The 57171-nt window shown below is 72.3% G+C and carries 49 protein-coding genes and 1 riboswitch; of the genes, 20 read left to right on the top strand and 29 right to left on the bottom strand.

The genetic code is table 11. The features are described from left to right. Positions 1-56: 56 nt before the first annotated feature. Positions 57-1028, top strand: a complete 972-nt coding sequence (locus ABTX81_RS25815) for a helix-turn-helix domain-containing protein (protein ID WP_350549798.1) — start codon at positions 57-59, stop codon at positions 1026-1028. 22 nt (positions 1029-1050) lie between these two features. Here ABTX81_RS25815 and ABTX81_RS25810 read toward each other — a convergent pair whose 3' ends face one another. The 4 genes from ABTX81_RS25810 to ABTX81_RS25795 form a co-directional block, all read right to left on the bottom strand. Next, on the bottom strand, positions 1051-1866 hold the full coding sequence (locus ABTX81_RS25810; protein WP_350549795.1) for a histidine phosphatase family protein: 816 nt from the start codon (positions 1864-1866) through the stop codon (positions 1051-1053). 167 nt (positions 1867-2033) lie between these two features. Then, positions 2034-3584, bottom strand: coding sequence for a monocarboxylate uptake permease MctP (gene mctP / locus ABTX81_RS25805; protein WP_502892862.1), 1551 nt, complete (start codon positions 3582-3584; stop codon positions 2034-2036). Positions 3585-3643: 59 nt separating this feature from the next. Then, complete coding sequence (locus ABTX81_RS25800; protein ID WP_350549790.1) at positions 3644-3925, bottom strand: DUF3311 domain-containing protein; 282 nt, start codon at positions 3923-3925, stop codon at positions 3644-3646. Positions 3926-4217: 292 nt separating this feature from the next. Continuing rightward, positions 4218-5009 (bottom strand): GntR family transcriptional regulator, encoded by a 792-nt coding sequence (locus ABTX81_RS25795; protein WP_350549787.1) that lies wholly within the window; start codon positions 5007-5009, stop codon positions 4218-4220. Between the two features lie 336 nt (positions 5010-5345). On the opposite strand from ABTX81_RS25795, the gene ABTX81_RS25790 reads away from it, so the two are divergent. The 7 genes from ABTX81_RS25790 (at position 5346) to ABTX81_RS25760 (ending at position 15119) form a co-directional block, all read left to right on the top strand. Continuing rightward, positions 5346-6635, top strand: coding sequence for an extracellular solute-binding protein (locus tag ABTX81_RS25790; RefSeq protein WP_350549784.1), 1290 nt, complete (start codon positions 5346-5348; stop codon positions 6633-6635). A gap of 90 nt (positions 6636-6725) precedes the next feature. Then, positions 6726-7754, top strand: a complete 1029-nt coding sequence (locus ABTX81_RS25785) for a carbohydrate ABC transporter permease (RefSeq protein WP_502892855.1) — start codon at positions 6726-6728, stop codon at positions 7752-7754. After that, on the top strand, positions 7751-8578 hold the full coding sequence (locus ABTX81_RS25780; RefSeq protein WP_350549781.1) for a carbohydrate ABC transporter permease: 828 nt from the start codon (positions 7751-7753) through the stop codon (positions 8576-8578). The genes ABTX81_RS25785 and ABTX81_RS25780 overlap by 4 nt, the downstream gene beginning before the upstream one ends. A 6-nt stretch (positions 8579-8584) precedes the next feature. Continuing rightward, positions 8585-10138: a glycoside hydrolase family 3 protein gene (locus ABTX81_RS25775; protein ID WP_350549778.1), complete on the top strand. Its 1554-nt coding sequence runs from the start codon at positions 8585-8587 to the stop codon at positions 10136-10138. Between the two features lie 444 nt (positions 10139-10582). Next, entirely contained in the window at positions 10583-11878 is a 1296-nt protein-coding gene (locus tag ABTX81_RS25770) for an extracellular solute-binding protein (RefSeq protein WP_502892861.1), read from the top strand. 237 nt (positions 11879-12115) lie between these two features. Further along, on the top strand, positions 12116-13168 hold the full coding sequence (locus ABTX81_RS25765) for an SIS domain-containing protein (protein WP_350549773.1): 1053 nt from the start codon (positions 12116-12118) through the stop codon (positions 13166-13168). A 430-nt stretch (positions 13169-13598) separates the two neighbouring features. After that, positions 13599-15119 carry a sensor histidine kinase gene (locus ABTX81_RS25760; RefSeq protein WP_350549770.1) on the top strand — a complete coding sequence of 507 codons (1521 nt, stop codon included), beginning with the start codon at positions 13599-13601 and terminating at the stop codon, positions 15117-15119. Positions 15120-15524: 405 nt separating this feature from the next. Here ABTX81_RS25760 and ABTX81_RS25755 read toward each other — a convergent pair whose 3' ends face one another. Continuing rightward, positions 15525-15776, bottom strand: coding sequence for a WhiB family transcriptional regulator (locus tag ABTX81_RS25755; RefSeq protein WP_014138019.1), 252 nt, complete (start codon positions 15774-15776; stop codon positions 15525-15527). Positions 15777-16146: 370 nt separating this feature from the next. Next, on the bottom strand, positions 16147-17118 hold the full coding sequence (locus ABTX81_RS25750; RefSeq protein ID WP_350549767.1) for a diacylglycerol/lipid kinase family protein: 972 nt from the start codon (positions 17116-17118) through the stop codon (positions 16147-16149). 50 nt (positions 17119-17168) lie between these two features. Between ABTX81_RS25750 and ABTX81_RS25745 the strand changes: the two genes are divergently transcribed. Further along, positions 17169-17597 carry a hypothetical protein gene (locus ABTX81_RS25745; RefSeq protein WP_350549765.1) on the top strand — a complete coding sequence of 143 codons (429 nt, stop codon included), beginning with the start codon at positions 17169-17171 and terminating at the stop codon, positions 17595-17597. Between the two features lie 97 nt (positions 17598-17694). Here the strand turns inward: ABTX81_RS25745 and ABTX81_RS25740 are convergent, their stop codons facing one another. From ABTX81_RS25740 to sodN, 8 genes are all read right to left on the bottom strand, one after another. Next, complete coding sequence (locus tag ABTX81_RS25740) at positions 17695-18789, bottom strand: RNA polymerase sigma factor SigF (RefSeq protein ID WP_350549762.1); 1095 nt, start codon at positions 18787-18789, stop codon at positions 17695-17697. Positions 18790-18961: 172 nt separating this feature from the next. Beyond that, positions 18962-19372, bottom strand: coding sequence for an ATP-binding protein (locus ABTX81_RS25735; protein WP_350549759.1), 411 nt, complete (start codon positions 19370-19372; stop codon positions 18962-18964). 279 nt (positions 19373-19651) lie between these two features. Then, the gene (locus ABTX81_RS25730; protein WP_350549756.1) at positions 19652-20128 is read right to left on the bottom strand and encodes a GNAT family N-acetyltransferase; all 477 of its coding nucleotides are present in this window, start codon (positions 20126-20128) and stop codon (positions 19652-19654) included. A 10-nt stretch (positions 20129-20138) separates the two neighbouring features. After that, the gene (locus ABTX81_RS25725) at positions 20139-20522 is read right to left on the bottom strand and encodes a nuclear transport factor 2 family protein (RefSeq protein ID WP_350549754.1); all 384 of its coding nucleotides are present in this window, start codon (positions 20520-20522) and stop codon (positions 20139-20141) included. A 110-nt stretch (positions 20523-20632) separates the two neighbouring features. Next, a complete protein-coding gene (locus ABTX81_RS25720; protein ID WP_350549751.1) occupies positions 20633-21631 on the bottom strand; it encodes an ABC transporter substrate-binding protein in 999 nt (332 codons plus the stop codon). Positions 21632-21674: 43 nt separating this feature from the next. Then, positions 21675-22445 carry an ABC transporter ATP-binding protein gene (locus ABTX81_RS25715; RefSeq protein ID WP_350549906.1) on the bottom strand — a complete coding sequence of 257 codons (771 nt, stop codon included), beginning with the start codon at positions 22443-22445 and terminating at the stop codon, positions 21675-21677. Positions 22446-22483: 38 nt separating this feature from the next. Next, positions 22484-23572, bottom strand: a complete 1089-nt coding sequence (locus tag ABTX81_RS25710; protein WP_502892854.1) for a FecCD family ABC transporter permease — start codon at positions 23570-23572, stop codon at positions 22484-22486. 96 nt (positions 23573-23668) lie between these two features. Continuing rightward, a riboswitch (cobalamin riboswitch) is annotated at positions 23669-23806 on the bottom strand. 91 nt (positions 23807-23897) lie between these two features. Beyond that, positions 23898-24293, bottom strand: a complete 396-nt coding sequence (sodN, locus tag ABTX81_RS25705) for a superoxide dismutase, Ni (RefSeq protein WP_350549748.1) — start codon at positions 24291-24293, stop codon at positions 23898-23900. A 197-nt stretch (positions 24294-24490) separates the two neighbouring features. On the opposite strand from sodN, the gene sodX reads away from it, so the two are divergent. Then, positions 24491-24949, top strand: a complete 459-nt coding sequence (gene sodX / locus ABTX81_RS25700; protein WP_350549745.1) for a nickel-type superoxide dismutase maturation protease — start codon at positions 24491-24493, stop codon at positions 24947-24949. Between the two features lie 4 nt (positions 24950-24953). On the opposite strand, the gene ABTX81_RS25695 is transcribed toward sodX, so the two are convergent. The 5 genes from ABTX81_RS25695 to ABTX81_RS25675 form a co-directional block, all read right to left on the bottom strand. After that, entirely contained in the window at positions 24954-25547 is a 594-nt protein-coding gene (locus tag ABTX81_RS25695; protein ID WP_350549742.1) for a CGNR zinc finger domain-containing protein, read from the bottom strand. Positions 25548-25669: 122 nt separating this feature from the next. Continuing rightward, on the bottom strand, positions 25670-26470 hold the full coding sequence (locus ABTX81_RS25690) for an amino acid ABC transporter ATP-binding protein (protein ID WP_350549740.1): 801 nt from the start codon (positions 26468-26470) through the stop codon (positions 25670-25672). Beyond that, positions 26467-27420, bottom strand: coding sequence for an amino acid ABC transporter permease (locus ABTX81_RS25685; protein ID WP_350549737.1), 954 nt, complete (start codon positions 27418-27420; stop codon positions 26467-26469). The genes ABTX81_RS25690 and ABTX81_RS25685 overlap by 4 nt, the downstream gene beginning before the upstream one ends. Before the next feature lie 58 nt (positions 27421-27478). Further along, positions 27479-28414, bottom strand: coding sequence for an ABC transporter substrate-binding protein (locus ABTX81_RS25680; protein ID WP_350549734.1), 936 nt, complete (start codon positions 28412-28414; stop codon positions 27479-27481). Between the two features lie 389 nt (positions 28415-28803). Then, positions 28804-29727: an ABC transporter substrate-binding protein gene (locus ABTX81_RS25675; RefSeq protein WP_350549731.1), complete on the bottom strand. Its 924-nt coding sequence runs from the start codon at positions 29725-29727 to the stop codon at positions 28804-28806. Between the two features lie 622 nt (positions 29728-30349). Between ABTX81_RS25675 and ABTX81_RS25670 the strand changes: the two genes are divergently transcribed. Together ABTX81_RS25670 and ABTX81_RS25665 are read left to right on the top strand one after the other, a co-directional pair. Beyond that, the gene (locus tag ABTX81_RS25670) at positions 30350-31546 is read left to right on the top strand and encodes an NAD(P)-dependent malic enzyme (protein WP_350549728.1); all 1197 of its coding nucleotides are present in this window, start codon (positions 30350-30352) and stop codon (positions 31544-31546) included. A 102-nt stretch (positions 31547-31648) separates the two neighbouring features. Further along, positions 31649-32611, top strand: coding sequence for a zinc-binding dehydrogenase (locus ABTX81_RS25665; protein WP_350549725.1), 963 nt, complete (start codon positions 31649-31651; stop codon positions 32609-32611). Positions 32612-32709: 98 nt separating this feature from the next. On the opposite strand, the gene ABTX81_RS25660 is transcribed toward ABTX81_RS25665, so the two are convergent. The 7 genes from ABTX81_RS25660 to ABTX81_RS25630 all read right to left on the bottom strand — a co-directional run bounded on the left by ABTX81_RS25660 (position 32710) and on the right by ABTX81_RS25630 (position 43440). Beyond that, positions 32710-33807 carry a PadR family transcriptional regulator gene (locus ABTX81_RS25660; RefSeq protein ID WP_350549723.1) on the bottom strand — a complete coding sequence of 366 codons (1098 nt, stop codon included), beginning with the start codon at positions 33805-33807 and terminating at the stop codon, positions 32710-32712. A 1-nt stretch (position 33808) separates the two neighbouring features. After that, positions 33809-34726, bottom strand: a complete 918-nt coding sequence (locus ABTX81_RS25655; RefSeq protein WP_350549721.1) for a DUF4097 family beta strand repeat-containing protein — start codon at positions 34724-34726, stop codon at positions 33809-33811. Positions 34727-34944: 218 nt separating this feature from the next. Further along, on the bottom strand, positions 34945-35124 hold the full coding sequence (locus ABTX81_RS25650) for a DUF6104 family protein (protein ID WP_030309148.1): 180 nt from the start codon (positions 35122-35124) through the stop codon (positions 34945-34947). A gap of 48 nt (positions 35125-35172) precedes the next feature. Beyond that, positions 35173-37185, bottom strand: a complete 2013-nt coding sequence (locus ABTX81_RS25645) for a serine/threonine-protein kinase (protein WP_350549718.1) — start codon at positions 37183-37185, stop codon at positions 35173-35175. 258 nt (positions 37186-37443) lie between these two features. Continuing rightward, positions 37444-41193 (bottom strand): multifunctional oxoglutarate decarboxylase/oxoglutarate dehydrogenase thiamine pyrophosphate-binding subunit/dihydrolipoyllysine-residue succinyltransferase subunit, encoded by a 3750-nt coding sequence (locus tag ABTX81_RS25640; RefSeq protein WP_350549716.1) that lies wholly within the window; start codon positions 41191-41193, stop codon positions 37444-37446. 303 nt (positions 41194-41496) lie between these two features. Further along, positions 41497-42627: a sensor histidine kinase gene (locus ABTX81_RS25635; protein ID WP_350549714.1), complete on the bottom strand. Its 1131-nt coding sequence runs from the start codon at positions 42625-42627 to the stop codon at positions 41497-41499. 84 nt (positions 42628-42711) lie between these two features. Then, positions 42712-43440, bottom strand: coding sequence for a response regulator transcription factor (locus tag ABTX81_RS25630; RefSeq protein ID WP_350549711.1), 729 nt, complete (start codon positions 43438-43440; stop codon positions 42712-42714). Positions 43441-44001: 561 nt separating this feature from the next. Here ABTX81_RS25630 and ABTX81_RS25625 point away from each other — a divergent pair. From ABTX81_RS25625 to ABTX81_RS25610, 4 genes are all read left to right on the top strand, one after another. Next, positions 44002-44793 carry a rhomboid-like protein gene (locus ABTX81_RS25625; RefSeq protein ID WP_350549708.1) on the top strand — a complete coding sequence of 264 codons (792 nt, stop codon included), beginning with the start codon at positions 44002-44004 and terminating at the stop codon, positions 44791-44793. A 137-nt stretch (positions 44794-44930) separates the two neighbouring features. Beyond that, entirely contained in the window at positions 44931-47321 is a 2391-nt protein-coding gene (lon, locus tag ABTX81_RS25620) for an endopeptidase La (protein ID WP_350549705.1), read from the top strand. An 89-nt stretch (positions 47322-47410) separates the two neighbouring features. Beyond that, positions 47411-47935, top strand: coding sequence for a GtrA family protein (locus ABTX81_RS25615; protein WP_350549702.1), 525 nt, complete (start codon positions 47411-47413; stop codon positions 47933-47935). A gap of 79 nt (positions 47936-48014) precedes the next feature. After that, on the top strand, positions 48015-49241 hold the full coding sequence (locus ABTX81_RS25610) for an ROK family protein (protein ID WP_350549699.1): 1227 nt from the start codon (positions 48015-48017) through the stop codon (positions 49239-49241). Positions 49242-49268: 27 nt separating this feature from the next. Here ABTX81_RS25610 and ABTX81_RS25605 read toward each other — a convergent pair whose 3' ends face one another. Next, complete coding sequence (locus ABTX81_RS25605; protein ID WP_350549697.1) at positions 49269-50360, bottom strand: ABC transporter permease; 1092 nt, start codon at positions 50358-50360, stop codon at positions 49269-49271. 112 nt (positions 50361-50472) lie between these two features. Between ABTX81_RS25605 and ABTX81_RS25600 the strand changes: the two genes are divergently transcribed. After that, positions 50473-50961: a MarR family winged helix-turn-helix transcriptional regulator gene (locus tag ABTX81_RS25600; protein ID WP_350549694.1), complete on the top strand. Its 489-nt coding sequence runs from the start codon at positions 50473-50475 to the stop codon at positions 50959-50961. A 177-nt stretch (positions 50962-51138) separates the two neighbouring features. Further along, positions 51139-52632 carry an MDR family MFS transporter gene (locus ABTX81_RS25595; protein ID WP_502892860.1) on the top strand — a complete coding sequence of 498 codons (1494 nt, stop codon included), beginning with the start codon at positions 51139-51141 and terminating at the stop codon, positions 52630-52632. Between the two features lie 245 nt (positions 52633-52877). On the opposite strand, the gene ABTX81_RS25590 is transcribed toward ABTX81_RS25595, so the two are convergent. Together ABTX81_RS25590 and ABTX81_RS25585 are read right to left on the bottom strand one after the other, a co-directional pair. Further along, a complete protein-coding gene (locus tag ABTX81_RS25590; protein ID WP_350549688.1) occupies positions 52878-53132 on the bottom strand; it encodes a hypothetical protein in 255 nt (84 codons plus the stop codon). Positions 53133-53160: 28 nt separating this feature from the next. After that, the gene (locus tag ABTX81_RS25585) at positions 53161-54342 is read right to left on the bottom strand and encodes an inorganic phosphate transporter (RefSeq protein ID WP_350549686.1); all 1182 of its coding nucleotides are present in this window, start codon (positions 54340-54342) and stop codon (positions 53161-53163) included. 348 nt (positions 54343-54690) lie between these two features. On the opposite strand from ABTX81_RS25585, the gene ABTX81_RS25580 reads away from it, so the two are divergent. Next, positions 54691-56370 (top strand): C40 family peptidase, encoded by a 1680-nt coding sequence (locus ABTX81_RS25580; protein ID WP_350549683.1) that lies wholly within the window; start codon positions 54691-54693, stop codon positions 56368-56370. Positions 56371-56380: 10 nt separating this feature from the next. Next, positions 56381-56956 carry a hypothetical protein gene (locus ABTX81_RS25575; RefSeq protein ID WP_350549680.1) on the top strand — a complete coding sequence of 192 codons (576 nt, stop codon included), beginning with the start codon at positions 56381-56383 and terminating at the stop codon, positions 56954-56956. Positions 56957-57171: the final 215 nt, after the last annotated feature.

The following is a 57171-nucleotide window of genomic DNA, read 5'->3' as shown; positions in this document are numbered from 1 at the left end:
GGCAGGAATGCCCGATCACCTCGAAAAACTGCCAGCGGGCGGGCTACCCTGGCGGCATGCTGAAGAACGTCGTGGCCGTCGTCATGGAGGACATCCACCCCTTCGAACTCGGCGTCGCCTGCGAGGTGTTCGGGCTGGACCGGAGCGAGGACGGGCTGCCCGCGTACGACTTCGCGATCGCCGGCGCCCGTCCGGGCCCGCACCGCACCCACGCCGGCTTCGCCATCGACGTCCCGCACGGTCCCGAACGGCTCGCCGCCGCCGACCTGGTGGTGGTCACCGCCTCCTCGCTGCGCGGCGACTACCCGGAGCCGCTGCTGGAGGCGCTGCGGGCGGCCGTCGAGGGCGGCGCCCGGGCGCTGTCCATCTGCAGCGGGGCCTTCGTGCTCGGTGCCGCCGGGCTGCTGGACGGCCGCCGGGCCACCACGCACTGGCGGTACACCACCGAACTGGCCGCCCGCCATCCGAGGACCACCGTCGAGCCGGACGTCCTCTACGTGGACGACGACCCGGTGATCACCTCCGCCGGCACGGCGGCCGGCATCGACGCCTGCCTGCACCTGGTGCGCAAGGCGCAGGGCGCCGAGGTGGCCCGGGGGATCGCCCGGCGGATGGTGGTGGCGCCGCACCGGGAGGGCGGGCAGGCCCAGTTCGTGCACCGGCCGCTGCCGGAGGGCGACGGTGAGTCGCTGGCCCCGCTGCTCGACTGGATGCGCCACCACCTGGACGAGGAGTCGACCGTCGAGCAGCTGGCCGCCCGGGTCCACATGTCGCCGCGCACCTTCGCCCGGCGCTTCCACCAGGAGACCGGCACCACCCCGCACCGCTGGCTGATCGGGCAGCGGCTGCTGCTCGCCCAGCGGCTGCTGGAGTCGACCACCGAGCCGGTGGACGCCATCGCCGCCCGCTGCGGCTTCGGCAACGCGGCCACCCTGCGCCACCACTTCGGCCGCCGGCTGGGCACCACGCCGCTGGCCTACCGCCGCTGCTTCGCCGAGCCCGCCGCGGCGGTCGCCACCCGGGTCTGAGCCCCGGCGCCCCGGGGGACGCTCAGTCGGTGTCCTCCAGGTGCCCGGTCTGGTTCCACCGGTCCGGCCGCAGCCGGCCGCCCTCGGCCCGCCAGACGCTCGCGGAGCAGTTGCGCACCGGCTCCAGCGCGGTCAGCTGTTCCTCGGTGAGCCGGTCCAGCACGTAGCGGAGCATCAGCACCGTGCAGTCGTGGGCGACCAGCAGCACCGGCCGCCCGGCCTCCTCCGCGCAGATGTCGCGCAGCACGCTGCGCACCCGCAGCGCCACATCGGCCCAGGACTCGCCGCCGGGCGGGCGGTAGTACAGCTCGCCCATCTTCCGCCGCCGGGCGGCCTCCCCGGGGTGCCCGGTCTCGATGGCGGCCTTGGGCAGCATCTCCAGGATGCCGAGCTCGCGGTCGCGCAGCCGCTCGTCGTAGCGGACGGCCAGCGAGACCGGGACGGCGCCGAGGCCGGCGGCCTGGGCGAGCGCGATCCGGGCGGTCTCGGCGGTGCGCACGTAGGGCGAGCACCAGACGCTGCGCGGCCGGTCGGCGCTGGGCAGGCCGGCCCACCAGCGGCCGAGCGCGTGGGCCTGCTGCTGGCCGTGCAGGGAGAGCGGGATGTCCGCGTCCCGGCTGCTGATCGGCACGCTGAGCGCGCCGGCCGCCTCGGCGAGCTGGAACTCGACGTTGGCGGTGGACTCGCCGTGGCGGGTGGCGATCAGGACGGAGGGGACGGGGGGCGCCCCGACGGCCGCGCCGGGCGCGAGGGCGCCGGCGGTCCGGTGCGGGGCGGTCGGCCGGTGCCGTCCGTCGGTGTGGTGCTGGCCGTTGCGGGTGGTGCCGAGTTCTGCCATTGCCGCCGCTCCCCGTGGGTCGATCAGTTGCCGGCCGGTTGCCGGTCCGGTCTGGTTGGTGCCCTGAGTGTGGTGCCCCATGCACACGGCTGTTCATACATATGATCGCGCCGCCCCCTCCAGTGTTGACGGAGGAGACGGCGCGACCACAGGGCGCGTGGGGCGTATCAGTGCGCCGCCACGGGCTCCGGCGCGTCCTCGGGCTCCTCGTCGCCGCCCTCGGCGCTGTAGTCACCCGGCCGGGTCTCGTCCGGACCGTCCGGCGCCTTGACAGCGCGCAGGACCAGCGTGAGCGCCACCGAGACCAGCAGGTTGAGGACGAAGGCGGTGAGCCCGATGTAGCCGATCTCGCCGATGCCGGGGATCTCGGCGGCGTTCCCGCCGAAGTGCTTGGTCTTGGGGCTGGCGATCCCGTAGGCCTCCCAGGTGCCGTAGACCATGCCGGCCGCCCAGCCGGCGAGCAGCGCCCAGTGGTGGAACCAGCGGGTGAACAGGCCGCCGACGATCGAGACGAAGGTCTGCAGGATCCACAGGCCGCCGAGCAGCTGGAGGTTGATCGCCGCCTGCTTGTCCATGCCGAGCACGAAGACCAGCGCGCCGACCTTGACCAGCAGCGAGACCAGCTTGGCGATCCGGGTCTCGTCGGCCGGGGTGGCGGAGGGCCTCAGGTACTCCTTGTAGACGTTGCGGGTGAACAGGTTCGCCGCCGCGATGGACATGATCGCCGCCGGCACCAGCGCGCCGATGCCGATCGCCGCGAAGGCGACGCCGGTGAACCAGTCGGGGAACATGTTCTCGAACAGCTGCGGCACCGAGAGCTGGGTGTTGAAGTTCTTGTCGCCCTTGCCGATCCCGGCCGCGATCGCCATGAAGCCGAGCAGTGCCAGCAGCCCCAGCATCAGCGAGTACGCGGGCATGATCGCCATGTTCCGGCGCACCGTGTTGCGGGACTTGCTGGCCAGCACGCCGGTCACCGAGTGCGGGTAGAGGAACAGGGCCATCGCCGAGCCGAGCGCCAGCGTGGCGTACGTCCACTGCTTGTTCTCCGGCAGGGTGAGCGAGCCGGCCGACTTGGGGGCGCTGAACCGCTCGCCGACCGCGTCGAAGATGTGGCCGTAGCCGCCGAGCCGGATCGGGATGTAGATCACCGCGACGATGATCACCAGATAGACCAGGGTGTCCTTGACGAAGGCGATCAGCGCCGGCGCGCGCAGCCCCGAGGAGTAGGTGTACGCGGCGAGCACGCCGAAGGCGATGAACAGCGGCAGGTCCTTGACGAACCAGTTGGCGCTCTCGCCGCCGCCGACGCCCAGCACGTCCAGCACCGCCTGGATGCCGACCAGCTGGAGCGCGATGTACGGCATGGTGGCGAGGATGCCGGTGAGCGCGACCACCAGCGACAGCGGCCGGGAGCCGTAGCGCCCGCGTACGAAGTCGGCCGGGGTGACGTAGCCGTGCACCCGCGAGACCGACCAGAGCCGGGGGAGGAAGAGGAAGACCAGCGGGTAGGCGATGATCGTGTAGGGGACGGCGAAGAAGCCCGCGGCGCCGGTCGCGTAGACCGCGGCGGGGACGGCGACGAAGGTGTACGCGGTGTAGAGGTCGCCACCGAGCAGGAACCAGGTGATCCACGTCCCGAAGCTGCGCCCGCCGAGCCCCCACTCGTCGAGGTGGAGCGCGTCGTCGGCGCGCCGCCACCGGGAGGCGAGGAAGCCCATCACGGTGACCAGTGCGAAGAAGAGGACGAACACCGTCAGCGCGGGCACGTTGACCCCGTTCACCGGGCGCCACCCGCCTTCCGCGCCCGGGCGGCCCGGCGGGCCTTCTCGTCCCGGGTGATCAGCAGGTAGGCGGCGACCGTGAAGACGGCCGAGACCGGCACCCAGAGCAGCTGGTACCAGTAGAAGAAGGGGACGCCGCCCACTTCGGGGTCGGGCTTGTCGTACGAGCCCACCCAGAGCATCGCGACGATCGGCACCAGCAGGGCGAGCGCGGCCAGGACCCGCTCGGGGGTGATCGCCGGGAGGCCGCGGCCCCCGGGCTCGTCTGGCTCGGGCATGACAGGTCGGTCGGTGAGGTCTGACGACATGGTTCGGCTCCGCTTCGGAGGGCTCACCTCGCCGGCGCCGCAACCCCCGGGGAATCGCGCGCCCCCGTGAGTCCGCCGAGCAGCACCACTGGTGATCGGCAGTCAGTACGGATGCGGAATCTAGAGCATCGGGTGATCCGTGTCACTGGATCCGGGACAACTTCCCGCCATCCGGATCCTCCGCGCGCCGGGGGAACGCGACGGGCCCCGGCGCGCGCCACTCGCACGCCGGGGCCCGGAAGCGCGGACGCGCCGGGTCGGACTACTCCGGCCGCTTGAGCCGGGTGATGAACTTGTAGCGGTCGCCGCGGTAGATGGAGCGCACCCACTCGACCGGGTCCCCGTCCGGGTCGAAGGAGTGCCGGGAGAGCTGGAGCATCGGCAGGCCGAGGTCGGAGCCGAGCAGCCCGGCCTCGCGGGGGTTGGCGAGGGTGGTCTCGATGGTCTCCTCGGCCTCGGCCACGGTCACCCCGTAGACCTCGCGCAGCGCGGTGTACAGCGAGTTGTGCTTGGCCAGATTGCGGCGCAGGGCCGGGAAGCGCTTGGCGGACAGGTGGGCCACCTCGATGGCCATCGGGTCGCCGTTGGCCAGCCGCAGGCGCTCGATCCGCAGCACCCGGCCGCCGGGCTTGATGTCCAGCAGCGGGGCCAGCCGGTCGTCGGCGGAGATGTAGCCGATCTCGATCAGCCGGGAGGTGGGCTCCAGGCCCTGGGCCCGCATGTCCTCGGTGTAGGAGGTGAGCTGGAGGGCCTGGGCCACCTTGGGCTTGGCGACGAAGGTGCCCTTGCCCTGGATGCGCTCCAGCCGCCCCTCGACGACGAGCTCCTGCAGGGCCTGGCGGACCGTGGTGCGGGAGGTGTCGAACTGCGCCGCCAGCGCGCGCTCCGGGGGGACCGGGGTACCGGCGGGCTGGGTCTCGGTAAGCTGCAGCAGATGGCGCTTGAGGCCGTAGTACTTCGGCACCCGGGCGGTCGGGTCCGTGCCGCCCTGGGGGGCGGGATTCCTCGCCTGGGGGTCGTTGACCTGGGCCGTGCTGCCCCCGTCGCTGCTCATCGGACCTGTCTCCACTTCTCGCAGAGCTCTCGCGAAGCCCCACCACATCATTAACGGCTCACATCGTTGCATGTATGGCTACGGAACGAATACCTCATCACGCGATGAACGATGTGCGGTGTCGGCTTGATAACGGGTGGTCCGGATCGGACGAACAGCCGTTGACAGGCCCATTGGTCTAGGCCAAGCTCCAGGCATCTGGTCTACACCACTAGGCCGGTCACTATGAATCCCCCCACCCGTTCGATGGAGTCCGCGGCACCATTCCTCCCACTGTGTGTGGGTATGCCGCTGCCACCCGACGGGGGTAACCAAGGCATCCCTCAGGAGGATGGCGTGAAGCGTCAGCTCATCGCGGCGGTCGGCGTCGCGGCCATGGTTGTTGGTCTCGCGGCCTGCGGCTCGGACGCCAAGAAGGACGAGAACACGAACGCGTCGGGCAACTCGTCCGCTGCCGCCGGTAAGTACAACGGCAAGACGCTCAAGGTGTGGCTGATGTCCGGCTCCGCCCCCAAGGGCTGGGACGAGGCGGTCAAGACCGAGTTCGAGACCACCTACCCGGGCTCCAAGGTCGAGTACCAGATCCAGGAATGGACCGGCATCGGCCCCAAGGTCACCGCCGCGCTGTCCGAGGGCTCCGTCGACGTCCTGGAGGTCGGCAACACCCAGACCGCCGGCTACGCCGCCACCGGTGGCCTGCTGGACATCACCAAGGACAAGGCCGCCATCGGCGGTGCCGACTGGGCCGCCAACCAGAGCGAGTCCGCGATCCTGGACGGCAAGCAGTACGCCGCCCCGTGGTTCGTCACCAACCGCGTGGTCTCCTACAACAAGGACCTGTGGGCCAAGGCCGGCCTGACCGCCACCCCGAAGACCCTGGAGGAGTTCTACACCTCCCTCGAGAAGCTCAAGGCCACCGAGGGCGTCGTCGACCCGCTCTACATGCCGGGCCAGGAGTGGTACGTCTACTTCGGCCTGCTCACCAGCGAGGGTGGCAAGCTGGCGAAGAAGGAGGGCGACAAGTGGGTCGGCGGCCTGTCCAGCCCTGAGGCGCAGAAGGCCTTCGAGACCTACAAGAAGATCCAGAGCTTCTCGACCACGGGTCTCAAGGACAAGGACGAGGCCAAGCCGCAGCAGAAGGACGTCTTCGGCGCGGGCAACGTCGGTGCGATCATCGGCCTCGGCTGGGAGCTCCCGGACGAGAAGGCCATGGCCAAGGACAAGATCGGCTTCTTCCCGCTCCCGGGCAAGACCGCCGACAAGCCCTCCGGCGTGTTCCTCGGTGGCTCCAACCTGGCCATCGCCCAGGCCAGCAAGAACACCGACATGGCCAAGGACTTCCTGAAGATCGCCCTGAACGACAAGAACGAGGGCGCCGTCGCCGCCGCGGGTCTCATCCCGAACAAGGCCTCGCTCAACGACAAGGTCGTCGGCGACTTCGCCTCCGCCGCGAAGCTGGCCTCCGGTGTCGGTGGCATCACCCCGACCACCCCGAACTGGGCGGCCGTGGAGAACGACCCGAACCCGATCAAGGAGTTCCTGACCGGGGCCCTGACCGGCGACTACAACGCCGCGGCCAAGAAGGCGGACGAAGAGATCGCCAAGCGCCTGAACGCCAAGCAGTAAGCAGTCGAGCGGCGTCGCTCACCGGCTCCCGGCGGGGAGCCGGTGAGCGGCGCCTGTCCGTCGTGGTCGGGTTGTTAGGAAGAGAGAACGATGGCTGTGCATTCGGAGCGGGTGCAGACACAGTCCCCGGATTCAGGGAAGGCTGCTGTGGCCACTATTGAGACGGGTGCCGCACGCGGTGGCGGCTCCGGCACCCCGAAGAAGAGCACCAGACCGGCGGACGGCCGGAGCCTCGGCTCCCGGTTCGCGCCGTACCTGCTGCTCCTGCCGGCCACCCTGGCCACCTTGGGCCTGCTGGGCTGGCCCCTGCTGAAGACCGTCCTGGTGTCGTTCCAGAACCTGAACGCGCGCCAGCTCGTCCAGCACCTGACCGAGTGGAACGGCTTCGAGAACTACACCGAGCAGCTGTCCGACCCGGAGTTCTGGTCGGTCACCGGCCGGTCCGTCGCGTTCACCGCGCTCAACGTCTTCCTGATCATGGTGGGCGGCGCGCTGGTCGGCCTGCTGCTCAACCGGCTCGGCAAGAAGATGCGGCTGCTGCTGTCGATCGGCCTGCTGCTCGCCTGGGCGATGCCGGTGGTCGCCTCGACCACCGTCTACACCTGGCTGTTCGAGGCCCGCTTCGGCGTCGTGAACTGGATCCTGGACGCCCTGGGCTGGCACTCGATGGCCGCCTACAACTGGACCAGCACCCAGTACTCGACCTTCTTCGTGATCCTCCTGCTGCTGGTCTGGGGCTCGATCCCGTTCGTGGCGTTCAACATGTACGCGGCGCTGACCACCATCCCGAAGGAGCTCTACGAGGCCGCCCGGATGGACGGCGCCGGCCCGGTCAAGATCTTCACCTCGGTGATGTTCCCCAACCTGAAGCCCTTCTTCCTGGCCACGACGTTCCTCGAGGTCATCTGGATCTTCAAGGCGTTCACCCAGATCTACGCGATCAAGGCCGGCGGCCCCGACGGGCTCACCCGCACGCTGCCGATCCACGCCTTCCTCGAGGGCTCCGGCCGCCAGCACTACGGCACCGGTGCCGCGATCGCGGTGCTCACCATCCTGATCCTGGGCGTCCTGATGGCGTACTACTTCCGGATCATTCTGAAGCAGGAGGACGAGCTGTGAGGCGCTCGCTCATCGGACGCACCTGGCCGAACGTCATCGCGGTCGTCCTCTTCGTCTTCTTCGTGTTCCCCGTCTACTGGATGATCAGCACGGCCTTCAAGCCGACGAAGGACATCGTCAGCGCGACGCCGGTGTTCGTCCCGTTCGACGCGACCCTGGAGCACTTCAAGACCGCGGTCAACGTCCCGAAGTTCTGGACGTACACCGCCAACAGCTTCATCGTCACCGTGCTCGCGGTGGCCATCTCGCTGGTGATCGCCACCCTGGCGTCCTTCGCCATCGCCCGGATGAAGTTCCGCGGCCGCAAGACCTTCGTCCTGGTCATCATGGCCGCCCAGATGGCGCCCTGGGAGGTCATGACCATCGCGGTCTACCTGATCTCCCGCGACAACGACATGCTGAACAGCCTCGTCCCGCTCACCGCCTTCTACATGATGATGGTGCTGCCCTTCACCATCTGGACGCTGCGCGGCTTCATCGCCGCGGTGCCGAAGGAGCTGGAGGAGTCGGCGATGGTGGACGGCTGCACCCGCACCCAGGCCTTCGTGAAGGTGATCTTCCCGCTGCTGGCGCCGGGCCTGATGTCCACCTCGCTGTTCGGCTTCATCACGGCCTGGAACGAGTTCCCCCTCGTCCTGATCATCAACAAGACCGACGGCCAGACCCTGCCGCTGTGGCTGTCCTCCTTCCAGACCGCCTTCGGCAACGACTGGGGCGCCACGATGGCGGCGTCGACGCTGTTCGCCCTCCCGGTGCTGATCCTGTTCGTCTTCCTGCAGCGCAAGGCGGTCGGTGGCCTCACCGACGGCGCCGTGAAGGGCTGATCCCCCGTGAGCATCCTCATTCCCACCCTCCCGGCCTCGGACCAGCTGCACCGCGACGCGCTGACCGTCCTGCAGCCCGGCTTCGTCGGCACCGAGCCGCCGGAGTGGCTGCGACGCCACCTGGCGGCCGGTCTGGGCTCGGTCGCGCTGTTCGACCGCAACGTGGCCGACCTCGGCCAGCTCGCCGCGCTCACGGCCGCGCTGCGGGCCGAGAACCCCGACCTGCTGATCGCCATCGACGAGGAGTCCGGTGACGTCACCCGGCTGGAGGCGGGCTCCGGCTCGTCCTGGCCGGGCAACCTCGCCCTCGGCGCCATCGACGACCCGGCGCTGACCCGTGACGTCGCCCGCGAGCTGGGCCGCGCGCTGGCCGCCGCCGGCGTCAACTACAACTGGGCGCCCACCGCGGACGTCAACTCCAACCCGCGCAACCCGGTCATCGGCGTGCGCTCCTTCGGCGCCGACCCGGAGCTGTGCGCCCGGCACACCGCCGCCTGGGTGGAGGGCCTGCAGTCGGCCGGTGTCGCGGCCTGCTCCAAGCACTTCCCGGGCCACGGCGACACCGCGGTCGACTCGCACCACGGCCTGCCGGTCATCGACGTCGACCTGGACGTGCTGCGCGCCCGCGACCTGATCCCGTTCCAGGCCGCGATCGCCGCCGGCACCAAGGCCGTGATGACGGCCCACATCATGATCCCGGCGCTCGACCCCAAGCTGCCCGCCACGCTCAGCCCGGCCGTGCTGCGCGACCTGCTGCGCGCGGCCCCCGAGGACGGCGGCCTGGGCTACCAGGGCCTGATCGTCAGCGACGCGATCGAGATGGGCGCCATCGCCGACACCTTCGGCATGGGCGAGGGCACCGTGCTGGCCCTGGCGGCCGGCGCGGACGCGATCTGCGTGGGCGGCGGCCTGGCCGACGAGGACACCGTGCTGATGCTGCGCGACGCCATCGTGGCGGGCGTGCAGTCCGGCCGGCTCCCGGAGGAGCGGCTCGCCGACGCGGCCGCCCGGGTGCGCGCGCTCGGCAGCTGGGCCCGGATCGCGGCCCAGGGCGAGCGGCCGGAGGCGGACCTCGCGGTCGGCCTGCGGGCGGCCCGCCGGGCGCTGCGGGTGGTCCGCGCGCCGGGCCGGGAGGTGCTGCCGGTGACCGAGCGCCCGTTCGTGGCCTCGTTCTCCTCCGAGCCGAACATCGCCGTCGGCGACGTCACCCCGTGGGGCGTGGCCGGCATGCTGGCCGACCGCTTCCCGGGCACCCGGACCCGCGAGGTCGGCTCCGAGGCCGCCGAGGCCGGCGTGCTGGACGCGGTGGTGTCCGAGGTGCTGGCCGAGGCCGCCGACCGCCGCCTGGTGCTGGTGGTCCGCGACGCCCACCGCCACGAGTGGATGACGGCCGCGCTGGCCCGCCTGGTGGCGGCCCGTCCGGACGCCGCGGTGGTCGAGATGGGCCTGCCGCAGTCCGAGCCGGTCGGCGCGCTGTACATCGCCACCCACGGCGCCGCCCGGGTCTGCGGGCTGGCCGCGGTCGAGGTGCTCACCGGGCAGCCGGGGGCGATCGGCTGAGTCCTCGTCGGACGTCACACCGGGTGCCCGGAGGCACCTGTTCCAGCGGGCCCGTCATGCGCATGTCGCATGGCGGGCCCGCTGCGTTCCGCGTCCCGTGAACGCCGTGTGACCTGCGGCTTCGCGAGATGACGATGTTCCCTCAAATCGTCCTTAAGGCAGCCTTAAGTTCTACTTAGGGTGACCACGGAGCGACTGATCGCCACGGGGTACAACAGGTCTGCAACGGCCTTGGCCGCCAGGCCATTTGGCGTTGACACCAACTGTGGTCTAGGCCAGGCTCCAGTCCATCCGGTTCGAATTTCAATTCAGCCGGATGTGGTATTGGCCCACCCCTGCTCTTCGCCGCCCCTCCCCGGACACCGTTCCGTCGGGCGCCGCGCGCCGCCGGCGGGCACAAGCTCTAAAACACCCTCGGAGGATGGCGTGAGAAAGCGTCGGTTCATGGCGACGGTCGGCATCATGGCGCTGGCCGCCGGACTGACGGCGTGTTCCTCGGGTGGCTCGGCGTCAGACGGCGCCAAGACCGCCTCGGCGGACCCGAAGGCCGCGACCGGCACCGTCACGGTCTGGCTGATGGACGACGCCCAGAAGAACTGGCCGGACCTCGTCCAGCGGGTCAACGACGAGTTCGCCGCCAAGTACCCGAAGGTGACCCTCAAGCTCGCCTACCAGGGCTGGGCCGACAAGGTGGCCAAGCTCGACAAGGCGATCACCGACGGCGGCGCCCCGGACGTGGTCGAGCTCGGCAACACCGAGACCATGAAGTACGTGCTCTCCGGCGCGCTGCTGCCGGTGGAGCGCACCAGCTTCGACAACTCCGACACCTGGATCAAGGCGCTCGCCAACACCTGCACCTACCAGGACAAGCTCTGGTGCGTGCCCTACTACGCGGGCGCCCGGGTCGCCATCTACAACTCGGCCGCCTTCCAGCAGGCCACCGGCAGCGCCGAGTTCCCCAAGACCGAGGACGAGCTGCGTGCGGCGCTCGACAAGATCGCGGACAAGAACAAGGCCGACCGGACCTTCTCCCCGATGTACCTGCCCGGCCCGTACTGGTACGCCGCGATGAGCTACGTCTCCGCGTACGGCGGCGCCATCGCCCGCTTCGACAGCAGCGGCACCTGGCACGGCACCCTGAGCGACCCCAAGTCCCAGCAGGGCATCAACCACTTCGTCGACCTGGTGCGCAAGTACAACAAGGGCGACCAGGCGGTCAACGAGCAGAACCAGTACGAGGCGATGGCCCGCGGCCACGCGGCGTCCTTCTACGGCAACGGCTACGAGGCGGCCAGCGTCGTGGCCCCGGTCACCGGTGACCCGAGCCTCAAGGACGCGGTCAAGGTCGCCACCATGCCCGGCCCGGGCGGCAAGCCGCTGCCGACCTTCATCGGCGGCTCGGCCCTCGCCGTCACCGCGAAGTCGCCCAGCGCGGAACTGGCCACCGACTGGGTCCGGATGTTCACCAGCGCCAAGTCCGAGCAGGCGCTGGCCGACAAGGACATCCTGCCGAACAACCTCACCCAGCTGAACCCGCTGAAGAACAAGCCGGCCACCGCCGCCGCGGCCAACGCGGTGCCGGACGCCTGGTTCACCCCGCTGGCCCCCGGCTGGGGCCTGGTGGAGAAGCAGAAGATCCTGCCCGACATGCTGACCGCCATCCTGCGCGGCAAGCCGGTGGACCAGGCCACCAAGGAGGCGGACGCCGCCATCGACGCGCTGATCAACAAGGCCGGCTGAGCCGACCCCGCCCCGGGACGCCGGAGCCCCTCCCCGCACCGCCGGGAGGGGCTCCGCGCCCGCCCGGACCCGCCGACCTGCCCCGATCACCTCCTCGGATGTGCCCCGGCAGGGCGGTCCCCGTAGGATTGCCGCAGCATTCACCGCAGCGAGTGTGCGGACTCGCCGCCGTAGAGGTCCCCGCCGGGCATTCCGGCCCGGTCGGGGTGGAACCATCTCATCGGAGGCCCACCCACGATGTCCGACACGCAGACCGTCCCTGGCCGGATCATGGCGGCGGAGATGGCCGAGCAGCCGGCCGTCCTGCAGCGCATCCTCGACGAGGGCGCCCCCAGGATCTTCGAGATCGCGTCCCGGATCGCCGCCCGCAAGCCGCGGTTCGTCCTCCTGACCGCGCGCGGCACCTCGGACAACGCGGCGCTGTACGCGAAGTACCTGATCGAGATCCTGCTGGGCAAGCCGGCCGGCCTGACCTCGATGTCCACCACCACCGCCTACGGTGCCAAGCCGGACCTGACCGACGTGCTGGTGATCACCGTCAGCCAGTCGGGCGGCTCGCCGGACCTCGTCGCCTCCACCAAGGCGGCCCGCGAGGCCGGTGCCATCACCCTGGCGGTCACCAACAACGCCGCCTCGCCGCTGGCCGAGGTCTCCGAGTTCCACATCGACGTGCTGGCCGGCCCGGAGAAGGCGCTGCCCGCCACCAAGACCTACACCGCCGAGCTGCTCGCCCTCTACCTGCTGGTCGAGGGCCTGCGCGGCGGCGACGGCGCGGCCGCCAAGGCGCTGCCGGAGCTGGCCGCCGGCGTCCTGGCCCGCCAGGACGAGGTCAAGGCCCTGGCCGAGCGCTACCGCTTCGCCCAGCGCCTGGTCATCACCTCGCGCGGCTACGGCTACCCGACCGCCCGCGAGGCGGCGCTGAAGCTGATGGAGACCACCTACATCCCGGCCTCCCCGTTCTCCGGCGCCGACCTGCTGCACGGCCCGCTGGCCATGGTCGACAACGTCTCCCCGGTCATCGCGATCGTCCCGGACGGCAAGGGCGGCGAGGCCCTGCAGCCGGTCCTGGACCGCCTGCGCGGCCGCGGCGCCGACCTGGTCGTGGTCGGCCAGCAGGCGCAGGTCGAGGCCGCCTCGGCGGGCTTCGCGCTGCCGGCCGGCGTGCCCGAGGAGGTGCAGCCGATCCTGGAGATCCTGCCGCTGCAGCTGCTGGCCTACGAGGTCACCATCGCCCGCGGCCAGGACCCGGACGCCCCCCGCGCGCTCGCCAAGGTCACCGAGACCCACTGACGCGCCACCGGCCGACGCCAGAGCCCCCGTCCACAGCTGTGGACGGGGGCTCTGGCGTTCGCCCGCTCGCCTCCGGGGCGGGCCGCTTCGAAGCGGCAACGGGTCCGGAAAACACTACGGGCCACGGCGCCGACACGGGACCCTCAACCCATGCGGCACCGCAGCCCGGAGCTGTCGTCGGTCACCGGTGACGATCGAGAACTGTGCGGGGTCCTCGTTCGGCGGCGTCCGACCGAGGAGGGGCAGCGCGCGGTCAGGGCAGTTGCGCGGGGTGCCTCTCCTTGGTGCCCTTTCATTGTGGACTAGACCAATCTGGGTTGTCCAGGCCTGCCCGAAAATTGGTCTGGACAACCTGGTGTCCGGGCGCGCGGCGCACGTGGGCGGGGGTGCGCGGGGCCCGTTCGCACCCCCCTGGAGCTACGCTCGCCCTGTGCCCTCGCTGAACGAACTCGTCCGCCGCCACACCACCCTGACCGGTGCCGATGTGGAGTGGCTGCACATGCTGGTCTCGGAATGGCAGCTGCTCTCCGACCTGTCCTTCGCCGACCTCGTGCTCTGGATCCCCACCTGGGACGGCATCCGGTACGTCTCGGTCGCCCAGATGCGCCCCAACACCGGCCCGACCTCCTACCAGGACGACATGGTCGGCCACCTCGTCCCGCGCGGCCGCCGTCCGCTGCTGGACGCCGCCTACGACGAGGGGCGGATCGTGCGCGAGGGCGACCCGGAGTGGCGCGAGGAGGTGCCGGTGCGGGTCGAGTCCATCCCGGTGCGGCGCGAGGGCAAGGTGCTCGGCGTGATCGCCCGCAACACCAACCTGCTGACCGTGCGCACCCCCAGCCGGCTGGAGCTCACCTATCTGCAGAGCGCCTCCGACCTGGCCCAGATGATCGCCGCCGGCACCTTCCCCTACCCCGGCGTCGAGCAGGCCGACATGGACGCCGCGCCGCGGGTCGGCGACGGCCTGATCCGGCTCGACGCCGACGGCACCGTCACCTACGCCAGCCCCAACGCGCTCTCCGCCTACCACCGGCTCGGCCTCACCACCGACCTGGTCGGCAGCCACCTCGGCCGGACCACCGCCGACCTCGCCCCGCCCTCCCGGGCCGCCGTGCACGAGGCGCTGGTGAAGCTGGCCAGCGGCTGGGCCCCCCGGCAGACCGAGATCGAGGCCCAGGGCGGCGTGGTCACCCTGCGGGCCATCCCGCTCAAGCCCAAGGGCACCCTGACCGGCTCCCTGGTGCTCTGCCGGGACGTCACCGAGCTGCGCCGGCGCGACCGCGAGCTGATGACCAAGGACGCCACCATCCGGGAGATCCACCACCGGGTGAAGAACAACCTGCAGACCGTCGCCGCGCTGCTGCGCCTGCAGTCCCGCCGGATGGAGTCGGAGTCCGGCCGCGCCGCGCTCGACGAGGCGGTCCGCCGGGTCGGCTCGATCGCGATCGTGCACGAGACGCTCTCCCAGGCGCTGGACGAGCAGGTGGCCTTCGACGAGATCGCCGACCGGGTGCTGGCCATGGTGATGGAACTGTCCCAGGACGGCCGGGTGGCGACCCGGCGCAGCGGCAGCTTCGGCATCCTCTCCGCGGAGGTGGCCACCCCGCTGGCGATGGTGCTGACCGAGCTGCTGCAGAACGCCCTCGAACACGCGTTCGGTCCGACCGCCTCCGGCAATCTGGAGGTCAGCGCGCTGCGCGGCCGGGCGCCGGCCACCGGCATGGGCTGGTCGGACAGTTGGAACGGCGGGGCCCGGCCGGAGGAGTACCTGCTGATCACGGTGCAGGACGACGGCAAGGGCATGCCGGAGGGCTTCGACCCGCAGCAGGCGGGCAACCTCGGGCTGCAGATCGTCCGGACCCTGGCCACCGGGGAGCTGGGCGGCACCTTCGACATGGTGGCCGGCCCCGACGGGGGCACCAAGGTGGTCCTGGAGATCCCGGTGCGCTGAGGTGCGTCGAGGTGCGCGGGGGGCGTGCGTCCGGCGGGAGCGCCGGTCGCGCACTCCTTCGCCTCAGCGGGAAGGACGGAAGCGGCGGAAGAAACAGAAACGAGGCCCTGTCGACCGGGGGGGGTGGGTCGACAGGGCCTCTCAACCCGTTCCGGCCGTCGGGGGGAGTCGGCCGGAACGGGGGCTCTGGGTGGTGCGACACCAACCGGTGCGTTGCACACGGTGAGCGCCACAGCTCCACAATATTGCTCTAAGTGAACAGTATCAAGTGGCTGGGCGGGCCGGTGTCGCGAGGCCTCGTCGAGCAAGGCCCTTTGTGCGGAAGGCTTCACCAGGAGGTGCAGGGGAAGCCTGTGATCATGTGTTGATCGGTGCTGCGGTTACTGCGGGTACTGCGGCGCGTGATCAGGCGGTGCGGGCGCGGTTGCGAGCGGCACGGCGCTTCATCGCGCGGCGCTCGTCCTCGCTCATGCCGCCCCAGACGCCGGCGTCCTGGCCGGTCTCGAGGGCCCACTGGAGACACTGCTCCATGACCGGGCAGCGGCGGCACACGGCCTTGGCTTCCTCGATCTGCAGCAGAGCAGGACCGGTGTTCCCGATCGGGAAGAACAGCTCCGGGTCCTCTTCGCGGCAGACAGCGCGGTGGCGCCAGTCCATGGTCGTCCAACTCCTCCTGCCGGCGGGGGTTGCCCGGTCGGCACATCGATGGTCCTTGTGAATGTGAACGCTTTCACGAATCCCGCAACAGCAAAAGAGACCAAAGGCCCACCGGGCCCGGGAGGTCTGTGCTGAGGAAGGGATTCGGCGATTCGAGGGACACCCCGCGGTCGGCCCCCCAGGTTTCGAGGGTTGCCGTCGCTGCGATGTGTCCCGATCGCCATGTAGAGGTTCGCAAACCTCGGGCCCGGATACAACCCCCTTCAGGAAGGAATTTTGGATTCTTCGGTGTCGCCTAGCTCACAGCCGGTACTTCTATGGAGTGAAGGGGGCTTGTGCGTTCGAGAAGAAGGAGGAAGGGCCCTTCTAGTCACACAATCACACGCAGTGCCCGCCGTACGCCTGTGAAACTGACGCGACTCCTGGATCCAAGGTGGTCCCCGTCGACCTGGAACGGGACCGGTTCCTCTGAAACCAAGGTGAAGTGACGGACGTCGTGATAGGAGACGACATGCTTCCCGGAAGGGCCGGCCGACGCGCCTCCATCGCTCGAAGGACCGTGCGACCGCAGGATCTGACGGACCGTTCGAGCAGTGCCGAACGCCGTCATCCGGGTGATGCCGAAGACGTCGAGATCGGAGTCGAAGGATGCGCGCGGCGAGGGGTAGACCGGGCGGTTGCCCAGGAACGTCCACGGCGAGGTGTTGCTGACTATCGCCAGCACCAGGCCCGGCACCGGCTCGCGGCCGGCCAGCTCCAGTGAGACCGGGCCTGATCTGCGCTGCTCACGTTGGGTGACGAAGTGGCGGAGCGCCTGGGTGACGTAGAGCGCGTGGGTGGACTTGCGCCCCGCCCGGCGCTGCTCCTCGACCCGGCCGACCACCCCGGCGTCGAAGCCCAGGCCGGCGGTGAAGGTGAACCAGCGGTCCGGCAGCCCCTCGGTCATCGCCTTGCCCAGCCCGATCCCGCGCTCGCGCCGGTGCTCCAGCGCGTCCAGCAGCGCGCCGGTCGCCTCCACCGGGTCGTTCGGCAGGCCCAGCGCGCGGGCGAACACATTGGTCGAACCGCCGGGCACCACGGCCAGCCGCGGCACCCTGTCCCCCGGGCCGTGCGAGAGCAGCCCGTTGACCACCTCGTTCACGGTGCCGTCCCCGCCCAGCGAGACCACCAGGTCGACTGTGCCGTCCTCGGCCGCCTCGCGGGCCAGATCGCGCGCGTGGCCGCGGTACTCGGTCTGCGCCACCTCCAGCTTGAGGTCGCTGCGCAGGGCGTGGATCAGGACGTCCCTGGTCCGACCGCTGGTGGTGGTCGCTTTCGGATTGACGACCAGGAGAGCGCGCATGGGCCCAGCCTACGGGGCGGTACGGACCAACCGGCGGCTACCCTGCTGGAGTGACCGCAGAATCCTCCGCACCCGTACCCGCGCCCGGCTCCGACCGGCCGGCCGCCCTCACCCTGGGCGCCGCCATCACCGCCGTGGAGGGCGCCGTGCTGGCCGTCGTCGGCGTCTGGGACATGGTCGCCGCCCTGTCCGGCGAGTCCAAGCAGCTCGCCCTGAACGAGTTCGGCGGACTGGTGATCGTGCTGCTCGGCGTGGCACCGATGCTGGCCGCCCGGGCGCTGCTCAGGCTCCGCCGCTGGGGTCGCAGCCCGGCCGTGCTGACCAACTCGATCTGCCTGCCGGTGGCGTACTACATGTGGCAGAGCGGCGGGGCGATGGCCGCGGTCGGGGTGGGCGTCGGCCTGCTCGGCCTGGTCGGCATCGGCGCGCTGCTCAGCCCGAAGGCGACGGCGGCCCTCTACGCTCCGCACGAGGGCTGAGCGCGGAGGGCCGCCGCCTTCCACCGTTCTCCACGTTCTCCGGCACGACCACGACCCGACGGCCGCCACTGAGCGGCCGTCAGTCGTCGTGCGGCTCCTACTCCTCCACGAGGAGCTTCTCCCGCAGCTGCGCCAGGGTCCGGGCGAGCAGCCGGGAGACGTGCATCTGCGAGATGCCCACCTCGGCGGCGATCTGCGACTGCGTCATGTTCCGGAAGAACCGCAGCACCAGGATCTTCTGCTCGCGGGGCGGCAGTTGGGCCAGCAGCGGCTTGAGCGACTCGCGGTACTCGACGCCCTCCAGCGCCTCGTCGGTGGCGCCCAGGGTGTCCGCGACGGCCGGCGACTCGTCGTCGCTGTCCGGCACGTCCAGCGACAGCGTGGAGTACGCGTTGGCGGACTCCAGGCCCTCCAGGACGTCCTCCTCGGAGATCCCCAGGTGCTCGGCCAGCTCGTGCACCGTGGGGGAGCGGCCGTGCCGCTGGGAGAGCTCGCTGGTCGCCGTGGTCAGCGACAGCCGCAGCTCCTGGAGCCGGCGCGGTACCCGGACCGCCCAGCCCTTGTCCCGGAAGTGCCGCTTGATCTCGCCGACGATGGTCGGCGTCGCGTAGGTGGAGAACTCGACCCCGCGCTCGTGGTCGAAGCGGTCCACCGACTTGATCAGCCCGATGGTGGCGACCTGGGTGAGGTCGTCCAGCGGCTCGCCCCGGTTGCGGAACCGCCGGGCCAGGTGCTCGACCAGCGGGATGTGCATGCGCACCAGCTGGTTGCGCAGCTCGACGCGCTCCGGGGAGCCCTCGGGCAGCGCCGAGAGCCGTACGAACAGCGCCCGGGCCGCCTCGCGGTCCGGCGCGCCGCTGCGCTGCGGGCCCTGCGCGGGCACCGCCGCGCGCAGCGCCTCGGCCGCCTCGTCCCCGGCGGCCTCCCCGGCGCCCTCGGCGGCCGGTTCGGTGTCCGGGCCGGCGCCGTCCGGCTCGTCGTCCGGGCGGCCGGTGTCCGGGAGGTCCGCGGCCGACGGCACGGGCGGGGGCGACTGATCGGGCGACGACTGGGGCGTCGGCTCGGTCGGCTGGCTCATCCGGTGGGCGTCCTTCGGGTGCGCTTCGTCGGTGGCGGCGAGGCCGGGAACGCTCGCCTGGGTCGGTACGGCAGGGCCCGCCGTCGCGAGGCCGGTACGGTCCAGATCACTCACGGCCATTCCCCCGTTCCGTTCCGGGAGCACCGGGGCCGTCGGCCCCGGTTCGTCTCGTTGGTCGTACCGCCGGGTGGGGGCGGTACCGGGAGCCGTCCGTCCGGCCCGGTGGTGCCGGGCGGACGGCCCTTGTTCGGTGCTGCTGCCGCGTCGTCGAGTCGTCGCGGCGGATCTAGTGGGCGGCGGGGCCGCCGCGCTTCTTGTGCAGGCTGATCGACACGGTCTTGTCCTCGGCGACCGCCGACTCGACCTCGCCCGCGAGCGCGGAGAGCACCGTCCAGGCGAAGGTGTCCCGCTCGGGCGCCCGGCCGTCGGTGGTGGGTGCCGAGACGATCACCTTCAGGGAGTCGCCGACCAGCCGGAACTCGCAGGAGAGGACCGAGCCGGGGACGGCCTGCTGGAGGAGGATGGCGCAGGCCTCGTCGACCGCGATGCGCAGGTCCTCGATCTCGTCCAGCGTGAAGTCCAGCCGGGCCGCGAGGCCGGCCGTGGCCGTGCGCAGGACCGAGAGGTAGGCCCCGGCCGCGGGCAGCCGGACCTCCACGAAGTCCTGGACTCCGGGCTCGCCGTCGATCTGGGACACCCTCACCTCCTGGGTGACGCGCTGTGCTTCCGGGCCGGTGGCCGCGGCACTGTCTGTTGCTTGGCTCAACTGCTTCGCCCCAACTGTCCAGAGGGGTGGTGCGGTACGTACCGGTCATACCCCTCGGGGGGTCGCCGGACGCCGCCGTCCGCCCGAGACGTTACCGCGTTCCTGCCCCGGTGCGGGAGTCACTCATGGTAAGGCATCGCGACGCAGGGTGGCAGTGGTCTGCACCCGGCCTCCGCACGCCTCCGGCGCGCGCCGTCCGCGCGCCGGTCGTCAGCGGGTTCCGGCCTCGGCGAGGGCGTCCCCGGTGAGGCGGTAGACGGTCCACCCGTCCATCGGCACGGCGCCGAGCGACTTGTAGAAATTGATCGAGGGGGTGTTCCAGTCCAGTACCGACCACTCCACCCGGGAGTAGCCGCGCTCGACGGCGATCCGGGCCAGCTCCAGCAGCAGCGCCTTGCCGTGGCCGCCGCCGCGGGAGGCCGGGCGGACGTAGAGGTCCTCCAGGTAGATCCCGTGGGTGCCGCGCCAGGTCGAGTAGTTGAGGAACCAGAGCGCGAAGCCGACCGGCTCGCCGGTGGTGTCGTCCTCGGCGATCAGGCCGAACAGCGCGGGGGCGGTGCCGAACAGCGCGTCGTGCAGCTGCCGCTCGGTGGCGACCACCTCGTGGAGGGCCTTCTCGTACTCCGCGAGCTCGCGGATCATGGCGTGGATGACGGGGACGTCGGCGGGGAGGGCGGTGCGGATCATGGCTCCGAGCCTACTGGGCCGGTTCGTTCTCGTCCCAGGCCTGGACGGAGGTCTGGTCGACGATCCGCCCGTCGCGCAGCTCGGCGGTGGAGCTGACCAGCACCCGGACCCCGTCGGGGTAGCGGCAGGACTCCAGGAAGGCGAGGCGGTCCGTCTGGACCACCACCTGCTCCAGGGTGTGGCTCATCTCGCGTCCGTAGAGGTCGTCCAGCATCGCCCCGATCTCGTCCCGGCCGTGCATCACCAGCGGGTGACTGGGCTGGGTCTTGCGGTCGACCACGCGCAGTTCGGCGTCGTCCGCGTAGAGCGCCAGCAGGGTCCGGGCGTCGGCGCGCTCGATGCCCTCGCGCAGGGCCCGGACGTCGAAGGCGGACGGTGCGGCCATGGTGGTCATGTTCTCGCTCCTCCGGTCGGTTCCGTCGGCTCGTACTTTGAGCGTACGCCGGTCGGAACCGGCGCAACCGGCCGGCGGACGGGCCGCGCGGCGGCCGGGGCGGCCCCGGCTCAGCGGGCCGGAAGGCCGCGCAGGTACTCCGCCAGGGCGGTGATCGCGGCCGGGTTGCGCGGGCTCTCGACCAGGTCGACGTAGTCGAGGACGAAGATCCGGTCGTTGCGGATCGCGGAGACGCCGGCCAGCGGCGGGAAGGACTTCAGGAACCGCCGCTTCGCCTCGGCGTCCGGGGTGCCGTAGTCGTTGATCACGATCACTTCGGGGTCGCGCCGGACCACGCTCTCCCACCCCACGGTGGTCCAGGAGTCGGCGACGTCGCCCATCACGTTCCGCCCGCCGGCCTTGGCGATGATCTCCTCCGGGGCGGCGAACCGGCCCGAGGTGTAGGGCTTGTCCTCGCCGCTGTCGTACAGGAAGACGCCCGGCCGGTGCGCGGGCTCGGGGACGGCGGCGACCTGCGCCTTGAAGTCGGCGATCAGCTTGTCGGCCCGGTCCCGGACGTCGAAGATGTCGCCCAGGTTGGCGAGGTCGGTGTAGAGCGCGTCCAGCGGGGACATCACCCCGCGCTCCGGACCCTTGCCGCTGCGGCAGGACTCGGTGAGCACGTAGGAGCCGATGCCCAGGCCGGACAGCGTCTGCGGGGTGAAGCCCTTCCCCTCGTCGAAGCCGTAGTGCCAGCCGGCGAAGACCAGGTCGGCCCTGGCGTCCAGGGCGATCTCCTTGGTGATCCGGTCCTTGGAGAGCCACGTGGTCCGCTGGTAGGCGTCCTTCCAGGCGACCTTGTCGACCTCGCCCTTGTCGTCCGGCATCACATAGCCGGCCATCCGGTCCTCCAGGCCGAGCGCGAACATCAGCTCGGTGATGCCGACGTCGTTGGTGACCGTGCGGGCCGGCTTCTCCTTGAAGGTGACCTTGGTGCCGCAGTTGTCGACGGTCACCGGATAGTGGGCGGAGGCGGTGGCGGCGCCGTCACCGCCGGGGGTGATCTCGGCCCCGCAGCCGGTGAGCGCGAGGGCGAGCAGGGCGGCGGCGGCAACGGCCTTGGTGCGCATGGGCGGTCCTCGGGAAGAGCGTTCGGCGGGGGACGGAGGGGGGTTACGGCAGGCGGTCGAGGAGCAGCTGGACGGCGCCGGTGACCGGGTGCCGCACGGGCGTCGCGCGGACCTTGAACACCTCGGCCAGCAGGTCGGGTCCGAGCACCTCGGCGGGCGGCCCGGAGGCCACGATCCGGCCGTCCGCGACCACGTACAGCAGATCGCAGTGCCCGGCGGCCAGGTTGAGGTCGTGCAGCGCGGTGAGCACTGTCGGCCCGGCCTCCCGGACCAGCGCCAGCACCTCCAACTGGTGGGCGATGTCCAGGTGGTTGGTCGGCTCGTCGAGGACCAGCACCTTGGGCTCCTGGACCAGCGCCCGGGCGATCAGCACCCGCTGCTTCTCGCCGCCGGAGAGGCTCAGGAAGCCCCGGGCGGCCAGGTGCGCGGCGCCGACCCGGCGCAGGGCCCCGGCGCAGCGGTCCTCGTCACCGGCCGACGGGCCGGCCAGGGCGCCGCGCCGGTGCGGCAGCCGGCCCATGCCGACCACCTCGGCCACGGTGAAGTCGAACTCGGCGGAGTGCTCCTGGGGCAGCGCCGCCACCCGCCGGGCGGCCTCGCGCGGGGCGAGCGCGTGCAGGTCGTCGCCGCCCAGCAGGACGGCGCCGGCGGCCGGCCGCAGCGCCCGGTAGACGCAGCGCAGCAGGGTGGACTTGCCGCTGCCGTTCGGGCCGATCAGGCCGACCACCTGGCCGGCGGCGGCGGTCAGCGTGATGTCGTGGACCAGCCGGACGCCGGCCAGGTCGACCGAGACCCGGTCGACGGCGAGGTCCAGCGCGGGGACGGAGCCGGCGGGGGCGGCGGCGGGGGCGGTCACCGGCCACCGCCGAAGGAGTAGCCGCGACGGCGCATCAGCAGCAGGAAGCAGGGCACCCCGACGGCCGCGGTGACCACGCCGACCGGCAGTTCGGCGGGCGCCAGCAGGGTGCGGGAGACGATGTCCACCCAGACCAGCAGCAGCGCCCCGGCGAGCGGCGCGACCAGCAGCACCCGGCGGTGGCCGGCACCGACCAGCATCCGCACCAGGTGCGGCACCATCAGCCCGACGAAGCCGATCGCCCCGCTGACCGCGACCACGGTGCCGGTGACGGCCGCGGTGACCACGAACAGCTCGCGGCGCAGCCGGTCCGGGTCCACGCCGAGCGAGGCGGCCGTCTCGTCGCCCATGGCCAGCGCGTCCAGCCGCCCGGCGGCGCAGGCCAGGTACGCCAGACCGGCCAGTACGGTGACGGCGGCGATCGGCACCGAGCCCCAGGTGGCACCGCCGAGGCTGCCGAGCAGCCACATCATGGCGGAGCGGGCGGCCTCGCCGCGGGCGGCGGCGAAGACCATCAGCGCCGTCAGCGCGGAGAAGCCGTAGGACATCGCGGTGCCGGTGAGCACCAGCCGCAGCGGGGTGAGCCCGTGGGCGGTCCTGGCCGTCAGGTAGACCAGCACCATGGCGAGCAGGGCGGCGGCGAAGGCGGAGACCGAGATCGCCCAGACGCCGAGCGAGGCGAAGGCGCCCAGCATCAGCACCGCGTTGGCGCCGACCGAGGCGCCGGAGGAGATGCCGAGCACGAACGGGTCGGCGAGCGCGTTGCGGACCATCGCCTGGACGGCGACCCCGGTGGCGGCCAGTCCGGCGCCGACCACGGCGGCCAGCACGGCGCGCGGCAGCCGGATCTCCCAGACGATCGCGTAGGCGGCGGCCTCGTCGGCCTCCAGCCGACCGCCCGTCAGCCCGGCGCGCAGCAGTCGCAGGACCTGGCCCCAGCCGAGTCCGGAGGAGCCCACGGCGACGGCGCAGACCAGGGAGACGAGCAGCGCCGCGGCGAGGGCGGCGGCCAGCGGTACGGCGGGTGTTCGGCGCGGGCCCGGCGGGGCCGCGGCGGTGGCCGGTGCGGTCGCGGTGCTGCTCACTGGTGCGCGCCTTGCCTCGGGCCGCGGACGGCGCGGGGCGGCGCGCCCGGGCGCGGGTGTGCCGGGGCGCCATCCCCTCGCAGTCCACGGCGAGTTGTCGGGAGGTCGGCGTCCTCGGGCGATCGGGCTCACGGGCACGGGGCACCGTTTACCGTTGCGGGTCAGCGCCGGATTCGCACCGGCTTCCCCCTCTGGACGCCTTGGCAGCATAACAAGCGCACAGGCCAGGCAACCCTTACTGAGCCGACTGTGGTGACGGACACACGCGAGCGCCCCCGTCCGCGCGGGTGCGGACGGGGGCGCTCGACAGGGAAATGAGCGGGGATCAGCCCTGCTTGGTCTCCCAGAAGATCTTGTCGACCTCGGCGATGAGGTCGAGCAGCGCCTGGCCGGTGGCCGGGTCGGTGGACGCCTTGGCGGCCGAGGCGGCCTTCAGGGTGTCGTTGATGAGCTGGTGCAGCTGCGGGTACTTCTCGAAGTGCGGGGCCTTGAAGTAGTCGCTCCACAGCACCGAGATGTGGTGCTTGACGGCCTCGGCGCGCTGCTCCTTGATGATGACGGCGCGGGCGCGGAAGTGCGCGTCCTCGTTGGCCTGGTACTTCTCCTGGGTGGCCTTCACCGACTCGGCCTCGATGCGGGCCTGGGCCGGGTCGTAGACACCGCAGGGCAGGTCACAGTGGGCGTGGGCGGTGGCGCGCGGTGCAAACAGACGAGAGAGCATGGGGAGTCCTTCCTTGGATCGTCTTCCCGGGCCCGAGATTACCCTTCAGCCCCTGCGGTTTCTCGGTCGGGCGGCGGGCCTAGGGCAAAAGGCGGAGCAGGAACCGGTCGATTCCGGACATCGGCGCCGCGCGGCCCGTGCGGCAGACTGGTGTGCGACAGCGGGTCGCGGAGGGACGCGGGCCGGGAGGAGGAGTCGTGGCACGCAGCGCGGAACCGGAGGACGGCCCCCCGGCGGGCGGCGCGCCGTTCGGGCTGATCGACGTGGCGGGGGACTCGATGGTGCCGACCCTGCGGGACGGCGACCAGCTGCTGGTGCGGTACGGCGCGCGGATCCGGCCCGGCGCGGTGGTGGTCTTCCGCCACCCGTTCCAGCAGAACCTGCTGGTCGTCAAACGGGCCGACGGGCGGCGGCCCAAGGGCTGGTGGCTGCTCTCCGACAACCGGCCGGTGGACAGCGACAGCCGCAGCTACGGCGCGGTGCCGGACGAGCTGGTGCTCGGCCGGGTGCTGCTGCGGCTGCGCCCGCGCCCGGCCTGGCTGGCGCCGGGCCGCCGGCTGGAGCGGCTGCTGCTCTCCGGTCCGCTGGCCCGGGTGCCCGGACTGGCCCGCAGGCTCGGCGTCTGGGTCCGCCCGGAGGAGCTCGCGAACCCCTGACCGGTTACCGGTTCTCCGCGCCGCCGGCCGCCGCGGCCGCCTCCAGTCGCTTGCGGGCGCGGTAGGCGGCGACGTTGGCGCGGGTCGCGCAGCGGTCCGAGCAGTACCTGCGGGAGCGGTTGGTGGAGGTGTCCAGGTAGGCGTTGCGGCAGGGCGCGGCCTGGCAGATGCCGAGCCGGTCGGCGCCCAGCTCGGTCAGGTGGACGGCCAGGCCCATGCAGGCGACGGCGCTGAAGTGCGCGGTGGCGGTGGGGGAGTTGTCGGCGAGGTGCAGGTGCCAGCGGGGCCGGCCGGCCTCGTCCAGGTAGTCGTGTCCGGAGACCAGCGGGCTGACCGGGAACTCCATCAGCAGGCTGTTCAGCAGGTCGACGCTGCGGACCTCCTCGCCCTCGGCGGCGGCCTCGAAGACCCCGCGCAGCCGGGTGCGGACGGCCCGCAGCCGGGGCAGGTCGGACTCGTCGGCGAGGTCGCGGGCCCGTGCGGCGTCGGAGAACAGACCGCGTACCGCGTCCACCGAGGTCAGCGAGTCGGTGCCGCGCTCGGGCTCCTCGGTGTTCACCAGCCGGACGGCCAGATCGGCGTACGAGGCGAGCTCCACGGTGGTCCTTCCAAGAGATCGGTAACGGGCTGATTGCTTATAGCCTATTACCCGCGGGGCGAAAGCGGGAAAGCGGCGGCGCCCGGCAGGACCGGCCTGCCGGGCGCCGCGGTGCGGTGCGCTCAGAGCACCTTGGAGAGGAAGGCGCGGGTGCGCTCGTGCTGGGGGTTGGTGAGCACCTCGCGGGGGTTGCCGGACTCGACGACCACGCCGCCGTCCATGAAGACCAGCGCGTCGCCCACCTCGCGGGCGAAGCCCATCTCATGGGTGACGACGATCATGGTCATCCCCTCCTCGGCGAGTCCGCGCATGACGTCGAGCACCTCGCCGACCAGCTCGGGGTCGAGCGCCGAGGTCGGCTCGTCGAACAGCATCAGCTTGGGCTTCATGGCGAGCGCCCGGGCGATGGCCACCCGCTGCTGCTGGCCGCCGGAGAGCTGGGAGGGGTAGTTGCCGGCCTTGCCGGCCAGGCCGACCCGCTCCAGCAGGGCCATGGCGTGTTCCTTCGCCGCGGCCTTGGACTCCCGGCGGACCTGGACCGGCGCCTCCATGACGTTCTCCACCGCGGTCATGTGCGGGAAGAGGTTGAAGCGCTGGAACACCATGCCGATGTCCCGCCGCTTGAGCGCGACCTCGCGGTCCTTGAGCTCGTAGAGCTTGTCGCCCCGCTGCTGGTAGCCGACCAGCTCGCCGTCGACCCAGAGGCGGCCGCCGTTGATCTTCTCCAGGTGGTTGATGCAGCGCAGGAAGGTCGACTTGCCGGACCCGGACGGGCCGACCAGGCAGAACACCTCGCTCTGCTTGACCTCCAGGTCGATGCCCTTGAGCACCTCGACCGGGCCGTAGGACTTGTGGACGGCCTCGGCCTTCACCATGGGGCCGCCCGTGGGGGCGTCGGCGGGGGTCTTGGTCAGGTCGGTCATACGTGGCCACCTCCCTCGAGTCCGGGGACCACGTCGTTCGCCGCCTTCGGGGCGGGCCGGCGGCCGCCGAACAGCAGCCGCAGCCGCTGGAACGGCGTGGGCGGCAGCGTCCGGTTCGCACCACGAGCGTAGTGCCGCTCGATGTAGTACTGCCCCACCGTGAGGATCGAGGTCATGATCAGGTAGTAGATGCTGACCGCGACGAGGACCGGGATGGTCTGGAAGGTCCGCGAGTAGATGTCGTGGCCGGCGGTGAACAGCTCGGACAGCGAGATGACCTGGACCAGCGAGGTGGTCTTCAGCATCGAGATGGTCTCGTTGCCCGTCGGCGGGATGATGACCCGCATCGCCTGGGGGAGCACGATCCGGCGCAGCGTGGCCGCGCGGCTCATGCCCAGGGCGTGGGCGGCCTCGGTCTGCCCCTCGTCGACGGACTGGATGCCGCCGCGGACGATCTCCGCCATGTACGCCGCCTCGTTGAGGCCGAGGCCGAGCAGGGCGGCGGTGAAGGTGGGGATCAGAACGTTGGTCGACTCGGACCAGAACTCGGGTCCGAAGGGGATGCCGATCGACAGCCTCGGCCAGAGGGCGCCCAGGAAGTTCCAGAACACCAGCTGCACCAGGACGGGGGTGCCGCGGAAGACCCAGATGTAGAACCAGGCCGTTCCCGACAGCAGCGGGTTCGGCGAGAGCCGCATGATCGCGAGGAGTACGCCGCCGGCCACGCCCATCAGCATGGACAGCACGGTCAGCTCCAGCGTCACGACGATGCCGCGGAGGATCTGCTCGTTCTGCAGCGTGTCCGTGACGACGTCCCACTGGAACGCGGGGTTGAAGATCAGGGCGTGGAGCAGCATTGCCGCGAGGACGGCGATGACGGCTGCTCCGGCCCAGCGTCCGGGGTGGCGTACCGGGACGGCCTTGATGGGCTCGGGCCGTCGCGATTTCACCGCCCCCTGCTCGGAAGAATTCACCTTGGGGCCTCAGGGGGTGTGGTGGTGCGAGGGGTCAGCTCTTGGCGGCGTTGATCTCGGACTTCTCGATCGCGCCGGCCTCGACGCCCCACTTCGCCAGGATCTGCTTGTAGGTGCCGTCGGCGATCAGCGACTGGACGGCGCCCTGGACGGCCTGGGCCAGCGGCGAGCCCTTGTCGACGATGACGCCGTAGGGCGCGCTGTCGTAGGTCTCGCCGAGCTTCTCCAGCTGGCCGTTGGTCTGCTTGATCGCGTAGTCGACGACCGGGGAGTCGGCCATCATCACCTGGTCGCGGCCGGAGACCAGCGCGGTGGTCACGTCGGTCTGCAGGGTGAACTTGTCGCCGTCGTTCGGGATGGCCGGCTTGCCGGCCTTGGAGCACTCGGGGTTGCGGACGTCGGTGACCTCCTGGGCCTGGGTGGTGCCGGTCTGCACGGCGACCTTCTTGCCGCAGAGGTCCTTCGGGTCGATCTTGTCCGGGTTGCCCTTCTTCACCGCGACGGCGCTGCCGGCGGTGAAGTAGGTGACCATGTCGACGGTCTGCTCGCGCTCCTTGGTGTCGGTGAAGGAGCTCATGCCGAGCTGGTACTTCTTCGCCGTGATGCCCGGGATGATCGAGGTGAAGTCGGCGTTCTGCACGTCGGCGGTCAGGCCGAGCTTCTTGGCGATCGCGCCGGCGAGGTCGACGTCGAGGCCGACGATGTTGCCCTTGTCGTCCTTGAACTCGTTGGGCGCGTAGGAGGCGTCGGCGGCGACGATGAGCTTGCCCGAGCTCTTGACGTCGGCCGGGACCAGCCCGGCCAGCGCCGGGTCCGCGCTCACGGCCGCGACGCTGGCGCTCGGATTGGCGCCCGCGGCACCGCTGTTGGAGGAGGACTTGCTGCTGCCGCAGGCGGTCAGCACGAGCGACGCGGACGCGAGCACCGCCGCGGTGGCGAGGAGACGGGTGCGCTGGGTACGGGCGATCATGGGGGATCTCCTCCTGAGGGAGAGGTCGGGCGGAGCGCGCCGCGGGGGAGCGGCACACCGGGGCAGCAAAGGCCGTACGGCGCTGTACGGGTGGGGCAGGGAGAACTGCGCGCAAGGGTGGTACGGGTACTGCTCTCCCACCGTCCGCCGAGGTGGGTGTTGACCGGGCCGCCTCGACCAGGGGCCGGCTCGATCCGAGATGGGGGGAATCCTGCCATCTGATGACGGTCAGGTGGTCCTGATTCAGATCAAAATCGGATAACGAGGGGGTGTGCTGTCCGCTATTCGGACGAATACCGTGTCCCTGTCACCCTGCGTATACCTATGCAGATCGCCCTGCTGCCCGCCCTGCCTGGCTGCCCCGCCCGCCCGGTCTCCGGTGCCCGGTCTCAGATGCCGCCGTTGACCACCGCGTTCTGGGCCGCACCCGCGCTGACGTTCCACTTGGCGAGGATCTTGTCGTACTCGCCGCTGCGGATCAGCTGGTCGACCGCCTTGGCCAGCACGTCGCGCAGCTCGGAGTCCTCCTTGCGCAGCGCGATCCCGTACGGGTTGGACCGGGACTGCGAGCCGACCACCTCGAAGCGGTTGCCGCCGTCGGTGTTCTTCGCCGCGTGGGCGGCCACCGGGAAGTCGTTCATGCCCGCCTGCGCGGTACCGGCGGCGACCTCGGCCAGCGCCTTGGCGTCGGTGTCGAACGTGTGCACGGTGAGCGGCTTGCCGGCCCGGGCGCAGACGGTGACCTGGCGGGCGACGATCTCGTCCTGGGTGGTGCCGGACTGCACCGCGACGGTCTTGCCGCAGAGGTCGTCCAGGGTGCGGATGCCCTTCGGGTTGCCCTTGGCCACCACCATCGAGGTGCCCGCGATGAAGTAGTCGACGAAGTCCACCGGGTGGCCGGCCGGCTTGCCGGCGTCGTCCACGCCCTCCCGGCGCGGGCGGATGTCGCTGAGCGCGGACATCACCACGTCGTACTGCTTGTTGTGGAGATCCGGCAGAAGCTTGTCGAAGGGAGTGTCGACGTATTCGATCCGCAGGTCCAGGATCCGGCCGAGTGCGGCGGCGATGTCCGGATCCAGACCGTCCGGCTTGCCGTCGGCGCCCCGGAACTCGACCGGCGGGTAGTTGACGTCCATGCCGATCCGCAGCACCTTGGACGTCTGCTGGGCCTTCGGGAGCTTCGCCCGGATCTCGTGGACCGGGTCCTTGGCGGCCGCTCCGCCCCCGCCGCAGCCGCTCAGCAGCAGGGCTCCGGCGGTGGTGAGGGCGAGCGCGGCGGCGGCCGGCCGGCGGGACTGCGCACGGTGGTGCATCGGTTGACTCCTGTGGGAGGGAGGGGGCGGCGCCGCGGAGTCGCGGAGGTGTACGCGAGATGGCGGAAGAACGGATCCTCCCATCCCGCTCTGCCCCGCCCGTGGCCGGGTGTGTCAGAATTCGTTACCGGGTGACCCCCGACGCTCGAACCAGACCGCCGGGCCGCAACAGGCTCGGGGTGCGCAGGAACGGAAGTCCTGGACGACGACTCCGTATCCGAGGCACCGGCCTCCCCTCCGCGTCTGCGTTCACTCCTGCGGGTGCGCGTGCTCGTTTCGCCATTGCCGCAGCCGGGGCCCGGTTCTCATGGCGCCTGGAGCTCCCAGGTGGCTGTGAGGCGTATGACAACCATGTGACTTGGACGAAAAGGCATGGGTGCGATGCCCTCGTCCGACCTACGCTCGGCCCGGAAGCACAGCGCAGAACAAACGCAGACAAATCCATAAACCCTCATCCGAGGGCGCTCGTCCGACGGCGGCGCCCCGACCCAGTCCTCCCCGGGGACGCTTCGGCGTTCCCGGGTTCCGGTTACCGGCCACTCGTCGCCGGATGCCGGTACCGGCCGGGTCGTCCGCTCCGTCGGCCGGGTGTCCTCGCTCGATCAATGACGAAGAGGTCATCGTGGCAGCGGAGATCATCCACAGCACTACCCAGGACACCGACGATCCGGTCGACGCCGTGTTCGCGCTCCACCGCGGCGGCAAGATGGAGGTCCGGGCGACCGTCCCGGTACGCGACGCGGACGACCTGTCCCTCGCCTACACCCCCGGTGTCGCCCGCGTCTGCACGGCCATCGCCGAGCAGCCCGAGCTCGTGAACGACTACACCTGGAAGTCCAACACGGTGGCCGTGGTCACCGACGGCACCGCCGTGCTGGGCCTGGGCGACATCGGCCCGGAGGCCTCGCTGCCCGTCATGGAGGGCAAGGCGATCCTGTTCAAGCAGTTCGGCGGCGTGGACGCGGTGCCGATCGCGCTGGCCTGCACTGAGGTGGACGAGATCGTCGAGACCGTGGTCCGGCTGGCCCCGTCCTTCGGCGGCGTCAACCTGGAGGACATCTCCGCCCCGCGCTGCTTCGAGATCGAGCGCCGGCTCCAGGAGGCCCTGGACATCCCGATCTTCCACGACGACCAGCACGGCACCGCCATCGTCACCACCGCCGCGCTCTGGAACGCGGCCAAGGTGACCGGCCGGGAGATCGGCTCGCTGCGGGCCGTCATCTCCGGCGCCGGCGCGGCCGGCATCGCCATCGCCAAGATGCTGCTGGCCGCCGGCATCGGCGATGTGGCCGTCTGCGACCGCAAGGGCGTGGTGCACCAGGGCCGCGAGGACCTCACCGACGTCAAGGCGGAGATCGCCGGGCTGACCAACCGCACCGGCCGCAAGGGCACCCTGGCCGACGCGCTGGCCGGCGCCGACGTCTTCATCGGCGTCTCCGGCGGCACCGTGCCGGAGGAGGCCGTCGCGACCATGGCCGAGGGCGCGTTCATCTTCGCCATGGCCAACCCGAACCCGGAGATCCACCCCGAGGTCGCGCACAAGTACGCGGCCGTGGTGGCCACCGGTCGCAGCGACTTCCCGAACCAGATCAACAACGTGCTGGCCTTCCCGGGCATCTTCGCGGGCGCGCTGCAGGTCCGGGCCACCCGGATCACCGAGGGCATGAAGCTGGCCGCCGCCAAGGCGCTGGCCGGCGTGGTGGCCGACGAGCTGACGCCGCAGAAGGTCATCCCCTCGCCGTTCGACGAGCGGGTCGCGCCGGCCGTCAGCAAGGCCGTCGCCGAGGCCGCCCGCGCCGAGGGCGTCGCGCGGCGGTAGTCGTCCGCCGGGAGAGACCAGGGCATCCCATCCGGCCCCGGGACACGCGTCACAGTCACGCGTTGTTCCGGGGCCGGGGGCGTTCTGGCTATCGTCCGGGGCATGTTTGCTGCCTACGCCGCACGAATCGACGCCGACGACCCGCTGAGCGGGCTGGAGTTGGGCGAACGCCCCGAACCGCAGGCCCGCCCCGGGTGGAGCGTGGTCACCGTCAGGGCCGCCAGTCTGAACCACCACGACCTCTGGTCGCTGCGCGGGGTCGGCCTGCCCGTAGGGAAGCTGCCGATGATCCTCGGCTGCGACGCCGCCGGCGTCGACGAGCACGGCGACGAGGTCGTCCTGCACTCCGTGATCGGCCAGAGCGGGCACGGGGTCGGACCGGACGAGCCGCGTTCCATCCTGACCGAGCGCTACCAGGGCACCTTCGCCCAGCGGGTGGCCGTCCCCACCTGGAACCTGCTGCCCAAGCCCGCCGGGCTCTCCTTCGAGGAGGCCGCCTGCCTGCCCACCGCGTGGCTGACGGCCTACCGGATGCTGTTCACCAACGCCGGGGTGAAGCCCGGCGACACCGTGCTGGTGCAGGGCGCCGGCGGCGGGGTGTCCACCGCGCTGGTGGTCCTCGGCAAGGCGGCGGGCCTGCGGGTCTGGGTCACCGGCCGGGACGAGGCCAAGCGGGCCCGGGCGGCGGAGCTGGGCGCCGACGCGGTCTTCCCGAGCGGGGCCCGGCTGCCCGAGCGGGTGGACGCGGTGATGGAGACGGTCGGCGCGGCCACCTGGTCGCACTCGGTGAAGTCGCTGCGCCCGGGCGGCACGATCGTCATCTCCGGTGCCACCTCCGGCCCCAACCCGCCGGCCGCCGAGCTGAACCGGATCTTCTTCCTGGAGCTGAAGGTGGTCGGCTCGACCATGGGCACCAAGGAGGAGCTGGCCGGGCTGCTCTCGTTCTGCGCCACCACCGGCGTCCGGCCGGTGATCGACTCGGTGCTGCCGCTGACCGCGGCGCCGGAGGCGTTCGCCCGGATGGCCAAGGGTGATGTCTTCGGCAAGCTGGTGCTGACGCCCTGACGCCCTGACGCCCTGACGCCCTGACGAGCGCCCGGTGGGCGCCCTGACGCGCCGGCGCCCGGCACCCCGTGCGGGGTACCGGGCGCCCGGGTGCCGGCTCAGCCGAGCAGGCGCTTCAGCCGCTCGCCGGCCGCGCCGAGCAGGCCGCGGGCCTCGGCGAGGCGCTCGGGCGTCACCCCGCCGTCCCGGGCCGCGTCGCGGACCTGGTCGCGGAACCGGTCGAGCAGCCGCTCCAGCTCCCGGGCCGGGTCGCCGGCCGGGTCGGTGGCGGTCCACGACGGCAGGTCGGCCGGGGCGGCCCCGCCGGCCGGCTCGTCCTTGTCCAGGTCGATCCGGGTGACGGTGACCCGCTCCGCGGCGGGCGCGCCGGCGGCGGGCCCGGCCTTCTCGCCCTTCTCGCCCTTCTCGTCGGACGGCTGGCCCCAGCGGGCCGCGTCGGCGAGGCCGGCCAGCCCCTTGGTCAGCTCGGAGAGCCCCTCGGCCAGTCCGGTCGGCCAGTCGCCGCGGGCCGCGTGGTCGCGCACCTGCTGCTCGACCCGGCGCTTGATCCGCAGCGCCTCCTGCTGGGCCGCCGTCCGGGCCGCCCTGGACTGCTCGCGCAGCCGGCGGGCCTCCTCCTCGGCCGCCTTGGCCTTGGCCTTGGCGGCCTTCTCCTGCTCCTTGGCGCGCTTGGCCTGCTCCTTGGCCTGCCGCTTGAACTGGGCGAACTCCTCCTTGGCGCGCTGCCAGGCGGCCTGGTCGCCCCACGGCCCGGCCCACGGGTTGCCGGGCTCGCCCCCGTCCTCCGCCTCCGGGCGCGGGGCGCTGCGGCGGGCCTGCTCGGCCGCGCCCCACAGCTCCTCGCGCAGGTCCTTGGCGCTGTCCCGGACGTCCTCGCGGATCGCCCCGGCGAGCTGGGCCACCGAGTCGTGGATCTCCAGCTCCAGCTCGTCGAGCTCGCCCTGCCGGGCGGCGAGCTCGGTGCGGCCCGCGTCGGTGAGCCGGTAGACCTTGCGGCCGCCCTCGGTGCTGTGGGCGACCAGCCCCTCCTGCTCCAGCTTGGCCAGCCGGGGGTAGACGGTGCCGGCGGACGGCGCGTACAGGCCCTGGAAGCGCTCCTCCAGCAGGCGGATCACCTCGTAGCCGTGCCGCGGGGCCTCGTCGAGCAGCTTCAGCAGGTAGAGCCGGAGCCGGCCGTGGCCGAAGACGGGGGTCATGTCAGGCCTCCTTGGTGAGGTCGGGGCCGGTGGACGGGCCGTCCCCGGCGGGCAGCTCCCGGACGACCGCCTGGGCGTCCTCCTCGGCGTCCGGCCGGTGCAGCACGGTGACCGCGCCGGAGACGGTGGTGACCGACAGGCTGCCCTTGCCGTCGCCGAGCTGGCCGGAGAGGCGCTTGGTGCCCCAGCTGCCGCCGACCTTGAGCTGCTCGAAGCTGGAGGAGAGGTCGCCGCTGGTGGTGCCGGCCTCGACCTTGGTGTCGGCCAGCGAGGGGAGCCGGACGCCGACCGCGCCGCTGACCGTGTTGACCTTGATCTCGGTCGGGGCGGCGGCCGCGAGGTCCAGGGTGACCGCGCCGGTGACGGCGTTGGCGGACACCTTCTCGGGGGTGCCGGCGACCACGGTGAGGCGGCCGGAAACGGTGTTGAGCCGGAGCCGGCCGGCCACCGACTGGGCGTCCACGTCGCCGGTGACAGTCCTGGCGTCGGTCTGGCCGGCCAGGCCGACCAGGGTGATGTCGGCGTTGGCGGTCTGGGTCGAGACGTGCCCGGTGAAGCCGGAGACCGTCGTCGTGGCGGAGACGGTGCCGACCTTGACCTCGGTACCGGCCGGCACGGTCAGGGTGACCGCGGCGGTCCGCTTGCGCTTGAAGGAGGAGAAGAAGCCCTTCACCGACTCGACCGACTTGAGGACGTCGCCGAACTCGTTCCAGCTGCTGAGGTCCTTGTAGGTGACGGTGAGCACGCCGTCGACCAGGGTGACGTGCAGCGGCTCGCCCTTGAGCTCGGTGACCTCCAGACGGGCCGGGCCCTCGGCGGCGACCACGTTGACCGTGCCGTCGATGGTCCGCACCTGCAGGGTCCGGACCGTCTCCTCGATGGTGATCCTGTCGGGTCCTTCGACCGTCCACTCGCTCATCTCTGCCGCCTCCCGTTGTCGCACTCGCGATGTATCGCGTTCTCTCTGTTAAAGACGATATATCGCGTAACGGCGAAGTCAAGGGAGTCCCACCCCGAGGCCGACCCGGAGCGTACCCGGAGCGGACCCGGGGCCCCCGCCCCTACGGGGAGCGTGCGACAGGGCCCGGAGGCGGGTGCCTCCGGGCCCTGTCGACGGCCGTTCACCGGGTCATCCGGTCACTCGTCGTCCTCGTCGTCGAGCCGCGCCAGCCAGGTGGCCAGCCGCTCGACCGGGACCTCGAAGTCCGGGTTGAGGTCGACGAACTCGCGCAGGCGCTCGGCCAGCCACTCGAAGGTGACCTCCTCGTCGCCGCGCCGGCTCTCCAGTTCCTCGATGCCGCGGTCGGTGAAGTACACGGGTCGCTCCGGTCCGGTGGGGATAAGACCTGGTCAGGATAGACCGGGTCAGCTCGCGCGGTAGGTGTTCAGGGTGACCTTGGCGGCGCCCGTGGTGGGGTCCGCGACCTCCACGGCGGCGATGGCGATGTTGCGGGTGACCCGGTCGCGGATGCAGAGCAGCCGGCCCGGGGTGACCCGGTTGAACGTCAGGTCGGTGTCCGGCCGGGAGTCGATCGCGAGGGCGCACTGCTCGGGGGTGGTGGTGGCCTCGGTGATCACCGCGAAGTCGGACTTGTTGTCGCCGACGCTCTGGAAGGAGTCGGCCCGGCTGCCGTTGGAGGTGGACTCCCGGTTGAGGCCGAGCCCCCACTTCAGGTCTCCTCCGCGCGGCACCACGGTGCCGGCCGTGAGGTCGATCCGGTAGGCCTCGCTGGAGTACTCGGTGCCCGGGATGGCGAGCGACTTGTTCTCGATCACCGGCTGGTAGCCGACCGGCCGGGCCGGCGCGGTGACCCCGCCGGCCGAGGGCGACTTGCTCGGCGCGGCGCTGACCGGCGCGGAGGTGGCGCTCGGGGTCGCGGTCGCGGAGGGCGTGGCGGCGGGCGGGGTGGTGGCCGTCGGCGGGGCGGCGGGCTGGTCGCTCCCCGGCGTGGCCCGGGCGCTGTTCTGCTTCTCGTCCTTGTCGAGCTTGGACATCAGCACCACGCCCCCGGCCGTGCCGCCGAGCGCCATCACCAGGGCGACGGTCAGCAGCACCTTCCAGGAGACGCCTCCCTTGCGGGCCGGCTCCGGCGCGGGCGCCGGGAGGTCGGCGACCACCGGCCCGGGCGGCGGGGTGTCGTAGGACGGCGGCTCCTGGCGCAGCTGGACGGTCGGCGGGGTGCCGAGCAGCGGGCCGGTGGGCGCCTCGGTGGGCGTCTGCGCGGCGCCGTACGCGCCGAGCGGCGGCGGGACGAAGCCCGGCGGCGGGGTGTCCGGCCGGCCGGGGCCGAATCCGGGCGGCGGCGGGCCGAAGGACGGCGCGGTGGCCTGGTGGGTCGGCGGGGCGCCCGGCGGCGGGGTCGCGGCGAAGGACGGGCCGGTCGGCGGGGCGGCCGGGGGAGCGGGCGGCGCGGCGGGCGCGGCCGGCAGCGGGGTGGGCGGCGTCTTCGGCAGGTCCGAGCGGCGGGTGATCTCGGTGCTGACCTGCTTGGGCAGCCAGTCGTCGGAGAACCGCAGCTGGCCGCCGACGCTCGGGTGGTTGCGGGCGATGTCGATGATCTCGGCCGGCTTCGGCCGGTCCTCGGGGGACTTCGCGAGGCAGCGCAGGACCAGCTCGCGCAGCCCGGCCGGGACGGCGTCCAGGTCGGGCTGCTCGTGCACCACCCGGTAGAGCACCGCGGTGTCCGGGCCGTCGCCGAACGGCGCGGCGCCGCCCGCCACGTACGCGGCCAGCGCGCCGAGCGCGAACACGTCGGTGGCCGGGGTGACCGGACGGCCCTGGGCCTGCTCGGGCGACATGAAGGCGGGTGAGCCGATCCGGTAGCCGGTGCCGGTGAGCGCGGTGGCGTCGGCGGCCCGGGCGATGCCGAAGTCGATCACCCGCGGGCCGTCGCCGGCCACCAGCACATTGGCCGGCTTGAGGTCGCGGTGGACCACCTCGACGCTGTGGATCGCCTGCAGCGCCTCGGCGATGCCGCCCATCAGCAGCAGCACGGTGCGGACCGGCAGCGCGCCGTTCTCGCGCACCACCTGCTGCAGGGACGGGCCGGGCACGTACGCGGTGACCAGCCACGGGGCGTCGCCGTCCAGGCCGCCGGAGTCGATCACCTGGGCGGTGTAGAGGCCGTGGATCCGCTGGGCGTTGGACACCTCCTGGGCGAACCGGCGGCGGAACTCGCCGTCCTCGGCGAACTCCGGACGGACCACCTTGAGCGCCACCGGCCGGCCGCCGGGCGTGTACGAGAGGTAGACCCGGCCCATGCCGCCGGCCCCGAGCCGGGCGAACAGCCGGTAGCCGCCGACCTCCCGGGGGTCGTCCGGAAGCAACGGCTGGAACACCGGCGGGAGCGGTGCGGAGGGTGGCGTGTCGGCGGTCATGCGTTGATCCCCCTGGGAGAGCGGTGAGGTCCACCGACCGCCGGGAGCGGGCACGGCGACGGGCGCCCGGGCGGCGGTCTGGCGCTCCATAACCTATCGACCCGTCAGGACTCCGCGCAGGTCGGTGCCGGTTTGGTTGCAGAGCTGGGACCTTCGCACACACCCCGTGCACCCCGGAACGGCGGCGGCCCCCCGTTCCCCCGGAATGCGGGGGAACGGGGGGCCGTGGTGCAGGCACTCACGCGGCCGACCGGAGGGTCAGAGCGTGAAGATCTCCTCCAGCAGCTGCTGCTGCTCGGCGGCGTGCCGCTTGGCCGAGCCGACCGCCGGGGCCGAGGAGGCCGTGCGGGCGACGCGGCGCAGGCGCGAGCCGCCGGCGCTGCGGCCGATGACGACCTGCAGGTGGTCGACCAGGTTCATGGCGATGAACGGCCAGGCACCCTGGTTGGCCGGCTCCTCCTGGGCCCAGACGAACTGGACGTCCTCGCCGTAGCGGGCCAGCTCCTCCTGGAGCTCGGCCACCGGCAGCGGGTAGAGCCGCTCGACCCGGACGATCGCCGTGTCGGTGATGCCGCGCTCGGCGCGGGCCGCCTCGACGTCGTAGTAGAACTTGCCGGCGGTGATGACCACCTTGCGGACCTGCGCCGGGTCGACGGTGGTGTCGCCGATGACCGGGCGGAACGAGCCGGACAGGAACTCCTCGGTCGAGCTCGCCGCGGCCTTCAGACGCAGCATCGACTTCGGGGTGAAGACGACCAGCGGCTTGTGGTGCGGGTTGTGCGCCTGCCAGCGGAGCAGGTGGAAGTAGTTCGACGGCAGGGTCGGCATGGCGACCGTCATGTTGTTCTGCGCGCACAGCTGCAGGAAGCGCTCCGGGCGGGCGGACGAGTGGTCCGGGCCCTGGCCCTCGTAGCCGTGCGGCAGCAGCAGGGTGACGCCGGAGTGCTGGCCCCACTTCTGCTCGGCGGAGGCGATGTACTCGTCCACCATGGTCTGCGCGCCGTTGACGAAGTCGCCGAACTGCGCCTCCCACATGACCAGCGCGTTCGGGCGGGTCAGCGAGTAGCCGTACTCGAAGCCCATCGCCGCGTACTCGGACAGCAGGCTGTCGTACACGGTGTAGCGGGCCTGGTCCTCGGTGAGGTACTGCAGCGGGGTGTAGTCCTCGCCGGTGGCCCGGTCGATCAGGACGGCGTGCCGCTGGCCGAAGGTGCCGCGGCGGCTGTCCTGGCCGGCCAGGCGGACCGGGTGGCCCTCCATGAGCAGCGAGCCGATGGCGAGGGTCTCGCCCATCGCCCAGTCGATGGTGTTGTCCTCGACCGAGCCGGCGCGGCGCTGCAGCTGCGGCAGCAGGCGCGGGTGGACGGTCAGCCAGTCCGGCAGGTTGACCTGCGAGGCGGCGATCCGCTTGACCATCTCCTGGGAGATGCCGGTGCGGATGGTCACCGGGAAGTCGGCGACCGGCTTGCCGCCGGTGGCGGAGGCCGGCGCCTGGGCGGCGTCGCGGACCTCGGCGAACACCTTCTCCAGCTGGCCCTGGAAGTCCTGGAGCGCCTGCTCCGCCTCTTCCATGGTGATGTCGCCGCGACCGATCAGGCCCTCGGTGTACAGCTTGCGCACCGAGCGCTTCTTGTCGATCAGGTCGTACATCAGCGGCTGGGTGAACGACGGGTTGTCGGCCTCGTTGTGACCGCGGCGGCGGTAGCAGATGAGGTCGATCACCACGTCCTTGTGGAACTCCTGGCGGAACTCGAAGGCGAGCCGCGCGACGCGGACCACGGCCTCCGGGTCGTCGCCGTTCACGTGGAAGATCGGGGCCTCGATCATGCGGGCCACGTCGGTGCAGTACATCGAGGAGCGGCTGGAGGCCGGGGCGGCGGTGAAGCCGACCTGGTTGTTCACCACGACGTGCACGGTGCCGCCGGTGCGGTAGCCGCGCAGCTGCGACATGTTCAGGGTCTCCGCGACGACGCCCTGGCCGGCGAAGGCCGCGTCGCCGTGGATCTGGATCGGCAGCACCGGGAAGGTGGTGCCGCCCTGGTCCAGGATGTCCTGCTTGGCGCGGGCGATGCCCTCGACGACCGGGTCCACGGCCTCCAGGTGGGAGGGGTTGGCGGCCAGCGAGACCTTGATGGTCTCGCCGTCCAGGCCGGTGAAGGTGCCCTCGGAGCCCAGGTGGTACTTCACGTCGCCGGAGCCGTGCATCGACTTCGGGTCGAGGTTGCCCTCGAACTCGCCGAAGATCTTGCCGTACGGCTTGCCGACGATGTTGGCCAGCACGTTCAGGCGGCCGCGGTGGGCCATGCCGATGACGGCCTCGTCGAGGCGGTGCTCGGCGGCGGCGTCGATGGTGGCGTCGAGCAGCGGGATGAGCGACTCGCCGCCCTCCAGCGAGAAGCGCTTCTGGCCGACGTACTTGGTCTGCAGGAAGGTCTCGAAGGCCTCGGCGGAGTTCAGCCGGCGCAGGATGCGCAGCTGCTCCTCGCGCTCGGGCTTGGTGTACGGCTTCTCCAGGCGGTCCTGCAGCCACTTGCGCTGCTTCGGGTCCTGGATGTGCATGTACTCGATGCCGACGGTGCGGCAGTAGGTGTTGCGCAGCAGGCCGAGGATGTCGCGGAGCTTCATCATCCGCTGGCCGCCGAAGCCGCCGACCGCGAACTCGCGCTCCAGGTCCCACAGGGTGAGGCCGTGGGTGGTGACGTCCAGGTCGGGGTGCTTGCGCTGCTTGTACTCCAGCGGGTCGGTGTCGGCCATGAGGTGGCCGCGGACCCGGTAGGAGTGGATCAGCTCCATGACGCGGGCGGTCTTGTTGACCTCGTCGTCGTGGGTGGTGGCGACATCGGTGGCCCAGCGGACCGGCTCGTACGGGATCCGCAGCGACTCGAAGATCTCGTCGTAGAAGCCGTTCTGGCCGAGCAGCAGCTGGTGGATCGTGCGCAGGAACTCGCCGGACGCCGCGCCCTGGATGACGCGGTGGTCGTAGGTCGAGGTCAGCGTCATGATCTTGGAGACGCCGAGGCGGGCCAGGGTCTCCGGGGCGGAGCCCTGGAACTCGGCCGGGTACTCCATGGCGCCGACGCCGACGATGGTGCCCTGGTTCTGCATGAGGCGCGGCACGGAGTGCACGGTGCCGATGCCGCCGGGGTTGGTCAGCGAGACCGTGACGCCGGTGAAGTCGTCCATGGTCAGCTTGTTGGCGCGGGCCCGGCGGACGATGTCCTCGTAGGCCTGCCAGAAGCCGAAGAAGTCGAGGGTCTCGGCCTTCTTGATGGCCGCGACGACGAGCTGGCGGTCGCCGTTCGGCTTGACCAGGTCGATGGCCAGGCCGAGGTTCACGTGCTCGGGCTTGACCAGGTAGGACTTGCCGTCCTCCACCTTGTAGCTGTGGTTCATGCCCGGGGAGGCCTTGACGGCCTGGACCAGGGCGTAGCCGATCAGGTGGGTGAAGGAGACCTTGCCGCCGCGGGCGCGCTGCAGGTGGTTGTTGATGACGATGCGGTTGTCGATCAACAGCTTCGCCGGGACGGCGCGCACCGAGGTCGCGGTGGGCACCTCCAGCGAGGCGTCCATGTTGGTGGCGACGGCCTTGGCCGGGCCGCGCAGCTGGACCAGCTCGGGGCCGGTGGCCTCGGCGGCGGGCGCGGGCGCCGGGGCGGCGGCCTTGGGGGCCGGCGGAGCGGCGGGGGCGGCGGCGAGCGGCGCGGCGACCGGGGCGGGCTGCACCGGTGCGGGGGCGGCCGGAGCGGCGGGGGCCTGGACGGCCGGAGCTGCGGCGGGCGCGGGGGCGGCGGCGGGGGTCGGCGTAGCGCCGGCCTGGGTCGCGGCCTGGGTCACTGGGGTCACCTCGGTACCGGGCTTGTAGTCGGCGAAAAAGTCCCACCAGGCTCGGTCGACCGAGTTCGGGTCCTGGAGGTACTGCTGGTAGATCTCGTCGACGAGCCACTCATTGGGGCCGAAGCCAGTGGAGCTTGCCGAGCTGTTGGGGTGTTCAGGGGACTGTGGCGACACGGCGGCAACCGCCCTCTTCCGCTTCCTTTTGGGATGTTTGGACAGCGGGGATTAAGGCTACGCCTCCGACCAGTGATCGCGCAGTCCCCGGGGCGCAGGCGTCGCCCAGATCACAGTCCTGACCTGCGGTTTGGCTGAAAATGTGCGTTAGAAACCCGGATCGGAGGGGAAGCGACCGGTTCCGACCACCCACCAAATGCGGTCAAAAACGGACAAAGTAGGTTTTGGGCCCCGGGCGAAGCTCTGTGTCGGATCTGTGACATTCGTCCGCTTCACCCGGAGCCCGGGTCCCGCACCCGCCGCTCAGCGCGGGCCGGGCAGCCGGACCTCGATCCGGCAGCCCCGGGCCGCCTCGGCCACCTCGATCCGCCCGCCGTGCAGGTCCACCGCCCAGCGGGCGATGGCCAGGCCGAGCCCGGTCCCGCCGTCCGCGCCCGGCCCGGCGGCGGTCGCGGTGCCGCTGCGGCCGAACCGCTCGAAGACCCTGGTCCGGTCCGCCGCGGGGATGCCGGGACCCTCGTCCTCGACCTCCAGCAGCAGCGCGCCCGGCCCCTCGCCGGGGCGGGCGCGGACCGTCACGGTGCCGCCGGGCGGGGAGTGCTTGCAGGCGTTGTCGACCAGGTTGGCGACCACCTGGTGGAGCCGTTCCGGGTCGGCGACGCCGGTCAGGCCGGTCGGGCTCACCTCCAGCGCGAGCCGGACGTCCCCGCGCCGGGAGAACGCCCCGCCCGCCGTGGCGCCGTCCACGGTGACCCCGCGCAGCACGCCGTCCAGGAACTCCCGCACCTCGAAGGGGCGGGCGTCCAGGTCGACCACGCCGTCGTCGATCTTGGAGAGGTCGAGCAGGTGGGTGACCAGCCGGCCGAGCCGCTCGGTCTGCTCCAGCGCGGCACCCAGGGTCGCCGGGTTGGGCTGGACGACGCCGTCGACCACGTTCTCCAGCACGGCGTGCAGCGCGGCGATCGGCGTGCGCAGCTCGTGCGAGACGTTGGCGACCAGTTCGCGGCGGTGCCGGTCGGCCGCCTCCAGGTCGGCCGCCATCTGGTTGAAGGTGGCGGCCAGCTCGCCGATCTCGTCGCGCGAGTTCACCTCGACCCGGCGGCTGTAGTCGCCGGAGGCCATCGCGCGGGCGGCGGCGGTCATGTCGCGCAGCGGAGCGGTCAGCCCGTGCGCGAGGAACTGCATGAAGAGCAGTGAGGCGATCATCGAGAAGATCATGATGATCCGGATCTGGGTCTCGGACCGGATCGCCACGACCACCATGCCGGTGGCCAGGAAGACCGAGACGATCACCAGGAGGGCGAGTTTGCCCTTGATCGAGCGGACCGGGTCGAGCGGCCGGATGTCGGCCCAGACCCGTTTCGCGGCGCGGGCGGCCAGGGTGGGCGGCCGGCTGCCGTCGAGATCCCCGTTGCGTTGCTGTGGAAAGGTCATTGGTCCCCTGTGATCCCCCGCGTGGGTGCGCACGGCGGTCCGGGACACGGGCCCCCCGGCGGCCCGGTGTCCGAAGGTGTGCCGCTACGAGAGCGGGGCCTCCAGCGCGTATCCGACGCCGTGCACGGTGCGGATCCAGCTGGCGCCGATCTTCCGGCGCAGCGCCTTGACGTGGCTGTCGACGGTGCGGGTGCCGGACGCGTCCGTCCAGTCCCAGACCTCGGCCAGCAGCTGCTCGCGGGTGAGCACGGCGCGCGGCTGGGCGGCGAGGCAGGCGAGCAGGTCGAACTCGGTCGGCGTCAGGTGGACGTCGCCCGAGGCCAGCCGGACCCGGCGCTGCACGTGGTCGATCTCCAGCTCGCCGAAGCGCAGGCTGCCCAGCGCGGGCGTCCGGGCGGCCTGCTGGGCGCGCTCGACGCGGCGCAGCAGCACGTTGACCCGGGCGGCCAGTTCGCGCATGGAGAAGGGCTTGGTCATGTAGTCGTCGGCGCCGACGCCGAGGCCGACCAGCAGGTCCGTCTCGTCGTCCCGCGCGGTGAGCATCAGGACCGGTACCGGGCGCTGGGCCTGGATCCGGCGGCACACCTCGAGGCCGTCGAAGCCGGGCAGCATGATGTCGAGGACGACGAGGTCGGGCTGCCAGGTGTGGAAGCCGTCGACGGCGCCCGGGCCGTCGTGGGCCACGGCGACCTTGAAGCCCTCCGCGCCCAGCCGGGCCGCGATGGACTCGGCGATCGTGGGCTCGTCCTCGACCACCAGCACTCTGCGCTGACTGCTCACCGTGCCGCCGGCGTTCTGGTTGTCCTGCTGCATTTCTGTCACGGTCACGCCACCGCCCCCAGGGCTGCGGGCCGGCCATCTCTGTGGGGATGGCGAAGGCTCCGCTCGTAGTCTTGTTCCGTCGTGGACTGTGCCGGGTCCGCCGTCCCGTCGCGTTTCGCGGGATCGGCGAGCGCGCGTGCGCCGCTCACCTCTCCCGCACACCTCGCAGCGTACGGACAGCGGGTGATTCCCGGCAGGTGGACCGGACATTTCCGGCCCGCGGGCCGGCTTGCCGGGCCGACCGTCGGACCCACTCGGAAGTGGGCACGGGCCGATACCTTACCCGGCGTTTTTTCACTCCGTGACGGTATGTATGCACATCAGTCGGCGCCAAGCCGCCGGTCAGCGGGGATGGGAGTCCGTATAGGGGGAGAAGGTCTGGACCAATTCGACCACCCCGCGAACCGGCCGCGCACAGCGTTCTCCCAGCGGGCTCCCAGGCGCCGGTCGTACCGTGACCACGACAAATCGCGGGGGCGGGATTTCCCGGGCGCGCCGGTACGTTGGACACGCGCGGGGACGAGGCGGCTGCGGGCGGTGAGCGGAGGCGGCATGACGGAGCGGCAGGTGCGCGCCGGGCGCGGCGGGCCGCCGCCGTACGGCATGCTCCGGCACGGCCTGCGGGCCGGGACGGTCCACTGGCTGCTCGCGCGGGTGCCGACCCCCCGGCGCAACCCCTTCGCGCTCGGCTACCTCGCCGTGGTCGGCGCCACCACCACCTTCGCCGGGCTGGCCGACCCGGACCTCGTGCACCGGCTCCAGGAGGCGTCCAGCTCGGACGGGCACAACCTGCTGCAGCACCCGCTGCGGGCGCTGGTGTTCAGCGGCTTCTGGGTGGCCGGACCGGACTGGGTGCCCTACCTGTGGGCCTTCGCCCTCACCGTCGCGCCGCTGGAGCGCCGGGTCGGCCCGGCCCGGGCGGCCGCCGTCTTCGCCGCCGGGCACATCGGCGCCACCCTGCTCTCCCAGGGTGTGGTGATCGTCGCGGTGGAGAGCGGGCGGCTGGAGCCGGCCGCGATGGACTACCTGGACATCGGCGTCAGCTACGGCGTGCTGGCCAGCCTCGGCGCGCTGGCCGGGCTGCTGCGGCCGGGCGGGCGGGTGGTCGTGCTCGGGCTGGCCGCGGCGCTGATCGCCGAGCAGATCGCCGGCGACCGGGACCTCGTCACCGGTGTCGGACACCCGGCGGCGCTGCTGACCGGGGTGGCGCTGTGGCGGTGGCTGCGCCGCTGGGACGGGACCCGGCCGCGCAGTACCCGGCTCGGAGCGTCCGCCGGGCGCCCCCGGACGAACCCCGCGCCGGCGTCCGCGCCGCGCCGGGCGGCGGTGCTGGAGCGCTTCTGAGCCGGTCCCCGCCCGGTTTTTGACGGGAGGACCAGGGATCCTTCACCGTTCGCTCACGGCGAACGCACCCCGGGGAACATCCGGCGGCCGCGTGGCCTTAGTCAGGTCGACTCAAGTTCGCTGACTGGGGAGAGATCATGGCATCGATGTCCACACCGCTCACCCTGCCCGTGCTGCCGCTCGACGACGAGGTCGTCCTGCCGGGCATGGTGGTCCCGCTGGACCTGAAGGACACCGAGGTCCGCGCCGCCGTCGAGGCCGCGCGCGCCGCCGCCACCGGGAAGCCCCAGGTCCTGCTGGTCCCGCGGGTGGACGGCTCGTACGCGGCGGCCGGCACCCTCGCCACCGTCGAGCAGGTCGGCCGGCTGGCCGACGGCGACCCGGCCGCGCTGGTCCGCGCGGTGCGCCGGGTGCGGATCGGCGTCGGCACCACCGGGCCGGGCGCCGCGCTCTGGGTGGAGACCACGCCGTTCCGGGAGTCCTCGGTCGGCACCCCGGTGGCCGGGCGCGCCGCCGAACTGGTCAGGGAGTACAAGAGCCTGTCCACCCAGTGGCTGCGCAAGCGCGGCGCCTGGCAGATCGTCGACCGGGTGGCCGCCATCGAGGGCGTCGGCGAGCTCGCCGACAACATCGGCTACGCCTCCTTCGTCACCGCCGAGCAGAAGCTCAAGGTGCTGCTGGAGGCCGACCAGGTCGCGCGACTGGAGTACGCGCTCGGCCTGCTCCGCGACCACCTCGCCGAGGAGGAGGTCAACGACACCATCCGCAAGGACGTCGAGGAGGGCGTCGCCAAGCAGCAGAAGGAGTTCCTGCTCCGCCGCCAGCTGGAGGCCGTCCGCAAGGAGCTGGCCGAGCTGAACGGCGACCCGGCCGGCGAGGAGGACGACTACCGCGCCCGGGTCGAGGCCGCCGACCTGCCCGAGAAGGTCCGCGAGGCCGCGCTCAAGGAGGTCGACAAGCTGGAGCGTTCGAGCGAGCAGTCGCCCGAGGGCTCGTGGATCCGCACCTGGCTGGACACCGTCCTGGAGCTGCCCTGGAGCGAGCGCACCGAGGACTCCTACGACATCGCCGGCGCCCGCGCGGTGCTGGACGCCGACCACGCCGGACTGGCCGACGTGAAGGAGCGCATCGTCGAGTACCTGGCCGTCCGCAAGCGCCGGGCCGACCAGGGGCTCGGGCAGGTCGGCGGCCGCCGGGGAGGCGCGGTGCTGGCGCTGGTCGGCCCGCCCGGCGTCGGCAAGACCTCGCTCGGTGAGTCGGTGGCCCGCGCCATGGGCCGTACGTTCGTCCGGGTCGCGCTCGGCGGGGTCCGGGACGAGGCGGAGATCCGCGGCCACCGGCGCACCTACGTCGGCGCGCTGCCCGGCCGGCTGGTCCGCGCCATCAAGGAGGCCGGCTCGATGAACCCGGTCGTCCTGCTCGACGAGATCGACAAGGTCGGCTCGGACTACCGGGGCGACCCGGCCGCCGCCCTGCTGGAGGTGCTCGACCCGGCGCAGAACCACACCTTCCGCGACCACTACCTGGAGGTCGAGCTGGACCTCTCCGACGTGGTCTTCCTCGCCACCGCCAATGTGCTGGAGGCCATCCCCGAGCCGCTGCTCGACCGGATGGAGCTGGTCCGGCTGGACGGCTACACCGAGGACGAGAAGGTCGTCATCGCCCGCGACCACCTGCTCCCGCGCCAGCTGGAGAAGGCCGGACTGGGCGGCGGCGAGGTCGCGGTCGAGGAGCCGGCGCTGCGCCGGCTGGCCGGCGAGTACACCCGCGAGGCCGGCGTCCGGAACCTCGAACGGGCCATCGCCCGGGTGCTGCGCAAGATCGCCGCGCAGCACGAGCTGGGGGAGCGCGAGCTGCCCGCCGCGATCGGCGCCGAGGACCTGCGCGCCCTGATCGGCCGGCCGCACCACGTCCCGGAGGCGGCCCAGGAGCCCGCCGAGCGGCGCACCGCGGTGCCCGGCGTGGCCACCGGCCTGGCGGTCACCGGGGCCGGCGGCGACGTCCTCTACATCGAGGCCTCGCTCGCCGACGCCGAGACCGGCGGCACCGGGCTGACCCTGACCGGCCAGCTGGGCGACGTCATGAAGGAGTCCGCGCACATCGCGCTCTCCTACCTGCGCTCGCGCGGCGCCGAGCTGGAGCTGCCGGTCACCTCGCTGCGCGACCGCGGCGTGCACCTGCACGTCCCGGCCGGGGCCGTCCCCAAGGACGGGCCGAGCGCCGGCATCACCATGACCACGGCGCTGGCCTCGCTGCTCTCCGGGCGCAAGGTGCGCAACGACGTGGCGATGACCGGGGAGGTGTCGCTGACCGGGCGGGTGCTGCCGATCGGCGGGGTGAAGCAGAAGCTGCTCGCCGCCGACCGGGCCGGGATCACCACGGTGATCATCCCCAAGCGCAACGAGCCCGACCTGGACGACGTCCCGGCGGAGGTGCTGGAGCGGCTGACCGTGCACCCGGTCGCGGACGTCCGGGAGGTGCTGGCGCTGGCCCTGGAGCCGGCCGCCGTGCTGGTGGCGGCGGCCTGACCGGCCGGCCCGCGGACCGCCCCGCGGCCCGTCCGTCCCGGCACTCCGCCGGACGGGACGGGCCGCGGGGCGCGTGCCAGACTGCGAGGGTGCCGTCCTTGACCCAGCGCGTCCTGGCCCGGGTGCCGGAGCGGGTGCGACCCCTCCTGGTCCGGCACCGGAGCCTGGTGAAGTTCCTGCTGGTCGGCAGCGGCTGCTTCGCGCTGACGCTGCTGATCAACTACGCGCTGCGGCTCACCGTGCTGGCGCACAAGCCGGTGGCGGCGCTCACCGTGGCGACGGTGGCCGGCACCGCCGTCTCCTACCTGCTCAACCGGCGGTGGGCCTTCCGTTCCTCCTGGCGGCGGCGGGAACCGGTGCTGTTCCTGCTGGTGAGCGCGATCGCCATCGGCGTCAACGTGCTGCCGCTGATCGTCTCGCGCTACCTGTTCGACCTGCGCGAGCCGTGGGTCAGCCCGGTCACCCAGGAGGTGGCCGACTTCCTGAGCGGGATGGTGCTGGGCACCTTCGCGGCGATGATGTTCCGCTTCTGGGCCATGCGGCGCTGGGTCTTCACCCGGGTGGAGCAACCCGTCCCGACCGTCGGCGGGGCGGGCCCCGACGGCTGGCCATAGGCTCGCAGGCGGGGGCGGTCGACGGTTCGCGGACGGGGTCGGCCGGGGCAGCCAGCGGAAGCCGGAGCGGGTGAGGGCGATGCGTGAGACGGACGTCCCCCGGGGGACCGGGCCGGCCAGCCAGCAGGGGATGCGCCGGGCCAACCTGGCGCTGGTACTCCGGGTGATCACCCGCACCCCGCGCTCACGCGCCGAGGTGGCCGCCGAGAGCGGGTTGACCCGGGCCGCCGTCTCCTCGCTCGCCGAGGAGCTGATGGCGGCCGGACTGGTGGTCGAGGAGGGGCCCACCACCCCCAGCGGCAAGGTCGGCCGCCCCGGCACCGCGCTCGGGCTCAACCCGGACGGCCCGGCCGGCCTCGGCGCCGAGATCGGGGTGGAACACCTAGGCGCCTGCGTGGTCGACCTGCGCGGCGAGGTCCGCGCCTGGCGCCGCCAGGAGATCCGCAACCGGGACCGGCGGCCCGCCGCCGTGATGGCCGATCTCGCCGAACTGCTCCGCCGGGCCGCCACCGACGCCGGGCTGCGCCCGGCCGGGCTGGCGCTGGCCGTGCCCGGACTGGTCGGGGCCGACGGCGCGCTGCTCCAGCGGGCCGCCAACCTGGACTGGCGGGACGTGCCGGTCGCCGCCGAACTGCGGCTCGCGCTGCGCGCCGCCAACGCCGAGGACCTGGCCGAGCTCCCGCTGCGGGCCGACAACGAGGCCAACCTCGGCGGGCTCGCCGAGCTCTGGCTGGGCGGCGGGCCGGAACACTTCCTGCACGTCTCCGCCGAGGCCGGGATCGGTTCGGCGATCGTCGTCGACGGGCGGCTGCTGCGCGGCGCGCGCGGCTACGCGGGCGAGCTGGGCCACGTCCCGGTGCACCCCGGCGGGCCGCGCTGCGCCTGCGGGGCGCACGGCTGCCTGGAGCAGTACGCGGGGGAGTCGGCGGTGCTGCGCGCGGCCGGGCTCGAGGGCATCCGGGGCGACTGGGTGGCGCTGCTCGCCGAGCGGGCCGAGGCCGGGGACGCGGAGGTGCGGGCGGCGCTCGGCGGCGCCGGGACCGCGCTGGGCATCGCGGCGGCCGGGGCGGTCAACCTGCTCGACCCGTCCGAGGTGGTGCTGGGCGGCGGCTACGCCCAGCTGGCGCCCTGGCTGCTGCCCGCGATGCGCACCGAGCTGGCCGCCCGGGTGACCGTCCGCCCCTGGTCGCACGAGCGGCTGACGGTCTCCCGGCTGGGCCGCCGCGGCCCCCTGCTGGGGGCCGCGGTCGGCGTGGTCCGGGCGCTGCTCGCCGACCCGGGCCGGCTGGCGGACCAGTCCCGGTAGGGCCGGCGGAGCGGTCCCGGCGGGGCCTCAGCCCTTGACCAGCTCGCGGCTCAGGCGCGAGGGCCTGCCGAGGACGGCGGCGAAGGTGATGCCGACGCCGACCAGCGCCCAGGCCAGCAGGACCAGCAGCGGCTGGGTCAGCGCGGTGCCGTCGAAGTAGGCGATCGAGCGGGTCGCGTCGGTGCCGGCGCCGTTCGGGAACCAGGCGCCGATCGCCCGCCAGAACGGCGGCATCAGCGGCGGCGGGAAGACGCCGCCGGCGCTGGGGTTGCCGAGCACCACGAAGAGCAGCACCGCGACGCCGATGCCGATGATGTCGAACAGGCACTGCATGGCCATGGTGAACGCGCCGACCGCGAAGACCACCAGCGCGCCGACGGCGGAGAGCGCCCAGAACGGGCCGGGCAGCGCGTCCAGGATCGTCTGGACGATCAGCGCGCCGCCGATGCCGGCCGCGAGCGAGTACAGCGCCAGCGTGCCGAGCCGGATCAGCGCCCGGTGGGTGTTGGCCGGCTTGGCGCCGGCGCTGACGCCGAGGATCGAGGCGACCAGGTAGCCGCCGACGCACCAGCCGATCACCAGGTAGAAGGAGGAGAGGCCGTTGGCGTCGCCCTTGGCGAGCGGCACGACGTCCTGGACCACGACGGTGCGGCCCTGGCTCTTCTCCAGCCCGGTGACGATGCTCTCGGCGGCCTTGGCGGCGGAGGTCCCGCGCGCGTTGGCGACCAGCAGCACGTCCTCGGTGGAGGCCGGGTTCACCACCAGCGCGGCGTAGATCTCCTGGTCCTTGAGCCGCTGGGTGGCGCTCTCCGCGTCCGGCGCGGTGGAGGCCTTCACGGCGTTGTCCGGGACCGACTCCAGGCCCTGGACCAGCTGCGGGGCGACCTGCGGCGGGGCGACCACCGCGATCGACAGCTCGTGCGGCTTCGGCTGGTGCAGCGCGCCCACGTAGGAGGTGACGAAGCCCAGCTGGAGGAGCAGCACGCCGATCACCAGCAGTGCGGCGCGCGGGGTGACCGCGCCCTTCAGCTCGGCGGCGAAGCCCTTCTTCGGTTCCGGCCCGGCGGTGCGCTCCGGTGCCGCGGTGGGCCCTGGTTCCTGCTGCCCTGGGGCGCTCATGCACATCTCCTTGCGTATGGGGGGAAACCGGGTACTTAATAGCATGAACTAGTTTCGCCGAGGTTTCTCCCGCGCCGGGGGCGCCCCGGGTGTGCTGCGGGATACTGGCGCGGTGAGTACGCCGAACGAAGACCGCGTCGAGGACCGGCGGGGCGAGGACCCCCTGATGGCGGTCGAGCGCGAGGTGGGGGTGCTGTTCCGGCGCGGCCGGGCCCGGATGTCCGAGCTGTCCCGCCGGGTCCACCCCCAGCTGGAGGGCATGGCGTACAGCCTGCTGAGCTACGTCGAACAGGCCGGTCCGGTGCGGGTGACCGACGTCGGCCTGCACTTCGCGGTCGGCAAGGCGACGATCAGCCGGCAGATCCGGGCGCTGGAGGAGCTGGGCCTGCTGGCCCGCGAGGCGGATCCGCAGGACCGCCGCTCCGCTCGGGTCTCGCTCACCGAGGACGGCCGGCGGCGCTTCCTGACCGCCCGGACGGCGCGGATGGGCCGGGTGCGGGAGCTGATGGACAGCTGGCCGGAGGAGGACGTGGTGCGCTTCGCCGAGCTGCTGCACCGCTTCAACGACGTGGTCGGCGAGGCGGCCGTACCGGCCGGCTGAGCGGCGGACGCCAGGGGCCCGGACCGGGATCGGTCCGGGCTTTACTTGTTCTTGACGAATGTTGCCTAGGTCAACCATCGGCCTTATGGTTGCCACAGGCAACTATTCCGAAGGACCTCGATGACCGTCACCGCCACGCCTGCCGCGACCGGAGCCGCCGACACGACCGACCAACCGATGACGCACCGGCAGGTGTTGGAGGCTCTCTCCGGCCTGCTGCTCGGCCTCTTCGTCGCCGTGCTCTCGTCGACCGTCGTCTCCAACGCGCTCCCGCGCATCCTCACCGACCTGCACGGCGGCCAGTCCGCCTACACCTGGGTGATCACCGCGACGCTGCTCACCCTCACCGCCTCCACCCCGATCTGGGGCAAGCTCTCCGACCTCGCCAGCAAGAAGCTGCTGCTGCAGATCGCGCTGGTCATCTACATCGCCTCCTCCGCGCTGGCCGGCCTCTCCCAGAACACCGGCCAGCTGATCGCCTGCCGCGCCCTCCAGGGCATCGGCGCCGGCGGTGTCACCGCCCTCGCCCAGATCTGCCTGGCCGCGATGGTCCCGCCGCGCGAGCGCGGCCGGTACAGCGGCTACTTCGGCGCCGTCTTCGCGCTGGCCACCATCGGCGGCCCGCTGATCGGCGGCGTCATCGTGGACACCTCCTGGCTCGGCTGGCGCTGGTGCTTCTACGTCGGCATCCCGTTCGCGCTGCTCGCGATCCTGGTGCTGCAGCGCACCCTGAAGCTGCCCGTGGTCAGGCGTCAGGTGAAGATCGACTACCTCGGCGCCCTGGTGATCACCGGCGCGGTCAGCCTGCTGATGATCTGGATCACCCTGGCCGGCAAGAACTACGCCTGGCTCTCCTGGCAGACCGCGGCCATGGTCGGCGGCGGCCTGCTGCTCGGCGCGCTCGCCGTCGTGGTCGAGCGCCGCGCCGCCGAGCCGATCATCCCGCCGCACCTGTTCCAGCACCGGACGGTCACCCTCGCCGCGCTGGCCAGCGTCCTGGTCGGCATCGGGATGTACGGCGCGACCACCTTCCTCAGCCAGTACTTCCAGCTCGCCCGGGACAAGTCGCCGACGGTGGCCGGCCTGATGACCCTGCCGATGATCCTCGGCCTGGCCGTCTCCTCCACCGTCGCCGGCAAGCTGATCACCAAGTACGGCAAGTGGAAGGCCTACCTGGTCGCCGGCACGCTGCTGCTGGCCGTCGGCTTCGGCCTGCTCGGCACCGCCCGGGCCGACACCGACTACGTCCTGCTCTCCGTCTACATGGCGGTCACCGGCGTCGGCCTCGGCCTCACCATGCAGAACCTCGTCCTCGCCGTCCAGAACACCGTGCCGCGCGCCGAGCTCGGCGCGGCCAGCTCGGTGGTCACCTTCTTCCGCACCATGGGCGGCGCGATGGGCGTCTCGGCGCTCGGCGCGCTGATGAACAACCGGGTCGGCCACTACCTCGCCGAGAACCTGGCCGACGCGGGCGTCCCGGCGGGCGGCGGCTCGCTCGGCGGCGGCATCCCGGACCTGCACAAGCTGCCCGCGCAGCTGGTGCCGCTGGTCACCGACGCGTTCGGGCACGGCGTCGGCGTGATCTTCCTGGTCGCGGCGCCGTTCGCGCTGCTGGCCTTCGTCACCGTGCTGTTCATCCGCGAGACCGCGCTGCGCACCGGCCAGGACTGACGCCGCCGGGTGCCGCAACGCCGGAGGGCCGGAAGTGGTGATCCACTCCCGGCCCTCCGGCGTGCTGTCGGGCGGCCGCGCGCGTGCCGGGCCCCGTCACCGCGCGGTTCGCGCGGGAGGCGGCGCGGGGTGCCGGGGGCGGACCGCGCTCGTCGCCCACGGCGAGGCGGGACCGGCCGGCCGGGGCGTCGCGGAACGCCGGGGGGCCGGGAGCGGTGATGCGCTCCCGGCCCCCGGCGTTCCGACTACTTGTTGGCGATCAGCGACAGGCCGTAGAGGACGGCCGCGCCGCAGACCGCGAAGCAGGTGTACGCGCCGGCCAGGGCCAGCCGGCCGCCGGTCACCGCGGTGCCCGGGCCGGCCGCCTCACGGCGCGCGGTGAGCGCGGCCTCGCGGCGGGACAGGGCCAGGATGCCGAGCGCGAAGACGGCGACCACGCCGACGGTGATGCCGAAGCTGACACCGGCGGTCTGGGCCAGGGCGTTCCACTTGATGTGCATGGTGTTGAAGCTCCTCAGCCGGCGGCGGTCAGGCCGCGACCGTGGTCGAGGCGGGGGTGGTCGGGGCGGGCACGGCGGCCGGGGCGACCTCGACCGGGGTGACGTCGGTGGTGTCGTTGACGTTGTCCGCGTCGACCGGCTGGCGGCGGGAGATGACCCACATCGCGGCCGAGCCGGCCACCAGTGCGGCGCCGACCAGGGCGACGCCCCAGTTGCCCCGCTCGGCCAGGTAGGCGGCGAGTCCGCCCACGGTGGCGGCGGCGGGCAGGGTCAGGCCCCAGGTGTAGACCATGCGGCGGACCATGCCCCAGCGCAGCTCGGCCTTCGGGCCGCCGAGGCCGGCGCCCATGATGCCGCCGGAGCAGACCTGGGTGGTGGAGAGGCCGAAGCCCATGCTGGAGGAGGTCAGGATGACCGTGGCGGCGGCCGACTCGGAGGCGAAGCCCTGACGCGGGGTGATGTCCGCCAGGCCGCTGCCCATCGAGCGGATGATCCGCCAGCCGCCCATGTAGGTGCCCAGCGCGATCGCGGCACCGGCCGAGACGATGACCCAGGTGGGGGGCAGCGCGCCCTTCGGCAGGGCGCCGACCGAGACCAGGGTCAGGGTGATGATGCCCATCGTCTTCTGGGCGTCGTTGGTGCCGTGCGCCAGCGAGATAAGCGAGGAGGAGAAGATCTGGCCGGTGCGGAAGCCCTTGCCGACGGTCTCCTCGCCGCTCTTGCGGGTGATCGCGAAGGCGAGCTTGGTGGCGCCCCAGGAGGCCAGGCCGGCCACCAGCGGGGAGGCGACGGCCGGGATGAGGATCTTGCTGACCACGGTGTCGAAGTTGACGCCGTTGGCGCCGACGCCGACCACGGTGGCGCCGATCAGGCCACCGTAGAGCGCGTGCGAGGAACTCGACGGCAGACCGCGCAGCCAGGTCAGCAGGTTCCAGAGGATGGCGCCGGCCAGTGCGGCGAAGATGATCTCCGGATGGATGCCGGTCTTCTCGTTGACGATGCCACCGGAGATGGTGGTGGCGACCTTCACGGACAGGAACGCGCCCGCGAAGTTGAGGAGGGCCGCGATGGCGACCGCGATCTTCGGCCGGAGGGCTCCCGTCGCGATGGAGGTGGCCATCGCGTTGGCGGTGTCGTGGAACCCGTTGGTGAAGTCGAAGGCGAGCGCCGTGATGATCACAACGGCCACCAGGAACGAGATGTGTTCCATACCCAAACAATCGTCGTAGTTGTCGCACTGACGTTGGTGTCGTGCGCGACGGTAGGGACGCTTGGTGAACGGAAGGTGAACTGGCATCGGAATCGAGGTTCCGACGGTGTCGGAGGGGTTGCCGGGACCTTTCTGATGGGTGGCGTCCGCCGTGCTGAGCAGGACATTAGTGGAGATCCGTCCGCTTCGCCCCATTTGCTGAGAGCTGCCTCACACGTTGCCCCGCGGGCAGGGCGAAAAATTCACCGAGCCGTACGGGTGCGGTCTGTTTCCGGCGAGTAACCCGTGGCAGGATCAGCCGGAGGTCCGGGGACGCCGGAGCGCGGGCGGGCGGGGAGGACGAGACCCATGGGCGGGGCGGTACGGCGTGCGGAGCCGACGGGCGGACGACTGACGGGCGCGGCCGGGGGCGGGCGACCCGCCTGGGTCCGGGCGGCACTGCGCTGCGGGGCCGTCCTCGCGGCCGCCGCGCTGTCGCTTCCGCTGGCCACCGGTGCGGCCTGGGCCGACCCGGCCCCGACGGCCACCACCGCTCCTCCGGTCGCCGACGCCGCGGGCGACCCGCTCGCGCAGGCCAAGGCCACCCTCGGCCCGCTGCTCGACCAGCTGCACGCGCTCTACCAGGGCGCCGAGGCGGCCACCGAGCAGTACAACGCGGCCGTCGACAAGGTCGCCGTGCAGCAGGCCGCGCTCGCCGAGCTCAAGGGCAAGCTGGAGCGCCAGCAGAAGCAGGTCGACGCCGGCACCGACATCGCCGCCCAGCTCGCCGCCGCCCAGTACCGCAACGGCTCCGCCTCCGCCTACGCCGAGCTGCTGCTCTCCAAGGACCCGTACGAGGCCGTCACCATCGCCGAGCTGCTCGCCGCCGCCAGCCGCTCGCAGAACGAGTTCCTCAACAAGCTGACCGCCGACCGCGACGCGCTGGGCGTGCTGCAGAAGCAGAACGAGGAGGCGCTCGGCACCTCGCAGGCGCTGGTCACCCAGCAGGACGCCGCCAAGGCCAAGGTCGCCGCCGACCTCGCCGCCGTCGAGCAGCTGGTCTCCTCGCTCACCGGTGCCCAGCGCGCCGAGCTGGAGCAGGTCGAGAAGGCGAAGGCCGATGAGGCCCAGCTCGCCTTCCTCGCCACCGGGGTGCTCGGCCAGGGCGAGCGCACCCCCTCGCTGGGCGGGCGGGCCGCGGTCGCCTGGGCGCTCGCCCAGCTGGGCAAGCCGTATGTGTGGGGCGGCGCCGGGCCGGACGTCTTCGACTGCTCGGGGCTCACCTCGCAGGCCTGGCTGCACGCCGGCAAGCCGATCCCGCGCACCAGCCAGGAGCAGTGGGCGCAGCTCCAGCACGTTCCGCTCAACCAGCTGCGGCCGGGCGATCTGATCATCTACTTCGAGGGCGCCACGCACGTCGCGATGTACATCGGCGGCGGGCTCGTGGTGCACGCGCCGCGGCCGGGCTCGTACGTCAAGGTCGGGCCGATCGGGGCCAACCCGATCCTCGGCGCGGTCCGGCCGGACCCGGACGGCGCGGCCGACAACGCGGGCGGCGCCTGGAAGGTGCCGGACCTGCCGGCCGGCTGGGACGCGGTCACGCCGATCGCGTCCAGCCCGTTGAACCAGCCGCCGGTCGACCCGGGGACGCCGGTGCCGCCGGTCGTCCCGGTGGTGCCGGTCACTCCGACGACCCCGACCCCGGGCACGCCGGACCCGTCCACGCCCACCCCGACGCCGGGCACCCCGGACCCGACCGGCACCCCGACGGGGACGCCCACCGGTACGCCTACGGGGACGCCGACCGGCACTCCCACGGGCACGCCGACCGAGACCCCGACGTCCACCCCGACCGGTACGCCTACGGGGACGCCGACCGGCACTCCCACGGGCACGCCCATGGAGACCCCGACGTCCACCCCGACGTCCACTCCGACCGGCACGGGTACCGGCTCGCCGACCGCCACCGGCTCCTCCACCGCCACGGCCTCGGGCAGCGCCTCTGCCACGGGTTCGGCCTCGGGGAGCCTTTCGCCCACCCAGAACTGACCCGCCGCCGGTGACGTTCGGGGCCCATCTGCGGCGGGCGAGCTCGGGCATCCTGGAACGGCTGCCCGAGCGGGTGAGGTCCGAGGTCTACGTCCTCGCCTTCAACATCTGGCGGACGGACGCCGACGACCGGCGTCCGTACGTCGACATCGGCCACAACACCGAGAGCCGGTACCGGGCGGCGGCGGACGCCGACCCGGACGAAGCGCGCTGGAACTACGCCCACTGGATCCTGGAGGGCTTCGACCGGCTCGGCCACGTCCCCGAGGACCCGGTCGGCGGCGCGCTGTGGGAGGCGGAGGCCGGGCGGTCGGGCCTCTGGTACGACGGCCCGTTCGACCTCGGCCGCCGCCTGGACGACGCCGGGGTCGCCGCCAAGGCGGACCGGCTGCGGGCCCACTTCCAGGAGACCGTGATCGCCCTCGCCCGCGACCTGAACGCGAGCGGCACCGTAGCGCGGATCTTCGGCCGCCCCCTGCCCATCGTCGTGTTCGACATGGACAGCCCCGGCTGGGAGGAAGAGGCCACCACGGCCGCCAACCCACCCGACCTCATCGCCGACTTCCTGACGTACTACGACGGCTGACCACCTCCTGCTCCTGGCCCTCGCGGCACGCCGATCAGCCACAGAGAGAACCGCCGGCCGCGCCCGGGCCGGAGTAGGAAGTCGGTGAGGCCGACTTCCTACTCCGCATCTGTCCACCCCCCTCTCACCCGGTCTCGGCGGCCCTCGCTCGGTTCGAGCCAGGAAGGTCAGCCGGGCCTCGTCCTGACCGGAGAGCACCCGCAGCTCGACACCGG

The organism is Kitasatospora sp. NPDC097605 (assembly GCF_040302725.1).
In the GTDB taxonomy this organism is placed as follows: Bacteria; Actinomycetota; Actinomycetes; order Streptomycetales; family Streptomycetaceae; genus Kitasatospora.
The sequence above is the reverse complement of the archived record's forward strand: the minus strand, read 5'-3'. Positions and strand labels throughout refer to the sequence as shown.

Coding starts and splice junctions, on each gene's coding strand:
- ABTX81_RS25815 (WP_350549798.1), top strand. CDS start 57: ATGCTGAAGAACGTCGTGGCCGTCGTCATGGAGGACATCCACCCCTTC.
- ABTX81_RS25810 (WP_350549795.1), bottom strand. CDS start 1,866: ATGGCAGAACTCGGCACCACCCGCAACGGCCAGCACCACACCGACGGA.
- mctP (WP_502892862.1), bottom strand. CDS start 3,584: ATGGGCTTCCTCGCCTCCCGGTGGCGGCGCGCCGACGACGCGCTCCAC.
- ABTX81_RS25800 (WP_350549790.1), bottom strand. CDS start 3,925: ATGCCCGAGCCAGACGAGCCCGGGGGCCGCGGCCTCCCGGCGATCACC.
- ABTX81_RS25795 (WP_350549787.1), bottom strand. CDS start 5,009: ATGAGCAGCGACGGGGGCAGCACGGCCCAGGTCAACGACCCCCAGGCG.
- ABTX81_RS25785 (WP_502892855.1), top strand. CDS start 6,726: ATGGCTGTGCATTCGGAGCGGGTGCAGACACAGTCCCCGGATTCAGGG.
- ABTX81_RS25770 (WP_502892861.1), top strand. CDS start 10,583: ATGGCGACGGTCGGCATCATGGCGCTGGCCGCCGGACTGACGGCGTGT.
- ABTX81_RS25765 (WP_350549773.1), top strand. CDS start 12,116: ATGTCCGACACGCAGACCGTCCCTGGCCGGATCATGGCGGCGGAGATG.
- ABTX81_RS25755 (WP_014138019.1), bottom strand. CDS start 15,776: ATGGACTGGCGCCACCGCGCTGTCTGCCGCGAAGAGGACCCGGAGCTG.
- ABTX81_RS25750 (WP_350549767.1), bottom strand. CDS start 17,118: ATGCGCGCTCTCCTGGTCGTCAATCCGAAAGCGACCACCACCAGCGGT.
- ABTX81_RS25730 (WP_350549756.1), bottom strand. CDS start 20,128: ATGATCCGCACCGCCCTCCCCGCCGACGTCCCCGTCATCCACGCCATG.
- ABTX81_RS25725 (WP_350549754.1), bottom strand. CDS start 20,522: ATGACCACCATGGCCGCACCGTCCGCCTTCGACGTCCGGGCCCTGCGC.
- ABTX81_RS25720 (WP_350549751.1), bottom strand. CDS start 21,631: ATGCGCACCAAGGCCGTTGCCGCCGCCGCCCTGCTCGCCCTCGCGCTC.
- sodN (WP_350549748.1), bottom strand. CDS start 24,293: ATGCTCTCTCGTCTGTTTGCACCGCGCGCCACCGCCCACGCCCACTGT.
- ABTX81_RS25690 (WP_350549740.1), bottom strand. CDS start 26,470: ATGACCGACCTGACCAAGACCCCCGCCGACGCCCCCACGGGCGGCCCC.
- ABTX81_RS25680 (WP_350549734.1), bottom strand. CDS start 28,414: ATGATCGCCCGTACCCAGCGCACCCGTCTCCTCGCCACCGCGGCGGTG.
- ABTX81_RS25675 (WP_350549731.1), bottom strand. CDS start 29,727: ATGCACCACCGTGCGCAGTCCCGCCGGCCGGCCGCCGCCGCGCTCGCC.
- ABTX81_RS25665 (WP_350549725.1), top strand. CDS start 31,649: ATGTTTGCTGCCTACGCCGCACGAATCGACGCCGACGACCCGCTGAGC.
- ABTX81_RS25660 (WP_350549723.1), bottom strand. CDS start 33,807: ATGACCCCCGTCTTCGGCCACGGCCGGCTCCGGCTCTACCTGCTGAAG.
- ABTX81_RS25655 (WP_350549721.1), bottom strand. CDS start 34,726: ATGAGCGAGTGGACGGTCGAAGGACCCGACAGGATCACCATCGAGGAG.
- ABTX81_RS25645 (WP_350549718.1), bottom strand. CDS start 37,185: ATGACCGCCGACACGCCACCCTCCGCACCGCTCCCGCCGGTGTTCCAG.
- ABTX81_RS25635 (WP_350549714.1), bottom strand. CDS start 42,627: ATGACCTTTCCACAGCAACGCAACGGGGATCTCGACGGCAGCCGGCCG.
- ABTX81_RS25630 (WP_350549711.1), bottom strand. CDS start 43,440: ATGCAGCAGGACAACCAGAACGCCGGCGGCACGGTGAGCAGTCAGCGC.
- ABTX81_RS25625 (WP_350549708.1), top strand. CDS start 44,002: ATGACGGAGCGGCAGGTGCGCGCCGGGCGCGGCGGGCCGCCGCCGTAC.
- lon (WP_350549705.1), top strand. CDS start 44,931: ATGGCATCGATGTCCACACCGCTCACCCTGCCCGTGCTGCCGCTCGAC.
- ABTX81_RS25610 (WP_350549699.1), top strand. CDS start 48,015: ATGCGTGAGACGGACGTCCCCCGGGGGACCGGGCCGGCCAGCCAGCAG.
- ABTX81_RS25605 (WP_350549697.1), bottom strand. CDS start 50,360: ATGAGCGCCCCAGGGCAGCAGGAACCAGGGCCCACCGCGGCACCGGAG.
- ABTX81_RS25595 (WP_502892860.1), top strand. CDS start 51,139: ATGACGCACCGGCAGGTGTTGGAGGCTCTCTCCGGCCTGCTGCTCGGC.
- ABTX81_RS25590 (WP_350549688.1), bottom strand. CDS start 53,132: ATGCACATCAAGTGGAACGCCCTGGCCCAGACCGCCGGTGTCAGCTTC.
- ABTX81_RS25585 (WP_350549686.1), bottom strand. CDS start 54,342: ATGGAACACATCTCGTTCCTGGTGGCCGTTGTGATCATCACGGCGCTC.
- ABTX81_RS25580 (WP_350549683.1), top strand. CDS start 54,691: ATGGGCGGGGCGGTACGGCGTGCGGAGCCGACGGGCGGACGACTGACG.